The sequence below is a fragment of the Paractinoplanes hotanensis genome (assembly GCF_023717965.1).
GTDB classification, from domain to species: Bacteria; Actinomycetota; Actinomycetes; order Mycobacteriales; family Micromonosporaceae; genus Actinoplanes; species Actinoplanes polyasparticus.
Window position 1 is genome coordinate 1 of record NZ_JAMQOL010000072.1, and the last position, 57,671, is coordinate 57,671.

The window sequence follows — 57,671 nt, forward strand, 5'->3', positions numbered from 1 at the left end:
CCAACCGATAAACTCAACCCAACCAGGTGGGGACTTTCACCGAGCAGACCTGGGGATTTCCACGGAGCCTCATCATCGCTGTAGAGGTTGCGGGTGATCAGCAGCTCGGCCAGCAGCGACGCCACCGAGACACATTCGTCGACGGCCTCGTCCTCCAGCGACGCGGGCGCTACCACCTCGAGCACGCCCATCCGTTCGCTGCCGTTGACCAGGGCCAACCACAGCCGCACCGGTTGGCCGTCGACCTCACCGGCGCAAGGGGTCACCAGGGCATAGGCGCGACCGCCGAGGGTGCCGTCGACGGCGATCGGGTCGCGGTGTGGCACCGACCCGCCGAGCAGCGGCAGCAGCTCGCGCTGCTGATGGTCGACCACATACATGATCATGGCCTCGGCGCCGATCAGGTCCGCGGCGCGCATGGCCATCTCCGGCAGGTCCTCCGGCCGGGCATGATGGGACTGACGCAGCAGTTGCCGCAACGCTTGCAGAGTGCTCATCCCGGCACCTTTCCGATTCGCCTGGTCAAGAGTGCCCTGTGGGCACCCGGGCGCAAGGTCACCGACGCAAAATCACACTGCCCGTTCCGGTCCCGGCTGGCACCGGCCGGGATACCGCCGCATCCCCACGAGCGTCGTAGCGCTCAAGCTTCCATCTCGCGTCCGGCGCCCGCACGGTCCTCAGCCGCCAGGCACAGTCGTCCGAGGCCTGTCGTGCGCTCAAAGATCGGCGATGCGGATGGTCTTCAGCTGCTGGTCGGCCGGGTCGGGCAGCACCATTCCGGCGGCCAGTCCGGTGCGTAGGTAGTCGACCAGCTCGGCGGAGATGCGCTCGCCGAGAATCAGCGCGGGAATGCCCGGCGGGTACGGGGTGACCTGTTCCGCGCACACCTGACCGATGGCCTCGGCGCTGGCAACGGTGCGGGTCGGGCCGAAGAAGGCGTCGCGCGGGGTCAGGACAGGCTCGACTTCGAAGGCGGGCGAGTCGGGCAGATCGACGGTCTTCGCGGCCGGCAGGGTCGCCGCGGCGGTGACCAGGCGCTGCATGGCGGCCAGGAGCCGGTCGGCGGTCTCGCTGTCGTCGGCCATCGACAGGGTGGCCAGGATGCGCCGGTGATCGGAGAGTCCGACGTCGAGGCGGCAGTTCTCGCGCAGCCAGTCGGCCGCCTGGTACCCGTTGATGCCCAGGGCACTGACGTCGAACAGGACCTGCAGGAGGTCGAGGTCGTGGCTGGCTTCCCGGCTGATCAGCTCGTCGTGCAGGACGTGCAGCCCTTCCAGCTTGCCGAGGCGGGCACGGACGTCCTTGGCGAGCGCAAGGGCATCCGACAGCAGCTGGTCGCCGTGCTCGACCATCTGCCGGCGCCAGGCGTCGATCCCGGCGTACACGAGGGTGTTGGGGCTGGTGGTCATGAGCAGGTCCGCGCACGCCGAGAGGTGCTCGGCGTCGACCAGGTCGCCCTGGGAGAACAGCACCGATCCCTGCTCGAAGCCGGCGCCCATCTTGTGCACGCTGACCACACAGATGTCGGCGCCGGCGTTCATCGCCCAGGTCGGCAGATCCTCGTGGAACGGTAGATGCGCGCCCCACGCCTCGTCGATGATCAACGGTTTGCCCCGCCGGTGGCAGACGTCGGCCAGCGCGGCGATGTCGGCGCACGTCCCGTACGGGGTGGGGCTTACGATCAGGGCGCCGGCCGCGTCCGGGTGCCGTTCCCAGGCCTGCTCGAGCTGCTGCGGGGACGGCGGGTGGGCCAGATGCAGCTGCTTGTCGTAGCGCACGTCGACCCAGCGCGGCTCGACCCCGCTGAAGATCAGTCCGGCCACTATCGACTTGTGCGCGTCCCGGCCGATCAGCAGCTGACCTTTGCCACCGGCAACCGCGAGCATGGCCGCCTTGACCGACAGAGAACTGCCGGCGGTGGAGAAGAATGCCTGCTGCGCCCCGACCGCATCGGCCATCAGCTCCTCGGCTTCCGACAGGAAACCATGCGAGGAAGACCGGTCGTCCACGCCGGCGGACGCGAGCAGATCCGACCGGTAGGTGTCGGCGCCCAGGATGTCGCGGGCCCGGGGATCGGCCCCGCGTCCCTGCCGGTGACCGGGAGGCGTGAACCCGTAGCGCTCCTGGCGGTGATACGCGGCCACCGCGTCCAGCATCGGCGCACGGCTGTGGTCCAGGCTACGACGTCGCATACACCGTCTCTACCGCAAGATCCGCAGCCGCAAACGGCCACACAGAACACATCACCGATCCGTGCACGCAACAGCGTGGCACGTGTGTGCGGACCACCCGCACCGGTGCGATGCTGTGTGCGTCAAGTGCCGAGAGCGGAGAAAATGTAAATGGATGATCTGCTGGGCTGGCGGCATACGGTGAGCCACCGTGGCCGTGTCTGCACCATCTGTCTGGACGGTGAGCTCGACATGGCCGCAGCGCCGACTCTGCAGTCGTTGTTCTACGAGCAGCTGCAGGCCGGCAACGACGTGCGGGTCGACCTAGTGCATCGTGATGCTGTTGTCTTTACGTGATGTTGGTGTGGTTGGCTGCCTGGGTGGAGTTGACGGCTGACCAGGATGATGAGCTGCGGGCGCTGACGACGAGTTCGGAGGTGTCGGCGGCGGTCGGGACGCGGGCGCGGATCGTGTTGTGGCATGCCGAGGGCCGGATGAAGAAGGACATCGCCGTGCTGGCCGGGGTATCGCGGCCGACGGTGGATCTGTGGCTGGGCCGGTACGCGGCTGACGGTGCGGCGGGCCTGTTCGCCACGAAGCCGGGTGGGCCTCGCGAGCAGGTGAGCGCGGATGTCCGGTCGCATGTGCTGGCCTTGACCCGCGTGACACCACCGGCGGAGACAGGGTTGTCGCACTGGTCGACCCGGACGATGGCCGACTACGTCACCCGCACCACCGGCACACCGATCTCGCATCACTGGGTGGCAAATCTGTGGCGTGAGCACGGCTTGAAGCCGCAGAAGCAGGGCACCTTCAAGCTCAGCAAGGACCCCGCGTTCGCCGATAAGGTCGCGGACATCGTCGGGCTGTATCTGGACCCGCCCGGCAGCGCGGTCGTGCTCAGCCTCGACGAGAAGACCCAGATCCAGGCCCTGGACCGCACCCAGCCTTTACTACCGATCGAGTTCGACCGGTCCGAGCAGCGCACCCACGACTACGTGCGGCACGGCACCACGAACCTGTTCGCCGCGCTCAACGTCGGCACCGGTGAAGTCGTCGGTGACTGCGTACCCAGCCGCAATGGGCCAGCGTTCTTGGCCTTCCTCAAGAAGGCCGTCGCCCCGCACGCCGGCCGCGAGATCCACGTCGTGCTGGACAACCTGTCCACTCACACCACACCGGACGTCAAAGCCTGGCTGGCAGCGAACCCCAACGTGCACTTCCACTTCACCCCGACCGGCTCCAGCTGGCTCAACCAGATCGAAACCTGGTTCGGGATCATCACCCGCCAAGCCATCCGGCGCGGCACCTTCGCCTCCGTACAAGTCCTCGTCCGGACCATCCGCGCCTACATCACATCCTGGAACACCGACCCGCGACCGTTCCAGTGGACCGCGACCGCCGACGAGATCCTGGCCAAAGTGCGCCTCACCCAACTCAACATCAAGAAACTCGTCGCGAACAACACCAAGTAAATCGATCAGGATCACGACGCACTAGCAGGCGTCACGTTCCTCGATTCGACCATCCTGGGCACACTGGTCAACGGACTACACAACGCCGGCGAGTTCGGCGTCTCGTTCACGGTGACCAATCCGGGCCGGATGACACTGCGGCTGCTGACGATGACCGGACTGCTGGAGGTGTTGGCCGACACGCCGGACGCTGGTGCCAGGCTCGAGGATCTGCCGGGCTGAGGCGGCGCCGGGAAGCTGGCCGATCCGGTGCCGATCAGGCGGGTGCCGTGGCGATATCTCGGCGCACCGCGAGCACGGCGACGTCATCGTCAGGCCGCGCCGGGGCAAGCCGCGCCATGACGGCGTTACAGACGGTGTCCGGCGCCGTCGCCTCGACGACGTCGATCAAGGCTTTGATGCCGACGTCGATGATTTCCGTGCGGCGTTCGACAAGGCCGTCGGTGTAGCCGAGCAGCAGCGCGCCGGGCTGCAGGTCGATAGTGGTGGTGCGGCGACTGCTCCGCCGGTTGCCGACGCCCAGCGGCGCGTCCACCGGCATGTCGACCAGCGTGGTGGGCTGGCCGGGAACAGCGAGAACAGGTTGCAGGTGCCCGGCTGAGGACAGCCGGATCGTTTGCCGGTCGGGGGCGATCATGGCGTACAGGGCGGTGGTGAGGCTGCCGGCCTCGAAGTGCTGGACCTTGCGGTCGAGCATGGTCAACGCCTGGGCTGGATCATCGGTGATCAAGGCGTAGGCGCGCAGTGCGCTACGGACGCGGCCCATCACAACAGCGGAGGCCAGTCCGTGCCCGGAAACGTCGCCGATGACCAGGCCGAGCCAGCCCGACGGCAGGGTGAACACGTCGTACCAGTCGCCGCCGACGCCGAGCTCGTGGCCGGGGACGTAGCGGGCGGCGAGCGTCAAACCGGCCGGGGCAGGCAATCGGGCCGGGAGCAGGCTGCGTTGCAAGGCCAGCGCGGCGGCCTGCTCGGCTTTGCGGGTGCGGATCTGCCCGGCGACGCTGGCCCGGTCGGCGGCCAGCTGCAGCAGGCTGATGTCGTCCGCGGTGAATTCGCGTCGGCGCAGGGTCCCGACGTGCAGCACCCCGATGAGATCCCCGGCGGCCAGGATCGGCACGCCGAGCATCGAACGGACGCCCCGGGCCACCAGCACCGGACTGGCCACAACCTGCGGCGTGACCTCGGTCAGGACCAGTGGCTCGCGGGTCTGCGCGATGCGCCCGGCGAAGCCGTCACCGACAGCGATCCGGACACCGCGGCGGACCTCTTCCTCGAGCCCCTTGGCCGCGGTGACGGCCAGCTCCTGCGCGTGCGGGTCGAGCAGCAGGATGGCCGCGGTGTCGGCGTCCAGTACGTCCCGGACGCGCTCGAGGAGCTCGTCGAGCAGATCCGCCACCTCGAGGCGTGACAGGGTGGCGTCGGTGAGTGCCTGCAGCTGCGCCAGCCGTGTGCTACCGCTGGCCGACTGTGTCATCCGGTCATCGTAGAGCCTGGAACGCTCACCGCCGTTGTCAGCGGAACGAAGTTGAACTCGCGCCGGTGCCGGCGGATGGAATGGTGAACTGCGCCCAGACGTGCTTTCGGCCATCGGCCGGGAACCAGCCCACATCCTCGGCGAGGTGTTCGGCCAGCGGCAACCCGAGGCCGCCCTCGCCGGGGCGCCGGTGGGAGTCGGCGACGGGCTCGGTGCCAGGCTGGTTGTCGATCACGTCGACGATCAGATGACCGTCGGCGCGAAGCAGGGCCACGACCGTCGGCGGCTGAGCATGACGCAAGGCGTTACCGGCCAGCTCCGTGGCCACGATCAGCAGGCGTTCGGCCAGATCATCGAGATCGACCGTGGATTTCTGCAGGCGCTCGGACAGGACGCGCTGCAGCGCCGCCCGCACGGCGGCCAGCTCGGGAGGCTGATCGAGGGTCCACCGCGCGATCTCCTCGTCGATAACGGGCACCTGCCGCATTTCCCATCCCGTCATGGACATACTGATGCCCCGTGCGAGACAGACGATGCACCGGCGCGCGATCTCCCTGAGCAGTCGCGCATCATCGGCCTCGAGACTATGCACCGGTGCGGGACTTCTGTAGCCCTCCGAGGCTGGATTCGGTGATCGACCGGCTACACGGCGGATGAAGCGACGCCGTACCGCTTGATCCGCCCGCTATCAGGTCACGGAGTCGCTGCGGATGTCAGCTGTAGCCAGACGCGCCCAGACAACCTTGCCCTGCGCGGTGGGCGCTGCACCCCAGGCACGAGTCACGCCGGCGACCAGCAGCAAACCTCGACCGCCGAGGCGCTGCGCGTCGGGCGGCTGAACCTTCGGCAACACAGGGCTGTAGTCGCGGACCTCGATGATGACTGCGCCGGGTTCGACGGTGACCACGAGTTCACCGCCGCCTGCAGTGTGCTGGGTGACGTTCTGCACCAGCTCGGACACCACTACCATCGCGTCGTCAAGATCATCGGGAATCACCCACGGTGCCAACGCGGTCTGGGTGGAGTGACGCAGCGGCCCCGCCGGATCGCCATGGTTGAAGGCCAAGCGCATGATCTCCACGGCTTACCTGTTCCCCTTCCTGACCACTGGTCCCTCATAGTGCCGCAAGTGGTTGATCACTCGCAGCCGGCCGACTTCGGCCTGCTTCGTCCGACAGACACCGATATCCCGGCCGATGAACGACCGCACGTCACGCACGTTTATCGCGGTGCCCAACCGTCTCGGACAAGGGCGGCGAACCGACCCCGCCCGCGCGACTGCCGAAGCGCGCGGCGGCTCCCTGTCGCCATGTCGACCGGGGTCATGTGCCCAGCACCCCGGTCCGCCTGACCTGTCCTGGAGCTAACGACTTGCCGCGGCGCAATTGATTTCGTAGGTCTTGCCGCGCAGATCCGGGGAGGCTGCCGGTAGGACAGGTATGGCCGCTGCCCAGCGCCCGGCACTCCAGTCGCTGATCGGGTTCGCCGCCGGTGGACGGATGTGGCTCGTACGGTGGGTTCGCCAAGCTGTACGCCTTCGCCACGACCTCGGGCGGCTGACGGGCATAGACGCCACGAACCTGAGCCAGCTCTGGCCGGCAGCAGGCATCGCCGAGTTGGGCTGCTGCCTGGTCCGCCAGCGCAAACAAGGTGCGCGGCGTGGGTTCAGACGGTGTGGTGAGCGAGTACGGCCGCCAATCTCGGCGATCGTATTCACGTAAACCGGGTCTTCCTACCGGCAGGACGCAACCCGCCATCTCGGCTCAGGAAGGCCAAGCCGAAGTCACCCACCTGCGGCACATCATACTTTCGGTTGGCACCAGCCGCCCTGACGGACTATCTTGACCTCGGTGCGGGGTGGCAGCAACAAGGGAGGAACCTGTGCAGGTTTCGGCCATATCGGCTCGGCGTACCAACCAGGACGTCGACCGCGACAACGCCGAAGCGCTGATCGAAGCGCTCGTCACTACTGATCTCGATGACCAGGCGCGCCCAGAAATTCGCCGACGCGCCATTGAAGCCTGGCTTCCGCTCGCTCAACACCTCGCGCGCCGCTACGCCGGCCGAGGTGAAGCCATCGACGATCTCGTCCAGGTTGCCCTGGTCGGCCTGATCAAGGCAGTCGACCGGTTTGACGCCGGGCACGGTGTGGACTTCGCCGCCTTCGCGGTTCCTACGATCCTCGGCGAGCTCAGGCGCCACTTCCGGGACCGGACCTGGGCCATCCGCGTGCCTCGGCGGCTCCAAGAGCTGCGGCTCGCCATCACCGCCGCCAACAACACGCTCACCCAAACACTCGGTCATTCGCCCACCGTCGCCGATATCGCAACCCACCTCGACGTCAGCGAAGAGGAAGTCCTGGAAGGGCTCGAAGGAGCCCGCGCCTACAACGCCACAAGCCTGTCCACGCCCGTCGGTGAGGACGGCACCCAGGAACTCGCCGACACCCTGGGCGGCGAGGACCACGGCTTCGAACTGGCCGAGATGCGCATCGCCCTCGGACCAGCCATGGCGAGCCTTGACGAGCGGGACCAGCAGATCCTGTCACTGCGGTTCTACGGCAACCGCAGTCAGACCGAAATCGCACAGCAGGTCGGCATCTCTCAAATGCACGTCTCCCGCCTGCTCACGAAGGCGCTCGCCAAACTGCGGCTACTCATGGACGACGACGGCAGTCGTCCATAACGCAATCCCGTCCTCGGCTGTTGCGATCGTCCGCCGAGGACTGGTCCTTACGTCCCAAGCATGACTGGTCACCAGCTGGGACCGCGGCGGCTTTGAGGGCGAATTCGATGAGCCGGTCGGTGCCGAACTGCTCGCCCTGCGCCCAGCGGGCCTCGATGAAGCGGCACCCTGATCGATGATATCGGTGACCAGCACGCCGCTGCCGAACCGCAACACGAGAACGCCGTGGCTCGCACGAGGTCATTCTGGAGTTCCGTTGCGGCCGTCGGCACGGAAAGTCGACGCCCAGCTGGCGGAAGAACTTCGCCCTACGCAGGGCTGCGGTGCATGACCTCGTACGGGAAATGCAGTCGGACCGAAGTGCGGCCTCGCGCCGAATCGATGATCACAACGTCGGCGAGTTGCCGGGCCAGCCACAGCCCGCGCCCGCCCGGCGCCGCGTGCGCCAACTGGGGGCGACGGTAGCCGGCCGTGGCCGGAATCGGACGGCCTGCGGTGTCGTCACACTGGACGATGAAGGTGGCCTTGTGGTGCCAGGCCCGCACGTGCACTGGTGCGGCGCCGTGGCGCAGGCCGTTGGCGGCGACCTCGACGACGGCTACGACAACATCGTCGGCGGGTTCGCCCGTGAAGTGGTGTTCGCCGGTCCACGAGTGCAGCACCGCGCGTAGCCGGCTCAGCTCGGCCACCTCGGCCAGGACCACCTCATGGTCGATGTCGGCCGGCGGGGGCTGCAGCGGCAGGTCATGCCGCTCGGCCAGGTAGCGCTCGGGGCCAAGGTAGGGCGGGGACGGGACACGGCCAGCCGCGGTGAGCAGGTATCGGTGGGTGGCGCGGACCCCGTCGAGGACGTTCGCCGGATGATGGCGCTGGTTCCAGATACAGGTGACCGCCGCGCCGTACGGGGCGTAGGTCTCGTTGCAGAACGCCTCGTAGGCCAGGTAGGCGGCGGCGCGGTCAGCGCGCATGCCGGCGTCCACGCCGCTCGTGAGGTCGGGCTCGGCGACCACGTGCACCCGGCGACCGGCGGCGTGCTGCTCGGCCAGGTAGCGGCGGAAGCTCTCGTAGGCGAATCCGAGCCGCTGGTAGAACGCTGATGGGTCACCCCAGCGCAGTGCGCCGTCGAGTTCGCCGATGTGCTCGGCCAGCAGCGTGCGGGTCTCCTTGCCGACGACGAGCAGGATTTCGTCGTAGCGACCGGCTGAGCGGCGCAGCTCGGGTACGAGCACGGGGAGCAACTCTTCGCCCGAGTCGACGATCAGCGCCGTGTGCGCCGTACCATCACCGCGTTCCTGCTCGCACGTCATGACCGTCTCGCGGGCGGCACCAGTACTGCCGGCGCCTCACCGATGATCGTGTACGTCATGTCATGTCCTGCAGTCCCTTACACAGCTGCGAAGCAGTCCGGGCGTCACCGTGCACGCTGATGAACAATACGAGCAGTTCGCTACCCGAGCCGGACCGGCCTACACGTCGAGCCGACGGCGGCACCGCGGCAGCGCCATCGCTCCGACGTCCGGGACGGCGTCGTCGCGCTCCGGCTAAGCCTCGAACGGGTGCCACAGACGCTGCATTCTCGGCACTCCGGTCGCTCGGCGACCAGCTCGGGCTGGAGAGGAGAGCGGCTTCCGCCAGGAACGTGCGCGCAGTCCCGGGCACAAGATCTCCTTGCAGGCCAGATAGGGTGAAACGCTACAACCAGTGCCCCACGGGTCCGTCGCCAACCCGCACGTGGGCATCCCTAGTTCAACGATCCGGCTGCGCCATAATGGCTCGACCGGCAGACGCACTGCTCGGGAAACGTTAAGCCGGTAGGTGTGCCATACCGCACACCGGCCTGCAGAGGGCGACGAAGAGGTAGATGCCGTGACCGCTGACGGGCGCACTGCCGTCACGTCGCTGCCGGACCACGACGGCGTGTCACTCGGCGGGTCCGAGGCTGACGCATCGGTTGCCGGCATCGTCATCCTGCTCATCGAGGACGACCTCGGCGACGCCGTCCTGGTACGCGAGTACCTCGCTGACAGCGACCTCGACGCCCGCCTGCACCACGTCGACACTCTGCGGCAGGCCGACGAGTTCGGCGGCGAGCCGGAGTGCATCCTGCTCGATCTGCACCTACCGGATGGCCAGGGACTCGATGCCCTGCGCCACGTGCTGCAACGGTGGCCGCGCGCCGCCGTGCTGGTGCTCACCGGCCTCAACGACGCCGCGACCGGCTCGGCGGCGGTCGCCGCCGGCGCCCAGGACTACCTGGTCAAGAATCAGGTCGATGAGGCGATCCTGGCCCGCACCGTCCGCTACGCGGTGCAACGCAAACGCGTTCAGACCGCTGAACGCCGGCTGCGCGACAGCCGGCTGCAAGCTCACGAGAACACCCGCCTGCAGCGCGGCCTGCTCCCCAAACCGCTGCTGACCGACACCACGGTGACCGTAGTCAGCCGCTACCTGCCCGGCCAGCAACGCTCACTGCTCGGCGGTGACTTCTACGACGTCGTCCAGACCGCCGACGGCACCGTGCACGCCCTGATCGGCGACGTCTGCGGCAACGGACCCGACGAAGCCGCCCTGGGCGTCGGACTGCGATACGGCTGGCGCACCCTGACCCTGGCCGGACTACGCAAAGCCGACCGGATGCGACTGCTCGAACAGGTACTGGTCGCCGAACGACCGCACGACGGCATGTTCGCCACAGTCTGCACCGTCGGCATCATCCCCGGCCGCAACGAGGTCATCCTGCTCAGCGCCGGGCATCCCGCACCACTGATCATCAGCCCGGACGGCGCCTACCCCGCGCCGATCACCTACGGGCTCGGGCTCGGAATGGCACCCGGACACGGCCGGTGGCGCGAATCGCGGATCACCGTGCCCGCCGGAGCGGGACTGCTGCTGTTCACCGACGGTGTCATCGAAAGCTTCGCCGACGACGGCACCCGCCTCGGCGAAGAACGCTTCATCGAGATCGCCACCCGCCGAGCCACCATCGCAGACCCCGACGAGTACATCGACGCTCTGCTCGCCGACATTCAGCGTGCCGATGCCGGGCGCCACAGCGACGACACCGCCGTGCTCTATCTGCGCTGGCCCACGACAGGAAACGGGTGACCGAGCACTGGTTCAGGCGGCGGCCAGATGGCGGCACAGGCCAGAAACCTTGGTCAGCAGGCTGCTGTAGAACCGCAGCGGACGGTCTGCTGCTCACGCTTGTCCAGTGTCGTCTTCGTCGGCGCCAGCGCCGACCGGCTCGCGAACTCATACTCGCGATCTTCACCGCCCAGCATCTCCCCCAGGTTCGGTGTTGCCGTCGGCGCTGATCGACGTGGACTGAGGTGCTCGGGCTGTGGCGCACCTGGGCTCCTCACGGAGAGGTGCGACACGCCCGCATGATCGGCACGATCCGGCTCGGCGGGCAGAAGGTGCCGGTTGAAAGTACGTGCGGACGACATAGCTCATGAACCGGCATCGTGGCGGCCGAATCAGGCCGGCCGTTCGGCGCCGTCCTTGCGCATGCCCGTCTGTCGCCGTCAGCGCCTACCGGTCCCGACAAGTCCCTGCAGGCCAGTCGACAACGACGAGAGATGCGCGGCGGTCTGCTTGGTCTGCACGGCACTGGCCCCGGTTTCGCGGGCGACCCGGGCCGTGCCCGAGGCGGCCACGCTGACCTGCTCGACCGTTGTGCTCTGCTGCTTGGTCGACAGCTCTATCTCCCGGGTCGCGTCGTGGTGATCTCGTTCATCGCGCTGACCTGGTCACGCCCGCCGGATACCTGCAGATCAGCCGCCGACTCCAATTCCGCCGACGAGCTCCGGATGTTCCCGACCGCGGAGCCGACCTCCCGGCGAAGTTGCCGGCTGAGCCGCATCGCGATCGCCACGGCGGAGATGACCGACAGCGTGCCCAGCACGCAGACCACGACGATCGCACCGGTCGCGGTCCGGGTCGAGGCTCGACCTTCCTGCTGCACGTCATCCTGAACCTGGGCGACGAGCGCGGCGATGGCCTCTTGCAGGGCGCGCCGCGTCGGGCCGACCTGATCGGCCCTGAGCTGGGAGATGTCCTGCAAACTCGTGATCGCTGGCCGCCGCTGCACCGTCGGTCGAGCGCTGCGGCGTACGCCGACTCGGCCTCGGACACCCGATCGAGCAACTCGAGTTCGGCCGCCTCGTCGAGCAGCGTGCGCAGCTGCGTGACCCGGCCGCCGAACTGCCGACGATCCTCCGCGATCGCCGCCAGGTTGTCGGCGGTCGGATTGAGCGGATAGGCGCGGTAGTCGCCGATCCGCTGCTCGGTCAACGTGCTCAGCTGCTGGCTGGCGCCCAGCCGGCGGGTAGCCGAGGCGATCACCTCGTCCTTGCTGCTCGCCACCGCTGCCAGCGCGGACACGCCCGCCACGCCCATGAGCACGGTCAAGCCGACGGTCAATGCGAAACCGCTGATCAGTCGGGTGCTGAACGTCCTCCGGAGCCTTCTCAATGCTGCTCTCCAGCGAAATTCACCAGGCGGTGGCGCCGACCGGCTGCCCGAGGGCAGCACCCTTAGCCGATGCTTGCAGAAAGGATCGTCCGTGGCGGCCGATTCGCCCTATTTGGGACGACACCGTCCGCGCCGCGAACCACCGGCCGCGCGTTGCGGCCATTACTGCTTCTGACCGAGCAACGGCGGGTCATAGCGGCGCCGGTCCGATCAGCGGTGCCGTGACTAAAGCCCGAAGCAGGTCGGCGTGGAGTGCTGAGCGGACGAAGCGAGGGTGGAGGCGATGACGGTGCAGCTGAAGCGGTGTACTGCGCTGGCGCCGGCAGCGGCGCCATTGTCCCGGCCGGTCAGTACCACGGCGATGATCCAGTACCCGGGAGAAGCCGGGCGGCATCGCCATCTCAGGCCTGTTCATCGCCGTCTCACTAATCTCCCGCGTCAGCCGCACCACCGAGCCGCGCGTGGTCAGCATCGAGTTCGACGAGATCACCCGCCGATTCATCACCGAATCCCTCGAACTCAACGGCGCCCTCGACCTCGTCGCCCACCGCCACCAGACCGGCGACGCCGCCGAATACCAGTTCAAGGAAACGCCAACAACGCGGGCGGCAACCCGGTCCCCGGCGCCAACGACATCCTGTTCCTGGAGATCGACGTGATCGACCCCTCCGCCTTCAGCGACACTCTGGTCGTCCGCGGCATCGACGTCGACGGCAACCGCATCCTGCGCACCGAGGCCCTGGCGGCGGCGAACGCCATCGCCGCGATCGTGCCCGCCCGCCGCGACGCCACCGGCGTACGCCCGCACTGCTACATCGCCTGGGGTGGCCTCGCCGAGTCGCCCGCCGTTGGCCGCGCGACACTCATATATTCCAATACGGGAGCAGCGATGTTGTCTGGGCTGGCCGACCACACGGGCTGTAGCCGCGCTCGGCTTGAATGAGATCTGGTGCGGTGAGCTGCTGCGGTCCCGGCGACGGCAACATCGCGCTGCGGAGGACACCGTGATGGGTCGGTGTGGCTCTACCGAGCGTTCTTCAGTAACTCTTGTGGTGAAGGACATGGTGCTGTTGGTCAACGTCTTGTCTCGCTTATCGAGGCGTGCGCCGGAGGGTCGGACGGGGAACAGCGGGGATGAGGGCGATGACGATGGCCAGGAGCAGTCCAGGCAAGGTCGGCATTGAGGCAAGGGCGGGGATCGATATTGCGGCCAGCAGCGCCGCAAGCCATCGAGCCCGCGTGGCCTGGCCGGTCATACTCCGCTCGTACAGGGCGATGGTTATCAGATAGACGGCGAGGCCGCCGCTCAGAGTGATGGCGCCGAAGCCGCCGAGCGCGCGGGCGGTCTCAGCCTGGTGCATCGCCGTCGCCAGTCCGACGGCGACGAGCAGGACGGCGCTGACGATCCCGGCGTGTAGATAGGTGCCGATGGTCGCCAACGACGCCCGGCCCTCCCCTGCCCGGCTGGCTATCGCGTGTTGCGCCGCATCCGCCAGGTGCGGGAAGTAGTTCCACCACAGCGCTACGGCCAACCCCACGGCGAACATCGCGGCGGTGAGGATTTCGGCGTCGAGATGGTGAGTGCTCGCGCCGGATCCGATCGAGATGATCGACTCACCCAAGGCCAGGATGACGACCAACTGGTGGCGCTCGCTGAAGTGGGTGGCGGACGGCAACCGCCAGGCGCCCCCGCGAGAAGTAACGCGGACGGTGATTCCCTCGATCACCACCGCGGCGAGCCACAACACGAGCTGCGCCGTGCCACCGAGAAGAGCTCCGGCCAGCAGCGCTGTGGACACCGGAACGATCGTGGTGCCCATGGTCCACAAAACCTGTCGCCGTAGCCTGGTGTCCGTGCCTGCCGCGGCGAGAGTGACGGCGGTATAGACGACGGAGACCGCGATAAATCCTCCAGCGAAGGTCACCCGGCTGCTGTGATCGTGGAACGCCTCCGGGATCGCGAGGGCCAGCGCGAAGACCAGCACGATTGCGGCCAGGGTGCCGAGCCGGCCGATGCCGCGCCCGGCGTGCACCTGATTGGTCAGCCACGCGTAGGACGCCCACGACCACCACAGCACGCCGAAGACGGCAAGACCCTGCAAGATGCCGATCGGGTTGGCTTCTGCTGTCATCAGGTGGGTGACCTGAGTAAAGGCGAAGACGTACACGACGTCGAAGAACAGTTCGAGGGGTGTGGCCCGATGCTCCTCGGTGGTCGGCACCGTAGCCATGACCCGTCGCGCTGATGCTGCCTGGGCTTTCACGATGCCCGTCCCCCTTCGCGGTTGTCCTTGTCGGCACGGACGAGTGTGCGCACCCGGGAGGGCCGGAAGAAGGCCCCGGCTTCCGGGGTGCGGCATACCTGGGAAGACGCGGCCTTCCGGACCGGCTGGCGCAACACCAGGCTCAGCCCATGAAAATCTCCGAGAAGCAGGTCGCGGACTGGATCGGCGGATACCTCAAGGCCTGGAAGACCACCGACCCGGCGGACATCGCCGCTGTCTTCGCCGACGACGCCGAGTCCTACGAATGGCCGTACGAGACCGCGTGGATCGGCCTCGGCGAGATCATCCGGGGCTGGCAGTCGCGGGCGGCATGGCAGGAAGGCGGCTGGAGCTTCGACTGGAAGCTGCTCGCTGTCAATGGGGACACGTTCGTGGTCAAGGGCGTCGGCGCCTACCGGGAGCTGGGCAATTTCGACAATCTGTGGGTCGTCACCCTGGACGAGGTCGGTAAGTGCGCGGTTCTGCGCATGTGGAACAACCAGATCAACTAGTTTGTGATGGCGTACACGGACGACCTCATCGGTGCCCACACCGTCCGGGAGCTCCGTCGTGCGTTCACCACCGCCGCTCCGGGACTGCCGCTACGTGCCCTTGCTGCGACAATCCCGGAAGCAGGAACTGGAACCTTGCGCAGCCGCAGCGACGCGCTGAGACGGGCGTTGTTGGTCGACCTCCCCTGGAGGTACGCCGACCTGGCCGCTCTGGTCCGTGCGACGCATCGCTCCGCTGCGCTGTTCCGGGGGTGGATGCTGCTGCCGGTGACCATGGCTGTCGCCGCGCGGGCATGTGATGACGGTACGCCGGCGGCGTTCGACGACGCGATGGCGCTGCTCAGTGAGATTACCGGGCGGTTCACCTCAGAGTTCGCTCTGCGCCCGATGCTGGCCCACGATCTGACCCGGGCCCTGCGGATCGCCCGGGACTGGGCCGGATCGCCGGATGAGGATCTGCGCCGGCTCGCGGTGGCCGGCACCCGGCCGCATCTGCCGTGGGCGCGACGCGTACCCGCGATCCTGCTCAGCCCGTCGGTGACGGTGCCGATTCTTGACCTGTTGCATCATGACCCGACCGAGTACGTGCGCCGTCCTGTCGCCGATCATCTGGCCGATCTCGCTCGTCAGGACCCGCAGTTGGCCGTCCGGACTGCGGCCCGCTGGCTCGAGCGACCGAACGACGACCTTCGTCGTCTTGTGGAGTGGGGGCTGAGGCGCCTGGTGCGGCAGGGTCACCCGGACGCGTGCCGCCTCCTGGTCTCGTGAGTATCGGTCAGGCGTGGACCGCGCCGAGATAGGTCAGGGCCTGCTCGCTGCGGCTGCCGGGCTGGGCCGTCCCCACGTGCAGTTGCTGGCCGGGGGCCTCGCGCACATCGAAGCTCTGATAGGTCAGGTCGATGCGACCGGCCTCGGGATGATGAAAGGTCTTGTCGGTACGCGGTAGCGCGCCGACGCCCTGCCGGTCCCAGCGTTGCGTGAAATCCGGGCAGTCCGCGAGATCTTCCAGTACGGCGAGGATGTCGGGGTCGGCGGGGAACAGGCCGGCGTTGAGACGTAGCGCCTGCACCAGCGTGTCGGCCAGCGCGGTCCAGTCGTCGAAGAAGGTCCGGGCCAGCGGGTTGGTGAAGACCACCCGGACCATGCGGGGTCGTGTGCCGAACGGGGCCAGCAGAGCCGTACCGAGCGGATTCGTGGCCAGCACGTCGAAGGCCGGACCGACAATGTACGCGGCTGTCCGAGGAAATCCGTCCATCAGGTTCAGCAGCGCCGGGTGAACCAGGTCGCCGGCGGCAGTCGGTCTGAGGCCCGGATTCAGCCCCGCGAGCCGATAGAGGTGACTGCGGGAGTCCGCGTTGAATTTGAAGGCCCGCGCAATCGCGTCGAGGATCTGTGCCGAGGGATGACGCTCGCGACCCTGTTCAAGCCGGGCGTAGTAGTCGGCGCTGACGCCGGCCAGGACCGCCACCTCTTCGCGCCGTAAGCCCGGCACCCGGCGGTCTCCGCCGGCGGCCAGGCCGGTTTCGGCCGGGTCCACCTGGGCCCGGCGGGCGCGCAGGAACTGCCCGAGTGGGCTTTCGTGTGCCATGGCGCGAGCGTAGGCACGCCGACCCGCGCCTGCCAGGGTGCAGCACTCCCTGTCAGGCGCGCGGGCCAGGTGTCCGGGATTCAATACCGCGTGATCAGGCGCTGACTACGGGGTCACGCAGAATCGTCTTCAGATTGGTCTGCGGCGTGCCGCGGCCGAACGCGTCGAGATGGATCTCGTGGTGAGGTCCATTACGGTGTAGTTCGTGGCTGTCAGCAAATGTGCCCAGCCGTGCCAAGGTCTTGTCCTCGTCGGCGAACGGGCCGTGATGCATGACCTGTACGACCTTGCCCTCCGCCATCGTGAAGAGGGCCAGCCCGTGCTGCCGGGCCATCTCCAGACCGGCAATCGCGGAGGACGACGGTGGCAGCTCTGTGCCGTCAGGGACACGGACAAGAATGCGCCAGCGCAAATGCTCCAGCGGCACCGTCCAATAGAAGTCGGCGATGCCGACGTCACCGTGCTCAGGATTGAACCAGTAGATGATCTCGATGGGGCCGGCCAGGCCGAGGCCCTCGGAGGCCAGCGTCAGAGCCTCTTTCTTCGCGTAGAAGTCATCGCTACCGGGTGCGCCCTCGCCGGATAGGGACAGATAAGTCGTAGGACCGATCATGGCGATCTGCGGGTCGTCGGCGGCCACGAAATAGTCGTCTTCGGTGTTGGTCACAGCTTCCTCCGTGCCTGTCAGGCAGTCTTTCAGCGGCTCTTCGTCTTGCCTCGATCTTGCTCGGAACCTCCCGGAAGTGGCAGGGCAGGTTTGCCTAGGGGCGCCAGACCCAGGCGCATCTCATGCGGACGTCAGGTGCGACGACATCGTCACGTCGTACTCGACCGAGGCTGCGCCGCCACCGGCTCGGCCGCAGGCGCGCGGTCAGGCGCGGGCGAACGCCGCCGAGCTGACGCCGTTGATGGTGGTGTCGCCCTGCTGGAATCCGAGGCCGAAGCTGCGAATCACATTCATCGGGTATTCGAGCTGCGGCTCGGTCAGCGCGCTCAGCCGATCGATCTGGTCCTGCGCCAAGGTGACTTCTACCGAGGCGAGATTGTCGTCCAGCTGGGCGATCGTGCGTGCGCCGATGAGAGTCGACGTGATTTCCGGGCGCTGGCGCACCCAGGCCAGCGCGACAGCGGCGACGGACGTCTCATGATCGGCGGCGAGTTCCGCCAGATCGTCGAGCAGGACAAAGGTCGACTCGGTGAGTTGCGGGGCGGCGTATCCGGATCGGGAGGAACCGGGCACTGCGCGAACCGTGCGGGAGTATTTGCCGGACAGCACACCGGAGGCCAGCGGGCTCCAGGGGGTGACGCCGAGCCCGAAGGCGCGCGCGGCGCCGAACTGCTCACCTTCCGGCGTACGGGTCAGCAGGGAGTACTCGATCTGCAGCGCGGCGATGTTCTCCCAGCCACGTGTCCGGGCGATGCCGACCGCCTGTCCCACCCACCAGGCGGGGGTGTTGGACACGCCCACGGCGCGGATCTTTCCGGTCCGGACCAGGTCGTTGAGGGTCGTCAAGGTCTCTTCGATGGGGGTGTGCCGGTCCCATTGGTGCATCCAGTACAGGTCGATGTAGTCGGTGTTGAGCCGGCGCAGCGACTCGTCGAGCTGGGTGTGGATAGCCTTGCGGCCGGCGCCACCGCCGTTGGGGTCGGCCGGGTACAGCGTGCCGCCGAACTTGGTGGCGAGCACGATCCGGTCGCGGCGGCCGGGGTGCTTGTCGAAGTACCGGCCGAGGGTTTCCTCGGACTTGCCGCCGTTGTACTGGTTCGCGGTGTCGATGAAGTTGCCACCGGCGTCGAGGTAGCGGTCGAGAATTTCGAACGATTCCTCGGGAGCCGATCCCCAGCTGCCGTCGTCGAAGGTCATGGCGCCCAGCGCGAGCGGGCTGACGCGCAGGCCGGAGGTACCGAGGGTGCGATACGCGGTGAGTGACATAGATGCCAGTCTCGGCCCCGCCCCGCGCCGGGAGAAGGACACGTCTACCGGGGTGCGCGGCACCCACCCAGACCATTGCGTCCGGGGTAGCGTCCAGTGGTGAACGCGAAGCCGAGCAATGGACTGGGCGATTTCCTGCGGGCCCAGCGCGCCCGGGTCTCGCCGCGGGAGGTGGGTCTGAGCACCGGTGGCGACCGCCGGGTTTCCGGGCTGCGACGCGAGGAGGTCGCCGTCCTGGCCGGGGTCAGCGCTGATTACTACACCCGCCTGGAGCAGGGCCGAGAGCGTACGCCGTCGGCGCAGGTGGTCGACGCGTTGTGTACCGCGTTCCGGCTGGGCCCGGATGCCCGGGACCACGCCTTCCGGCTCGCGAAGCTGTCGCCGACCGCACCGGGCACGGTCGAGGAGGTCAGTCCCGAGCTACTGCACATGATCGACGGCTTCCCGCATGCCGCGGCCTACGTGACCAATCCGGCGCTGCGGGTGCTGGCCACCAACCCGGCAGCAGCCGCGCTGATAGCCCCGATCCGGCAGCCGCGCGGGATCCTCGCCACGATTTTCCTCAGCGACGTCGCGCGCGATTACTACGTGAACTGGGACCTCGTCGCCCGTACCTCGGTCGACGCCTTACGGCATTCGGCGGGTTTCGTTCCGCCGCACCCTGAAGTGCCGGAACTCGTGGAGCGGCTGCACCACGACAGCGCCGACTTTCGCCAGATGTGGGACGAGCAGAACGTATCCGGCCTGGCCCTGACGCGCTTGGCGATCCGGCACCCCGATGTCGGCCCGATGGACCTGATCTACCAAGCCTTCGACGTGCGCAGCGCCCCTGGTCAGCAGCTCACTGTCGTCACGGCCGAGCCAGGTTCTCCCAGCGCCGATGCGATGGCTCTGCTGGCGACCCTGGATGTCGCCAGACACAGCAACGCCTGAGGCGTCAGGCGTCGTGGCCGATGGCCGCCTCAAGATTCTTCTCGATCGTGGACATGGTGTGCACGAAGGCGTGGTCGATGTCGACGTCGAGTTTGTCTGCCAGCACAAACGTCCACCAGAGCGACTCAGCCAGCTTGTGCTCGAGCTCGGCGGTGACGTCGCCGTCGATGGGCCAGGTGCCGTCGTGGGCCAGGAGCAGCCGACCGATGTGCCCGACGTCGTTCGAGAAACCGATCATCAGCTCGTGCAGGGACCAGGTCTTGCCGTTGACGCGCTTCTCAATCGTCTCGTAGAGGGCCCGGACGGCCAGAGCACGCTCGCTGGCGTCACTCAGAATCGGGGTCTGCTTCATGGCAGTGCTTCTTTCTCGTTGGGCGGCCTGCCCGGACGCAGCAGGCCGCGGTGGATGACGTCGAGCATTTCCTCTTTCTCGGCGTCGTTCAGGTGGGAGGCTTCCGCGGTGGCGTGTACCGCGGAGGTGAGGCGTGCAAGCAATGCGGGGTGTACGCCGTCGGCGAGGACCCCGGCGTGGGCGGCCTTGGTCAGAACAGCGTCGCTGGCGTCAGTGAGGGCCAGGCAGGCGCTGTGCAGCGGCGAAGCCTCGTCATTCAACGCGGTGAGCAGAGCGGCGGAGACGCCATGGTAGACGGCTGTGTGGGCGGTCATGGCCGACAACCACACGCGCAGGCTCTCCGCTGGATCGCGGCGCGCGGCCGCGGTTTTCGCGCCGGCGGCGCGCACCTGGTCCTCCCATCCCGCCAAGACCTCGCGTAGGAGATCTTCCCGGGTAGGGAAGTTGCGATAGAACGTGGCCGGGCCAACGCCCGCTGCTCGGGTGATGTCGTCGAGGGAGACGGTTGCGCCGCGCTCGGTGAAGAGCGCCCGGGCGGCGTCGACAATGGCGTCCCTGTTGCGCTGAGCGTCAGCGCGGAGCCGCCGCTGGGCGCCGGCTGCCGGGTGGTGGATCACACCGCCCTCTCTTTCTGGCATAAACGGAGTGCTATTTCGGATCGTACGCCGTGGTCCCTGCCGTTTCATCGCACCGCGTAGGTGCATTGCACCCAGGAAATTGCACCCTTCCAGCGCCCGTCGCCGCTCTGTACGAATTGCCAAGTGGAGAAAAGCTCCGCTTGAGCGAGATCGGACCATGAGCATGGACGTACTTGTACTCCCGCGACTCGGCCGCCGATTCACGCCATGCGTGCCGGTGATGCTGCGATGAATGGGACGACCACACGCCCCGCCACCACGGCCGCTAGGTGGGTCGGCCTTGCGATCGGCGCAGTGCTGACCATGCAGCTGATGCTCCAACTCGACGCACAGGTCGTGACGGTCGCACTGCCCCGGCTGCAAACGGAACTCGGGTTCTCGGTCACGTCGCTGTCGTGGGTGCCGAACGCGTACGCCCTCGCCTTCGGTGGCCTGCTGTTGTTGGGTGGTCGCCTCGGCGACGTGCTGGGCCGGGTCCGCGTCTTCACCCTCGGTACGGCGATCTTCGCTCTCGCCTCGGTGCTGGCCGGCGTGGCCCAAGAGCCGACCACGATGATTGTGGCCCGGGTGCTGCAGGGCGTCGGTTCGGCCGTCGCCGCCCCGAGCATCCTCGCCCTGGTGGTGTCGCTGGCCCGTACGCAGCGGGAACGGACCCGGGGGCTCACGCTGTTCACCGCCGCCTCCGCGGTCGGCTCGTCAGTCGGATTGATCCTGGGTGGCCTGCTCACCACCCTCGCCTCGTGGCGTTGGGGCCTGCTCATCAACCTGCCGATCGGCCTGTTCGTGGTGCTGGTGGTACGCCGCGTTGTTCCCGAGATCGACCGCCACCGCGGCAGCATCGATGTGCCCGGCGCAGTGACCGTCACCGGAGGGTCGGTGGCATTGATCTTCGGCCTCCTCCGGGCCGCGGAAATCTCGTGGACCGATCCGGTCACCGTGATCGCCTTCGCGGTCGCCGCCGTTCTGCTCACGGCATGCGTCTTCGTCGAGCGCCGGGCCGTTCACCCGCTGATCGACGCCGCACTGCTGCGCAATCGGGCCAGAACCGGCGCACTGACGGTGATGGGGGCCACCGTCGGCGCACATTTCGCCATGATCTACCTGGTCGTGCAGTACGACCAACGCGGTCTGGAATTCGACCCCCTGCAGGCCGGGCTCGCGTTCCTGCCCCTGACGGTCACAGTGCTGGTGCTGAGCCAGATCGTCCCGCCCTTGCTCAGCCGTGTCGGCGCGCAGGCCCTGACGGTAGCCGGCACGCTGCTGGTCACCCTCAGCTTCGTCGGCTTCGCGATGCTGGACGCCGGGAGCAGCTACCTGACCGGTGTTCTGCCGGCACTTCTGGTCCACAGCGTCGGGGTGGCATTCGTCTTCAACGCCACCACCGTCGAGGTGATGTCCGGGCTCGAAAACACCGACACCGGCGCCATGTCGGGTCTGCTGCAGACCGGACAACAGCTCGGCGGGTCCTTCGGCATCGCGGTCGCGGTCGCGACCATCGCGGCAACCGGTGGTCGCAGTGGCGAAACCGAAGAGTTCATCGACGCCCTACCGGCCGGCTTCCAGGCAGCCGGTGTCGTCGCACTGCTGGCTGCCCTGGTGGCGGCGTTCACGATGCGCACCCCGAAAAGGCGGTCACCGGCTACACCGTCCACCACCTGATTCATCGCCGCCGTAACGACAGAACTGTCAGGAGAGATCCGTGAACACCACCGTTTCGGCAGTGAACGCCCTGGGCCAGAAGGCGCCGTTGAGCCCCAGCTACGACACCGCGACCCGCGACGACGAGGCCTTCGCGAAAAACTTCGAACACCGCTTCACCACGATCGACGGACTGCAGATGCACTACGTCGCCGGCGGCGATGGCCCGCAGCCGATCGTGCTGCTGCACGGCTTCGGCGAGACCTGGTACGGCTACCTGCCCATCATGGCGGACCTGCTGCCCGGACACACCGTGATCGCCGTCGATCTGCCCGGCTTGGGCGACACCACCGGCGAACTACCGTCGCACGACAAGGCAACTCTTGCCCGGTACGTCCACCGGCTGCTGGACACGCTCGGCTTCACCCACGGCGTGCAGTTGGTTTCGCATGACGCTGGCGGCGGCATCGCCTTCGCCCTCGTCGAGCAGTGGCAGGAGCAGTTCTCCGGCCTGCTTGTGATGGACTTCCCGGTCACCGGCGGATCCCTCACCTACGACCAGGTCAAGCCACTGTCGTACCACTTCTCCTTCCACGCCGAGGAGCCCCTGTTCGAAGACCCGGTCCGAGGCCGCGAACGCCTGTATCTGGAAGTCGTCCTACCAGGCGATGTCCCCCCAGGCCGACCGGCCAATGTCGCCGGACGTCGTGACGGAATACGTCCGGGCCTACTCGCGGCCCGACGCTTTCCACAACGGCTCCCGCTTCTACCAGGCGTGGCCGCGAGACGTGCAGGACAACCGGCGGTTCATGGCCGAACCTCTCACCATTCCGGTGCACATTATCGCCCAAAAGCCGCTGCTCGAGGCGTTCCTGGCCGCGATCCGAGGCGCTGCACCCGACGCCACCAGCGAGGCTCTGAACACCGGGCACTGGATGTTGCACGAGGCACCCGACCAGGTACTCGCGGCGATCAACAAGTTCTTCGGCTACCCCCGCTAGAAAGAAGCACAGCCATGGCATCCGTACTCATCACCGGCACCTCCAGCGGCATCGGCCGGGCCACCGCCATTGAGCTCACCCGGCGCGGCCACCGCGTCATCGCCACCGCCCGCAACCCGCGCACCCTCGACGACCTCGACGTCGCCACCCGACTCGCCCTCGACGTCACCGACCAGGCGTCGGTGGACGCCGCGGTCGCCGCAGCAGGCGACGTGGACGTTCTCATCGCCAACTCCGCCCAGTACTTCCGAGCCGCGGTGGAGGAGACACCCCTGGACGAATTGCAAAACCTGATCGCCGTGAACACCATCGGAGCGATCCGGGCGACCCAGGCCGTGCTACCCCAGATGCGCCGGCGCGGCCACGGGCGTGTCCTGTTCCTCTCCAGCATCAACGGCCGCATGGCCTTCCCACTGGACGGCGCCTACTCCGCCACCAAGTTCGCCCTCGAAGCCCTCGCCGAGTCCCTGGCCCAAGAGACCGCCGCCCACGGCATCTCAGTCAGCCTGCTCCAACCAGGCCCGGTCGCCACCGGTTCCCTCGACAACGCCCGCGAACTGCGCGGCACCGAGGACGCATACGCCGAACTACACGCCCAAACCAGCTTCCCCGGCATGATCCCCACCGAAGAAGCAGCCGCCTTGATCGCCGACGCGGTCGAGGCCGACGATCTTCCGCTGCGCATCCCCGTCGGGGAGTTCGCCGGGCAACTGCTCGCTGCCCGCAAAGCCGCTCCCGACGAGCGTTCCTTCAGCGTCTGACCCGCAACCGCGGGCCGGCTCCAGCACTTCCACCCCAACGAAAGCGAGGCTGTCATGGCACCCGCGACACCCGTGGTCTTCATCCACGGTCTCTGGATCCACTCCTCCTCCTGGCAACCGTGGCAGGAACTCTTCGCCGCCAACGGCTACCTGCCCTCAGCTCCCGGATGGCCCGGTGACAGCGACTCGGTCGCCTCCACCCGGGCACACTCCGACGCCGTCGCCGGGATCGGCATCGACGACATCACCAGCAGCTACCGGGAACACATCCGTACCCTGCCGGCCAAGCCCATCGTCATCGGCCACTCCTTCGGCGGGCTGATCGCCCAGAAGCTGCTCGACTCCGGCCACGCTGCAGCGGCTGTCGCGATTGACCCCGGCCAGATCAAAGGCGTCAAACCCGTACCCCTGAGTCAGATCCGCTCCGCACTGCCGGTCCTCAGCAGGCCGGCCAACAAGAAAAAGGCCGTGGCGCTGACCGAGAAGCAGTTTGCCTACGGCTTCGGCAACCAGCTCAGCCGCACTGAATCCGATGCGCTGTACCGGCGGGTGACCATCCCCGGTCCCGGGCGGGTGCTCTTCGAAGGAACATCGGCGAACTTCACCAAGAACTCTCCCGCCGCCGTCGATGTGCGCAACAACGAACGCGGCCCGTTGCTGCTCATCGCCGGCACGAACGACCACACAGTGCCAGAAGTTGTGGTTCGCGCCGCCCACAAGCTCTACCAGCACTCCCACGCCGTCACCGATCTCGCAGTGCTACCGGGCAAGGGTCACTCGCTGGTGTTCGACAGCGGCTGGCGCGAAGTCGCCGACCGGACCCTTGCCTGGCTCCGCAGCCAGAACCTCTGACCACCCATCAGCTCGTAAGGAAGACATCATGAAACGCACCCTGCGTACCGGCATCATTGCCATGGCCCTCGGCACTGCCGCCCTACTCACCGGCAGCGGCGCCGCCTCAGCGTCCCAGGTCGCCACACACCAGGCCCAGACGGCGGCAAACCACACCGTCAAGCCGACCATCGTCACCGTGCACGGTGCATGGACCGACGCGAGCTCGTTCGCCACGGTCACCGGCATCCTGCTCAAAGACGGTTATCAGGTCCTCGACTTCGCCAACCCGCTGCGCTCCCTCAGCGGCGACTCCGCCTACCTCGCCTCCTTCCTACAGACACGGACGAGCGGGCCGGTCATTCTCGTCGGACACTCCTACGGTGGCGCTATCGTCGGCGAGGCGGCCCTGAGCGACCCGGACGTCCGTGGCCTGGTCTACGTGGACGCCTTCGTACCGGACCAGGGCGAAAGCCTGCTCCAGCTACTCAACAGCGCTGGCCCGGTGGACCCCGCCCAGTTGTTCGACATGGCACCGTACCCGCAGGCACCCGAGGGTGACGTCGACCTGTACCTCAAACGCGACGCCTTCGGCGTGGCCTTCGCCAACGGTTTGCCCAAGGCACAGCAGGCAAAGCTCTACGCCCAGCAACGACCCATCACCTTCAGCGCCGTCAATGAGCCGGCCTCCGCCGACCCCGCCTGGAAACAGCTCCCTAGCTGGTACGTCGCTGGCACCCAGGACGCCAGCATCCCTCTCAGCCTGCAACTGAGCATGGCCAAGCGTGCTGGCTCGTCCGTGACCAAGGTGAACACCGGTCACCTCGCCATGCTGGCCGCGCCGCAGACGGTGGCACAGGTCATCGAGAAGGCAGACCGCACAACAAGGTGAACCCAAGAGTCCGTCCCGGGCTGACGACCGAGACCAGCACCAGCCGGCATGGCGATGCCGACACCGTCATCGCCATGCCGGTCACCGAACCCGCCGAAAGAAGACTGCTCCACTGTGGCGACGTCCTCCACGTCCCGGCCCAACAATCAGGCACGGGCATAGCGTATTCACCGATCGGTGAGCAAGCTGGCCAACGCGGCGGCTCACCTCTGCGCCGTCGTACACCCAGCCGGCCTGCCACCATCCCAGCATCGCCGAAGACGTGCGCGACAGCGCCCCGGCCCTGTGACAGCCGTCCGGGGAAACGTCATAGACCCCTCCGGGGAACCCCCAACCGAGTGCCGTATCAGTACTAATAGGTTACGGGGCTTTCGGCGAGAGATGCCTTCACGAGACCTGAGTCAGTGCAAGCCACCCGGTTGCGCCCGGCGTTCTTAGCAGCGTAGAGGGCCCGGTCGGCGAAGATGATCAGAGATGTGGGGTCAGCGTCGCGTGCCGGCATGGGCGCCACGCCGATCGACACGGTGACGTGGTACAGACTGGACTTGGTCACCGCGATGGGCGCCGCCGCGACGCCTTGACGCACGCGTTCGGCGATTTCCTGCGCCTGCGTAATGTCGGCGCCGGGCAGCAGGATGGCGAACTCCTCGCCGCCGTAGCGGGAGACGATGTCGCCGGGTCGCACGAAGCGGCTGAGCCGGTGTGCTACCTCGACGAGGACGCGGTCGCCACCGTCGTGGCCGAAGGTGTCGTTGACCTTTTTGAAGTGGTCGATGTCGAGCAGCAAAAGGCTCATCGGGTTCCCGGACCGGACTGCGCGGATGGTCTCGTTGAGCAGGGCCTGGTCGAAGAAGCGCCGGCTGCGCAGGCCGGTCAGCCCATCAGTTATCGCGGCGTGGCGCTGGGCGCTTACCAGCCCAGCCATCCGGGCGATGACCAGCCAGAACAGTACGTTGCAGATAGTCGCGGCTATCAAAATATGCGGCTCACGGTCCCGCATGAGCTGCACGATGAGGCTGGTAGGCGCGATACTCGCGGCGGCCGCGAGCAGCGCGAGCCGGCTCATGGTGGCGTCCGGGCTTCGGGTGGAGGAACGTTCGGCCATCTTCGGCAGTGCCGGGTGCAGCACGCCGGCAGCGAGCAGAAAGCCCGAGGCCATCCAGATCGCGTCGAGCAAATTGCCCGCCTCGTAGGTGCCATTGAGCGACTGGATGCTGTAGGTGGTGTCGGCGAAGAGCACGAGAGCCAAGTACCCGCCGAAGAACGCCAGCGGAACAGGCCGGGGCCCGGCGCCGAGCAGCAGCCGGGCACCCACAGCAATCAGCATTAGGTCGCCGATCGGATAAGCGACCGAGACCAGGTTGGCGATGTTGTTCGCGGTGACGTCGATACTTGGCGTAATCACGAACTCATAGGTCAGATAGCCAGCGGAGACTGCCACGATTGCGGCGTCGATGGTGCTGGCACCGTCCCACTCGGGGGTGCGCTTGCGTACCAGGGCCAGCATGGCCGCCGCCATCAGCGGATAAGCAGCAACATAGCCGATGTCGGCGACGCTGGGATAAGCCACCGTGCCGTTGACGAGCGCGAGGAAATAGAAGACGACGTCCGCAGCGCCGCTGAGGAACGCCGAAGCGCTGATCAGCAGGAGGACCGTGCTCAGACTCCGGTGGCGGCGCGCCGCAACCAGGCAGCAGACGGCGAGCATGACGTTGGCGCTGACGTATACGGCGACCTGCAGCCCAGCCACTGAGTCACCGACCTGCAGCAGCGCGTAGTAGACGCCGACGACCATAGGCAGGGCGGCAAGGCACACCTGCCAAGGCTGCCGGCGCCGGTACGCTGCGACAGACACTGTTCGACTCATGGTCCCAACATGCCGCCGTCCCGGTGCGAAACGGTGGTTTCCCGGGTGCGATCCGGTTGCGACGGGCACCCGCGCGGGATGCGCAAACTGCCCTCCATCGAAGCAGAAAGCTCACCTTACGCAGGCGACGATGATGCCCCGCGGCGATCCAGCCGCCGGCGACCTGCCATGCGGGTCTGGGCAAAGCTGCCATCGGGTCAGGCCAGACATCCGGCTATAGCATCGCGGCGACAACCAGGGGTAGGTACGCAGCCATCGGCTTGCCATAGGTGACTCTCCACCAAACCCGGGGCTTGACAGTCCGACATCCTCGCTCTTGGTTGACGGGTGGTGTGCAACCTTGGTCGCTGGGTACCTGCCTGCAGGAAGCTCGCGGATCCGATGACCGAGAAACGGGTCACCGAGGAGCTGCGTGGCAGCGGTGAAGCAGTCCACGTCCGCAGTGACGACCCGACGGGCCTTCCCCCTTGATCTTGGACACTTGAACCTTGGATCGTGAGGTCCGGGTAGATCAGGAGTCCTGGAACAGCATGGCGAACAAGCACTATCCCGCACAGTTCAAGGCCGACGCGGTGGCGTTGTACCGGTCTCGGCCGGGCAGCACGATCGCGGTGATCGCCGACGATCTCGGCGTCAACCGGGAGACGCTGCGGAGCTGGGTCCGTGCCGATGACCAGCGCCGTGACGGCGGGTCCGGGCGGGGGCCCGCGGCAGCGGCGGTGAAGCCGGAGCCGGGTTCGGTGGAGGCGGAGAACGCCGAGCTGCGCCGGCGGGTCCGGGAGCTGGAGGAGGAGCGCGACATTTTGCGGAAGGCGGCCCGGTATTTCGCCGGGGGGAGACGCGCTGGTGAACCGCTTCCAGTTCGTCGCCGACCACCATGAGCGCTACGGCGTGAAGCGGTTGTGTCAGATCCTGGGCGTGGCCCGGTCGAGCTACTACTACTGGACGTCCACGGCCGAGGCGCGGGCGGCCCGGCAGGCTGCCGACACCGTCCTGGCCCGGCAAATCTGCAAGATCCATGCGGCCGACAACACCTACGGGGCGCCGCGGATCACCGCCGAGCTGCGCGAGCGCGGCACCGCGGTCAACCACAAGCGCGTCGAGCGGGTGATGCGCGGCATTGGTGTGCAGGGGCTGCGGCTGCGCCGCCGTACCCGCACCACGATCCCGGATCCGGCCGCGGTCAAGGCCCCGGACCTGATCGGCCGTGACTTCACCGCCTCCGCGGTCAACCAGCGCTACGTCGGCGACATCACCTACCTACCGGTCGGTGAGCGCGGGTTCCTCTACCTGGCCACCGTCATCGACCTGCACTCACGCCGCCTCGCGGGCTGGGCGATCGCCGACCACATGCGCACCGACCTGATCATCGATGCCCTCACCGCCGCCCGGCGCACCCGGGGCAGCCTGGCCGGCGCGATCTTCCACAGCGATCACGGAGCGCAGTACACATCGAAGGCCTTCGCCGCCGCTTGCGCGGCGGCCGGGGTGCGGCAGTCGATGAGCAAGGTCGGCAGCTCGGCCGACAACGCCCTGGCCGAGTCGTTCAACGCGACCTTCAAACGCGAGACCCTGCAAGGCCGCCGCGCGTTCACCGACGAACGCGACGCCCGGCTCACCAGCTTCCGCTGGCTGCACCGCTACAACACCGTCCGCCGCCACTCCCGGCTCGGACAGCAGTCCCCGATCACCTACGAGCGGATCCAAGAAAGATCAGCTACCATCACACAAGCCGCATAAACCCCGTGTCCAAGTTCCGGGGGTAAGGCCCGACCTGACCGGAGTCATGCCGTTGGCGGGGCGATGGATCGGGGAGCGGTTGATGTCGCTCTGGTGGTCGAACACGATTAGCGGCCGGCCAAGAGTGTCACCAGCGAAGAGCTCGAGGCCACCGCGACTGCCTTCCGGCAGGCGCCTGACGCGCTTCCGGGGAGAGGCAGGACGCGGTCGGCGCCACCGCGATCCTCACCGATCCCGACGGGCACGGGCATCACGTGGCGATGGTCCGCTACAACTACTGGCACCCTGGTGAGATCGTCTGCCAGTCCGGCTGCTGGAGCACCGCGTAGACGTCAGCGGCGGCGTGTGGGCTGCGCTCCGTGGCTGCCGCGAACTTCAACATCGTCACCCCCGACGACGAGAGCGGCGTCAATTACACCGTCATCGGGGCGGTGCGCACCGAGCGGGCGACTCCCAACCGCCATCGCGGTTCGCGGGGGCGACAGTGGCGGGCCGGTCTACACGCCAGGACGGGTCCACCGCGACCACCACGGGGATCGTGTCGGCAGGTAGCGAAAACGTCATGTACTTCCACGACCGGCCGATGTTCTTCGAGTGTGGGACCTGTCCTCGTACAACTCCCGATCCCAGCAGACGCCCCCGAGCGACGGCTGACGCATCCCGGCCGGCTTACGGCCGGGTGCGTCGTTGCGTGTCGGCTTATCTATCGCGGCCAGAAGGTGCCGACCGGCACCTGCACCCCGGCCTGTGCCTTGACCACGTCGGGCTCGATCCCGGTTACCTGCCGGCACGATACGGCGACGATCAGGGGCGACTCGACCCGCAGCTGGCCGAACTTGAGTTTCTGCTGGACCCAACGACGACGATCACTTCGACGAGCAGTTCCAGGAGCGGACGCTCGCATGGCGGGACCGCATCAGAGGGGTGCACTGGGACGCGGAATTTCTGCATAGCGCGACCCGCTGCGCCGCGGTGGGTGCCGGAGCCGCGGCGCAAACTTGATACGCCCAGGTGCGGGAGAAACTGGCGGCTTTTCGCCGACGATCAGCAAGAAGTGGCTCGACGACGATTTCGCCCGGCGGGGTGAGCATAGGGCAACCGACCGCCGGATCAACCGCTCCGTCGAAGCGAAGGGGGAACTCACTGGCGGCCCCCGTCGATCCGGCGGTGGAGAAGGGCTTGTCTCAGGCTCTGGTCATGGCCCTATCGGCTGGCGTAACCGCGCGAACTGGAGTTTGGTAATCGCTGTCCGCGTTCCGGCGAGCATCATCAAACGATAGGTACCAACGCGGCGAGAGTCACTCGTGCCTGACGCCGCATCAGGACCGGCACGTAGTCGCGGACCGGCGCGCCGTGCAGCCGGGTGTGTGCTTGGTGGACATGTTCAGTGATGACCGACTCCGCGACGTTCGGGAAGATCTTCGTCAGGTCATGGACCGTTTCGGCGAGAGCTTCACTCTCGCCGGTCGTCTCGTCGCTCATGCTTTGAGGTAAGCACCCCGGACCGGCTGCGGTCTACGTCCGCCCGGATGAACAACTCCCGCTTCAGGGCACGGGCCCGACCGGTAGGCGGGTCAGGCCGCCCACCCGGCCATGACAGCCGATATCAACCCACGGCCCGATACACCGGTTGCGCCGGATTGCGCGCTACGGCACCAGCAGCCGGCAGGTCCTGGAAGATCATGACGCGATGCACGTCGCAGGCGGTATCGGAGGCCGCCGACAACGTCGCGATAGCGGACGAGTCCAACGCGGTCACTTCCCACAAGTCGACCAGAGCCGTGCGGCCGGAGCCGATGCCCGGTTCGGCGCGGCCAGGGTCCGGTCTCGGGCGGCCGTCGAGTCCTCATAGGTGGACCTACGCCAAGACCGAGGCTATGGCGAAAGTGCGGTCAAAACTCGCGGAGATTGATCAACCAACGAACCAATCAATGGAGCCAAAGTCACGAGCCGCTGGTATCGATAGTCGCGAGCAGAGCCCAGCCCCCTTCGCGACCCGGGTTGGACACCTCGTTACCCGCCGCAATGCACAGCACGCCCACTCGAAGGCAGCATCGGGCACGGGCCCAGGCCCGACTCTGAGTAACTATCGTCTCGGGCCGGGGTCCACCCGGCTGCAGACCCTGCTCCCGATCGGCTACCAAGTGCTAGAGGCGTCGACGTCGACGTCGACAAACGTTGCTCGACCCGACGTCCGGCCGCACGCAGCAGCGGCGCTCGGCGTGAGTGGGCCTGTGCGTTGGGTGAGTCGGGGCCGTGTCGCCGCAGCATGTCGTCGAGGCACCGTTCGATCGTCATCGTTCGGCCGTGGGGTCCAACAGTCTGATCAGCGTAGGTCAGGGCATCGGCTACGGCCGTGTCTTCTCGTGTGAAGCCGGCGAGGCGGTCGGCCAGACCGCGGACCGACGCGACACACAATGCCTCGGAGTGGTGGGCTACCAGGGAAGCGATACGATTCGGCCAGCGCCGATGTCGTAGGTAAAGCCCGCCGTCGAGGGGGTGGAATCCGGTGTCGCGGACGTCTTCGGCGTAGCCGATGTCGTGCAGCCACGCCGCCGCGATCAAGGTCGCCGCGTCGGCTGGGTTGGAAACGGTGCCCGTGAGCTGTTCGGCACGCTGCGCAACTCCGGCGCTGTGCTGCCACCTTTCCGGCAGGTTGCGGAGAAGGGTGTGAGCCAGGTCCTGGGCTTTGAGCACCAGAATCGGAGCATCGACAACGGTGGCCATCTCCGTACGATAACCACCTTTCGGTCGGATATGACGTTAACGGGAGATGACCATAGGGCAACGCTGGAGTATTCGGCCGGTCAGTAGTCGAAGAAGCCGGAGCCGGTCTTGCGGCCGAGATTGCCGGCCTCGACGAGGTCGGTGAGCAGCTTCGGCGGGGCGTACACCGGCTCGGCGAATTCGGCGTGCAATGCTGCGGCGACCGACGCGATGGTATCGAGCCCGATCATGTCGGCGAGCTCCAGCGGGCCGAGCGGGTGGGAGCAGCCGAGCTTCATGCCCCGGTCCACGTCGTCGGCGGTGGCGTGGCCGGACTCGACCATGCGGACGGCCGCGATGAGGTAGGGCACGAGCAGCGCGTTGACGACGAAGCCGCAGCGGTCGGTCGAGTGGATCACCTGCTTGCCCAGGGCGTCGGCGGCGAACCGCTCGGCCTTTGCGGTCACTGTTGCCGACGTACGGTCGCAGGGCACGACTTCGACGAGCGGGAGAATCTGGGCGGGGTTGAAGAAGTGCATGCCGACCACCCGCTCGGGGCGCTCGGTGACGTCGGCCAGGGTGCCGATCCGCAGCGACGACGTGTTCGACGCGAGCACGGCCTCGGGGTCGGTGACCGCGGCGTCGAGCTCGGTGAATGCACGCTTCTTGAGCTTCTCGTCTTCGGGGAGCGACTCGATCACGATCTGGCGGTCGGCCAGCTCGGAGAAGCCGGCGGTAAAGGTGATGCGGCTGCACGCCTCGGAGCGGGCCTCGGGGGTGAGGCGGCCGCGGGCCACGGCTCGGTCGAGTGAGCGGACGATGCGTTCGCGGCCCGCATCGGCCGAGGCGGGCGAGGAGACCTTGACACGCACGTCGAGTCCGGCGCGGGCGCAGAGCTCGGCGATGCCGGCGCCCATCGTGCCGCAGCCGACCACGCCGACCCGGTCGGTCATCGGGTGCCGGTCCAGCGCAGCAGGGCCGCCCCCAGGCTCATGCCGCCACCGAAAGCGCACAGCAGCACCAGGTCGTCCTGGGCCAGATGGCCTTTCGTATTGGCGTCGTCGAGGGCCAAGGCCGCTGAGGCGCTGCCGGTGTTGCCGTAGCGCTCGAGTGTCCGATGGGTGTGGGCGTGATCCAGGCCGGACAGCGTGACCAGCTCGCTGAGCATCACTCCGTTGGCCTGATGGGGCACGAAGTGGTCGACATCGGCCAGGATGTGGCCGGTGCGCTCGACGAGCTTGCTGACGGCGCCGGGCACGTTGGCCATGACGAAGTCGCGGACGCCGCGGCCGTCCATCCGGAAGAGGTGGCCGCCGTCGTCGACGGTGTCGTGTGTGGTGGGCACGCGACTGCCGCCCGCCTCGACGCGAATCAGGCTCCGCGCGTGGCCGTGGCTGGACAGCTCGACATCGAGGAAGCCGCCGGTGTCGACCCCACCCACGACGGCCGCGCCCGCACCGTCCCCGAGCAGCACGACCGTCTTGCGGTCGTGAACGTCGAGGATGCGCGAGTACACGTCGGCGGCGATGACCAGTGCGTGCGTGCCGGGGTCCTGGGCGACCAGCGCCCGGGCCAGGGCGAGGGCGTAGACGTAGCCGCTGCACACCACGTTGACGTCGAAGCAGGCCGCGCCGTCCGCGTCGAGCAGGCTCTGCACGACGTACGAGGTGGGCGGTTGCGGCGAGTCCGGAGTCGATGTGGAGACGATGAGGTAGCGGATGTCGGCGGCGGTGAGCCCGGCCCGCTCGAGGGCCTGCCGTCCCGCGTGGGCGGCCAGGTCGGAGGTGGCTTCGTCGGGCGCGGCGTAGCGGCGGGTGACGATCTGGGTTTTGCGCTCGATCCATTCGGGGGTGACCCCGGCCGGGCCGGCAACATCCTCACCGGCGACGATCTGCTTCGGCACGTACGCGCCCGTAGAAAGGATGCCGATGCCCGTCATGCCGGCACCCGCGCGGTCGTCGCGTAGCGGCGCCACGACGTGAGCCGATCCTCGCCGATCCGGGCACGGGTTCCGGGGTCGGTGACGCCCAGGCCCTCGGAAGGGGCGAGGCACAGCACGCCGACTTTGCCGATGTGCGCGTTGCGCTGCACCAGGCGCAGCGCCTCGCCGGTCTCATCGAGGGGGCTGACGTCGGTGAGGACGGGCACCAGGCCGCCCTGCTTGAACAGCCGCGCGGTCTCCCACTGCTCCTGCAGGTTGGCGATGTGGCTGCCGATGACCCGCTTGAGGTTCATCCAGAGGTAGCGGTTGTCGTACTCGTGCTGGTATCCGGTGCTCGACCCGCAGGTCACCACCACGCCGCCGCGGCGCACGACGTGCACCGAGGTGCCGAAGGTCGACCGGCCGACGTAGTCGAACGCGATGTGCGGGTCCTCGCCCAGTTCGGCCCGGATGAGGCGGCCCAGCCTCTTGCCGTACTCGGCCGCCTGGGAAGTTGCGGCGCCGTCGCCGCCCAGGCCGATCTCGCGCCGGTCGATGACGACGTCGCAGCCCTGCTCGCGCAGGATGTCGGCCTTGTAGTCCGAGCTGACCACGCCGACCGCGACGCCGCCGCCGTTCTTGACCATCTGGACGGCGTAGCCGCCGAGGCCGCCGGTCGCGCCCCAGATCAGCACGATGTCGCCCTGCTTGATCCGAGCGCCGCGCTCGCTGACGAGCATGCGGTAGGCGGTGCCGGCGCACAGCGTGATCGACGCCGCTTCCTCCCAGGTGAGGTGGCCGGGCTTGGGGACCAGTTGGCTGGCACGGACGACGGTGTAGTGGGCCAGCCCGCCGAAGTTCGTCTCGTAGCCCCAGGCGCGTCCCTCGGGGCCCATCATGGCGTCGGCGTGCGCGGCTGGATCCTGGTCGTCGACGTAGGCGGGGCTCACCATCACGTGGTCGCCGGCGTTCCAGTGCCGGACGCCGTCGCCCACCTTGACCACCACTCCGGCCGCGTCCGAGCCGACCACCTGAAAGGGCAAGTCGTGGCGGGCGGCGTACCCGCCCTGGCGCCCCCACCGGGTCAGTGTCGTGAAGGTGGAGATCGGCTCGAACATCGCCGACCACACGGTGTTGTAGTTGATGGAGCTGGCCATCACGGCCACGACGACCTCGTCGGGCGCCAGCCGCGGCATCGGCACCGGTCCGACGTGCAGGGTCCGGCGTACGTCCTTGTCCTGAACGCCCGCGAACGTGCCGGCGTCGGACGCCCGCAGGTGCGCCGCGAGGAACTGCTCGGGAAGCGGGAGCCGGGTGAGCTCCTCCGGTGCGGCGCCTGAGAGCACCGCTTCGGCCAAGGGATCCATGAAGTCCTCGCGATCGAGTGAGCGGGTCATCCGATCGTGAGCGGCCCGGGCGGTTACTCCCACCCCTGGCACACCCCTAGGAATCGGCGATCGCCGTGACGACCAGGCCGTCCGACGCGACCCAGCGGCCGGTGAAGCCGGCGACCGGGCCGGGCACCAGCAGGGTGGCTTCGAAGTGGCCGGACGGGTCGAGCTCGATGCGGGCCTCGTGGAATTCGAGAAACCTGTGGGACAGCGGGAACCAGGCTTTGTAGACGGTCTCCTTGGCGCTGAACAGCAGTCTGTCCCAGGGGACGCCGGCGGGCAGGCGGCGGATGTCCTCCTGTTCCTCGGGCCGGGCGATGGCGTCAAGGATTCCCTCGGGCAGGGGAGCCGCCGGCTCGGCGTCGAGCCCGATTCCGCGTACGTCGCCGGCGGGGGCGACGGCGCAGCCCCGGAAACCGGCGCAATGGGTCATGCTGCCGACGATGCCGTCCGGCCAGCCGGGGGCGCCGCGCTCGCCGGGCAGGATCGGGGCGGGCGCGACGCCGAGCCGGCCCAGGGCGGTGCGGGCCAGATCCCGGACGGTGGCGAACTCGTTGCGGCGTTTGGCGACTGAGTTGGCGACCACGGCCTCCTCGGCCGGGAAGAGACGGACGCCGGGCCGGTCGGTGTACGCCTCTTCGGTGACCACGCCGGCCGGCAGGATCCGGGCGAGCAGGCCGGTCATCGGGCGGCGGCCGCAGCGAGCTCGGCGTCGATCGCTGCGCCGGGCGCGCAGGATCGGCGCAGAGCGGCCAGCAGCCGCGGATCGAGGGCCGACGAGCCGCGGTGCTGTCCGCCGTCGACCAGGCCCGCGGCCGCGGCCAGCCAGGTGTCCTTGGCCGGGATATCCAAGAACTCCGCCAGCCGTGACAATTCGCCCGGGGTGTCGGCCACCAGATCCTCGTACGAGGTCATCATCCACGCGTCGGCGGGCAACCGCAGCAGTTCGTCCGCGCCTTCGCAAGTCATCGCCGACCAGAGAGCACCGAACGCGGTGACCGGGACATCCCGCCGCAGCAGCCCGGGCAGGGCAGCCGGGTCGGTCAGCGCACGGCCGAGGTCGGGCGGGATGAGCCGCACCTGGTCGGGTCCGAGCTGCTCGGGCGTGGCGACGCCGGCGATCCGAGCCGCTTCCCGCCCGGCCAGCATCAGCCAGAAACCGGGGTGGTGGCTCATCGACAGCGCCGAGTCGGCGCCGTCGCGGGTGAGATAGACGAACCGGGCCTCGGGGAACTGCTCGCGCAGGCGCGGCAGCAAGCCCAGCGATCCGCCGGACCGTTCCACCACTACGGGCCGGTCGAACCGGGCGGCCAGCCAGGTGAACAGGTGGCGGTACTGGTCGGCGATCGGCCGGGCGGGCCAGCCGGAGATCTCGGCTGCGAGCTCGTCGTGCAGCCCGTCCGGGTCATCGGTGAGCATCGGCAAGGTCATCGTGCAGATCGCCGGGACGCCGTCGACCGAGTTGTAACGGCCCCTGCCGTACGGGTAGATGAACTCGGAGACCTTGAGGCCCTCGGCGACCATGATGTCCACCGCCGGGTCGGGGTCGCTGAGCATGCGCCAGAACTCGGCGCCGTCCGGCGCACCTTCGAGGCAACCCCTGTTCCGTACGGTGCTCAGCAGCTCGCTGAGGCTGAGAACCTCGGGATGCAGGCGGAGCATGCGGGAGAGCAGCGTCGACCCGCAGCGGCCGGTGCTGATGACGAAGGTGGGCGCCATGGCGGTCCTCCTCACAGCGACAGGGCGAGCAGCTGGTCGCTGATCAGGTTGATGACGGCTCGCTGATGCTGGGCGAGGAAGAAGTGCCCACCGTCGTACGAGTGCAGCTCGAAACCGCCGGTGGTGTGCTCGGACCAGGCCTGCGCCTCGTCGAGGCTGACTTTCGGGTCGCTGGTGCCGGTGAGCGCGACGATCGGGCAGCGCAGCCGCGGACCGGGCCGGTAGCGGTAGGTCTCGGCGGCGGTGTAGTCGCTGCGGATGGCGGGCAGGATCATGCGCAGCAGCTCCTCGTCGCCGAGGAAGCGGGAGTCGGTGCCGCTGAGGTTCTTCAGTTCGCCCACGAGGCCGTCGTCGTCGAGCAGGTGCACGGTCTCGTCGCGGTGCCGCGAGGGGGCGCGGCGGCCCGAGGCGAACAGGGTCACCGGCGCGATCCCCAGGCTCGTCTCCATCCGCACGGCCACCTCGAAGGCGAGGGTGGCGCCCATGCTGTGCCCGAAGAAGGCGAGCGGCCGGTCCATCAGGGAGCGCAGCGCCGCGTACGACTGGTCGGCCAGCTCGGCGATTGTCGCGAGTGGACGCTCCTGGCGCCGGTCCTGCCGCCCCGGATATTGCAGTGCCACCACCTGTAGCGTGGACTGCATGGCGTCGGAGACCGGGTAGAAGAAGCTGGCCGAGCCGCCCGCGTGCGGGAAGCACACGAGGGTGACGCGGCTGTCCGGCTCCTGATGGAAGCGGCGGATCCACGCGTTGTCGGCGGCGAGGTTGGTCATCGGGAGTTCGCTTTCGCTTGCAGGTACGGTGCGGTGGACAACCAGTCGTCGACGACCCGCGCGGTGGCGGCGGCGTTCTCCTCCATGACGGAGAAGTGATTGCCGGGGGTGTCGGCGACGTCGTGCGGCAGCGTCCAGGACGAACGCCAGTCCCCGTCGCGTGACCAGCCAAACATCGGCTCGCTAGCGCGGACGAGAAGGGTCGGGGTCTTCGTCGAGGCGGGCTGCCAGCCGTGGAAGAGGCGGACGTAGCCGCCCATCGCGGTCAGGCGGGTGTCGTCCATCGGGACGTAGCCGTCCTCCCGCTCGATCATGCCGTTGCTCAGCACCGGCTGGATGCCGGCCAGAGCCTCGACGTCGTGCGAGTAGATGTCGATGAGCACCAGCGCCTCCACGGGCACGCCGGTGCGTTCGAGCTCGGCCAGTACGGCGTGGGCCAGCATGCCGCCCGAGGAGTGCCCGACGAGCGCGAACGGGGCGCTGCCGGCGTGCTGGAGGATTGCCTCGGTCTGGGCGGCGACGACCGCGTCCACTGTGGCCGGTAGCAGTTCGCCGGGGCCGAAGCCGGGTGCGGCGACCGCGCTGACACCCCGCCGGCCCCGTAGTGCGCCGGCGAACCGTACGTACTGATGAGGCCCGGAAATGGCCAGGATCGAGGGCAGGCAGACCAGGCCGGGCTCGTCGGTGGCCGCAGCGAGGCGGACGACCTCGACCGGCCTGGGGAGCTCGGTGCTCGTACGGAAGGACGGGCGGAACGCCGAGGCGTTGACCAGGACCTCGAAGAACTCGCCGCTGCGGCCCGTCGCCGACGCGGTACGGAACATCTCGCCGAGGGTGCCCGGGGTTGCCTTCTCCGTGGGGCGCTCGAACTGTTCGGTCAGGTGGTCGACCAGCGCGCCGGGTGTCGGGTGGTCGAAAAGCAGGGTGGTCGGTAGGTGCAGGCCGGTGGCAGCGGCCAGGCGGTTGCGCAGGTCGACCGAGGTGAGCGAGTCGAAGCCGGCCTCGAGGAACGGCTGGTGCGGGTCGAGGGCGCCGGAGGTGTCGTGGCCGAGCACGATCGCCGCCTGGCCGGTCACCAGGTCGGTCAGGGCGGTGCGGCGCTCCTCGACGGGTAGGCGGGCCAGGCGTTGCCGGAACGCCGCCAGGGCTCTGTCGTCGGACCCCTGCGGGGTGGGTGCCAGGCTCGCGAGGATGGGCGGGAGGGCGCCGGCCGTGGCGGCGGCACGGAGGCCGTCGGGGTCCAGGGCGATCGGGACGACCAGGGAGCGGTCAGCGGTGAGGGCAGCGTCGAAGGCGGCTAGGCCCTGCTCCTCGGTGAGCGGAAGGATGCCACCTTGGCGCATGCGTCGGCGTTCGGCCTCGCCGAGAGTGTCGGCCATGCCCGCGTCCCACAGCCCCCAGGCGATGCTGGTCGCCGGGATGCCCTGTTCTCGGAGTTCTTCGGCGTACGCGTCGAGGAAGGCGTTGGCGGCGGCGTAGTTGGCCTGACCGGCGTTCCCGAAGATGCCGGCGGCCGAGGAGAACAGGACGAAGGCGCTCAGGGGCTGGCCTTCAGTCGCCGCGGCGAGGTTGCGGACAGCTTCGACCTTGGCCCCGAAGACGTTCTCCAGCCGCTCGGGAGTCAGGTCTTGAATCAGGCCATCGTCGAGGACCCCCGCGGCATGAATGACCGCAGTGATCTCCTCACCGGCCAGCGCTTCGTTGACCGCCGCCGGATCGGACACATCGCATGCCACTGCGGTCGCGCCGTCGATATCGAGCGTGCCGCCCGAGCGGGACAGCAACAGCAGCTTGCGTACGCCGTGAGTCTCGACGAGGTGGCGGGCGATCAGCCCGCCCAACGTGCCCGTCACGCCGGTGACCACCACGGTGCCGTCGCCGAAGTCCGGCGTGCCGGTCGACTGCACCCGGACCAGGCGCGGAACCAGCGCCTTCCCACCACGGACCTTGACCTGCGGCAGGTCATAAACGTGCTGATCTTCCGAGGTCGGCCGCCCACCCCCCGCCCGCCCAGGGGAAGAGACGGTATCGGATTCGAAATCGTCGAGCAGAAAGTACCTACCGGGCTGTTCGGACTGCGCCGACCGGACCAACCCCCACAAAGCAGCACTATCCGGATTCTCGAGCGGGGCGCGGACGACCAGACGATCGCCCTCGAATTTCTGCAGCAGACTGAGCAAAGCGACCGAACGGTCGAACGCCGTACCAGCCGCACTCGCATCCACCAGGACCGTGCCGGTGGCGGGAACGGGGTCGCCGAGAGCGATCACCGCGTCCGGGGTAAAGCTGTCGGCCTCCCGTGGCACCCAGTCGACGCCGTAGAGGAGGCGCTCGGCCGGGCCCCCGCCCAGCTGGCCGGCGGTGACCGGGCGCAGTGTCAGTCGATCGACGGTGGCGACCGGGATGCCGGCCGGATCGGCCAGGGCGAGGCGCACACTGTCCTCGCCGGCGCCGGTGGTCAGGCGTACGCGCAGGGCGGTTCCGGCCGGCGCGTGGCGGTGCATCCCGGCGAAGACGAACGGCAGTCGCAGCCCCTCCCCCGGCAACAGCGCGGACGGGCCGACAGCGTGCAGCACAGCGTCGAACAGCGCCGGGTGCAGACCGAAACCGTCGGCTGGTGCGTCCGTGCTGACCTCGGCGAACACCTCCGTGTCGCTGCGGCGCCACAGCCGGCGCAGACCTTGGAAGGACGGGCCGTAGGTCAGGCCGGCGGCCGCGAAGGTCTCGTAGAGACCGTCGAGTGGCAGTTCCTCGGCGCCTGGCGGCGGCCAGGTGACGAGGTTGTCGTCGGCATCGGCGGGCGGGGCGGCCGTCAACGTCCCGGTGGCGTGCAGGATCCACGGTTCGTCGTCGCCGGCGCGGCTGTGGACAGTGACCGGGCGGCGGTCCTCCTCGCCGGTAACGGTGACGCGGACGACGGCCGTGCCCTTGGGCGGCAGCAGGAGCGGCGTCTGTAGCAGCAACTCGTCCAGGGTCGGCAGGCCGGCTCGGGCGCCGGCGGTGAGGGCCAGTTCGGCCAGCACGGTTCCGGGCACGACGGGGCGGTCGAGCACGGTGTGCTCGTTCAGCCAGGGCTGAGCGGCCGGGTCGAGGGTGCCGGTGAGCACGAGGGTGGCGGCGTCGGGCACCTCGACGACGGCGCCCGCCAGCGGGTGGCCGGTGGGTTCCAGGCCCAGGCTGTACGCGTCGCCGGTGCCGCCGGGACGCGGCCGCGGCCAGAGGCGGCGGTGGCTGAACGGGTAGGCCGGCAGCCGCACGCGGCCGGGGCCGCCGGTGACGGCACGCCAGTCGACGTCCGCGCCGGCGGTGAACAAGGTGGCCACGGCGGTGAGCAGGGTATCGACCTCGTCGCGGTCGCGGCGCAATGCGGGGACGGCGCCGGGGATCAGCGCTGACAGCACGGCGTCGGGGCCGAGCTCGAGAACGCGATGGCCGTCCAGCGCCGCGGCCACGTCGACGAACCGGACCGTACGCCGGACGTGCTCCACCCAGTAGGAGGGGTCGGTCCAGCCGGCCCCGCCTTGGATGCGCGGCTCGGCGAACGTCAATGTCCGCACCACGGCACGGAAGTCGTCGAGCATCGGCTCCATGAGCCGGGAGTGGAACGCATGGCTCGTCCGCAGCCGGGTCGTCTTCCAATCGCTGTCCTCGACGGCGGCAAGGTCAGCGGACAGGCCGGCCACGACAACAGCGTTCGGCCCGTTGACCGCCGCGATGTCGAGGTCGGGGAAAGCGGTGTGGATATCCGCTTCGGAGGCGTGCACCGCGAGCATCGCCCCGCCGGGCGGCAGCGCCTGCATGAGCCGGCCACGGGCCGAGATCAGCCTGGCGGCGTCGGTCAACGACAACACCCCGGCCGCGTACGCCGCCGTGACCTCACCGATCGAATGGCCGGCCACGACATCGGGTGTCAGGCCCCAGACCCGTACGAGTTTCAGCAGCGCTACTTCGACGGCGAAGATGGCTGGCTGCGCCCACCCGGTCTGGTCCACATCCAGATCCGGGATGTCCAACAGTCCGACAACCTCGTCGTAGGCTTCCGCGTACACCGGGAACGCTTCATAGAGTGCCCGGCCCATCCCGAGCCGCTGCGATCCCTGACCGGTGAACACGAACGCGAGCCGGCCGGGGCGGGCCATTCCGCGTACGGTCGCGGAACCGAGCACGACCGCGCGGTGCGGCAAGCGGGCCCGGCCGGCGAGGGTGCGGGCCACGTCCCCGAGCGGGGCGTCCTGGTAGTCCGAGAACCGCGCGATCAGGGTGTCCAGGGCGTCCGGGTCGGCGGCGCTGACCACGAGCGGCGCAACCCTGTCCGGAGCCGGCAAAGGCTCCTCGACGGGCGGCCCGGCTTCCAGGATGACGTGGGCATTCGTACCGCTGATGCCGAACGACGACACGGCCGCCCGGCGCGGCCGGTCGACCGACGGCCAGTCGCGCGCCTGCCGGAGAAGTGAGACCGCGCCGGCGTCCCAGTCGACCTGCGACGAGGGTTCATCGACGTGCAGGGTCGCGGGCAACACCCCGTACCGCATGGCTTGGACCATCTTGATGATTCCGGCGACTCCGGCGGCGGCCTGCGTGTGGCCCAGGTTCGACTTCACCGAGCCCAGCCATAGTGGCTCCGCGCGGGACTGGCCGTACGTGGCCAGCAACGCTTGTGCCTCGATCGGATCGCCCAGGGGAGTGCCGGTGCCGTGGGCCTCGACGGCGTCGACGTCGGCCGGTTCGAGGCGGGCGTTGGCGAGCGCCTGCCGGATGACGCGTTGCTGGGACGGACCGTTCGGGGCGGTCAGACCGTTCGAGGCGCCGTCGGAATTGACGGCGCTCCCCCGCACCACGGCCAGGATCGGGTGGCCGAGGCGCTGGGCGTCGGAGAGGCGCTCGACCACGAGCATGCCGACGCCTTCGCCCCAGCCGGTGCCATCGGCGCCCTCGGCGAACGACTTGCAACGGCCGTCCGGTGCGAGGCCGCGCTGGCGGGAGAAGCCGATGAATGTGTTCGGCGTGGCCATGACCGTGACGCCGCCCGCCAGCGCCAGCTCGCATTCGCCGTTGCGCAGCGCCTGCACGGCGAGATGCAGAGCGACCAGCGAGGAGGAGCACGCGGTGTCGACGGTGACGGTCGGGCCTTCGAGACCGAAGGTGTACGCGATCCGGCCCGAGGCGATGCTGCCACCCGTGCCCATGAAACCTTCGGCGGCGTCGGCGCTCTCCCCCACGACCAAGGCGTAGTCGTTGTACATGACGCCGACGAACACGCCCGTACGGGAACCGCGCCTGCCTTGCGGGTCGAGGCCGGCGCTTTCGAAGGCCTCCCAGGACGATTCGAGCAGCAACCGGTGCTGCGGGTCCATTGCCAGGGCCTCACGGGGTGAGATGCCGAACAGGCCGGGGTCGAAGTCGGCCGCGCCGGCCAGGAAGCCGCCCTCGCGCGAATAGGTCGTGCCTGGATGGTCGGGGTCGGGGTGGTACAGGTTGTCCACGTCCCAGCCGCGGTCGGCCGGGAAGCCGCCGATCGCGTCCCGTCCGTCGGCCACGAGGTTCCACAGGTCGTCCGGGTTGCCCACCGCGCCGGGAAAGCGGCAGGCCATGCCCACGATCGCAATCGGCTCGGACGCGGCCTGCTCGGCTCCACGCAGGCGCTCGCGGGTGTCGTGCAGCTCGGCGGTCACCCTCTTCAGGAAATACCGCAGCCGGTCCTCGGGAACCTGGCCTGACTCGCTCATGTGTCGTGCCTCCAGCTCATAGCTGCCTCCATCGGCCGCGGGTCAGGAGATGCCGAATTCCTTGTCGAGCAGGTCGAATACCTCGTCGTCGGTGGCCGCCTCCAGCTCGTCGGCCAGTGATATGGCGGCGGTGTCGCCCTGCCAGGCGGCGAGCAGGCCGGTGAGCCGGGCGGTCACCCGCTTGCGCTCGTCGTCGTCCGCCGTCCCCGCGGTCCGCAGGCCCTGCTCGATCTGGTCGAGTTCGGCCAGCAGGGCGACCACGGGTGAGACCACGGCGGGTCTCATCTCGTCGGCCAGGTGGGCGGCCAGGGCACCGGCATTCGGATAGTCGAAGACCAGCGTGGACGGCAGCTTGCGGCCGGTGACGGCCATCAGGCGGTTGCGCAGGTCGACTGCGGTGAGCGAGTCGAAGCCGAGCTCGCTGAACGCCCGGCCGGCCGGCACGTCGGCCTCGGACTCGTGGCCCAGCACGGCGGCCACCTGGGCCTGAACCGTCTCGAGCACGATCCGGTTCTGGTCCTCTTCCGACAATCCGGCCAGCCGCTGATCGAGGGCCGGACCGGTCAGGATGGCCTGGGGGCCGCGGGGTGCACGGGCCAGACCGGCAAGCATCGGTGGGAGCAGGCCGGCGGCGGCGGCCTGACCGAGTGCGGCCGGGTCGAGGGCGAGCGGGGCGACCAGGGGCTGCCCGCCGGCGATGGCGGCGTCGAAGGCGGCCAGGCCCTGGTTGGCGGTCAGGGGGATGATGCCGCCCAGCTTCAGACGTCGGCGTTCCGGCTCGGTGAGCGTGCTGCCCATACCCGCGTCCCACAGTCCCCAGGCAATGCTCGTCGCCGGGACCTTTTCGCGGCGCAGTTCGGCGGCGTACGCGTCGAGGAAGGCGTTGGCGGCCGCGTAGTTGGCCTGCCCAGCGTTCCCGAACAGGCCCGCCGCCGAGGAGAACAGGACGAAGGCGCTCAGCTGGTGGTCGCGGGTGGCGGCGGCCAGGTTGCGGGCAGCGTCGACCTTGGCCCGGAAGACGGTCTCGAGCCGGGCCGGGGTCAGGTCGTTGATGAGGCCGTCGTCGAGCACGCCCGCGGCGTGAATGACCGCGGTGACCTCTTCGCCGGCGAACGCCGCGTGGACCGCCGCCGGGTCGGACAAGTCGCACGCCACAGCGGTCGCTCCTTCGATGTCGAGTGTGCCGCCCGAGCGTGAAAGCAACAGCAGTTTGCGTACGCCGTGAGTCTCCGCAAGGTGGCGTGCGATCAGTCCGCCGAGGGTGCCGGTCGCGCCGGTGACGACGACCGTGCCGTCGCCGAAGTCCGGCGTGCCCGACTGGCCCGAACCGCCGTCCGGGGTTTCCGTCCGGCCCGAACCGTCGTCCGACGTGGCCCCGGGCTGGACGCGGGTCAGGCGTGGGACCAGCCCTTTCCCGCCACGAATCTTGACCTGCGGCAGCTCGTAGATCAGTGGATCTTCCGGGGTCGGCCACCCACCCCCCGCCCGCCCAGGGGGAAAGACAGTATCGGAATCGAAATCGTCGAGCAGAAAGAACCTACCGGGCTGTTCGGATTGCGCCGACCGGACCAACCCCCACAGAGCAGCACCATCCGGATCGTCCAGCGGCGCCCGCACGACCAGACGATCGCCCTCGAATTTCTGCAGCAGGGCGAGCAAAGCGGCGCAACGGTCGAACGCCGTACCAGGCTCGCTCGCGTCGACCAGCACGGTGCCGGAGGTCGGAGCTTCTTCGCCCAGGGTGATCACCGCATCCGGGGCGACGCCCGCGGCCTCCTGCGGCACCCAGTCGAGGCCGAACAGCAACCGGTCGGCTACGCCGCCGAACTGGGCCGGGGCGAACGGGCGCAGGCTGAGACTCTCCACGGCGGCGACCGGAACACCGTCGGGGGTGCTGAGCGCGAGTCGCACGGTGTCGGCGCCCGCGGCCGGGGTGATCTCGACCCGCAGGCGGTTGCCGGCGGAGCCGGCCACGCGCACGCCGGTGAAGCCGAACGGCAGCCGAACGCCACCCTCGGCGGAAAGCGCACCGCCCGCGCCGATCGCGTGCAACGCCGCATCGAACAGCGCCGGGTGCACGGCATGGCCCGTAGCCGGCTCGTCGGTCTCCACCTCGGCATACACCGTGCCGTCGTGCCGCCACACCCGGCGGAGGCCCTGGAAGGCGGGGCCGTAGTCGAGCCCTCGGGCGGCCGCCATCGGATAGAAGCCGTCGACGTCGACCTCCTCGGCGTCGGCGGGCGGCCACACGACGGGGACGGCGGGCAGCGGCTCGGTGTCCACGGTGAGCAGTCCGGAGGCGTTGAGCGTCCAGGGCTCGTCGTCGTCGGGGCGGGAGTGCAGGGTCAACGCGGCCCGGTTGCCGTCGGTCGCGGCCACGGTCACCCGCACCTGGGCCTCGCCGCGGTCGCCGAGGGTCAGCGGGGCTTGGAGCAGCAGCTCGTCGAGCACCGGGTGGGCGGTTCGACGGCCGGCGGCCAAGGCCATCTCGACCAGGGCGGTGCCGGGGACCACGATGCGTCCGGCGACCGCGTGGTCGCGCAGCCACGGGTGGGTGCGCAGGGCGAGCCTGCCGGTCAGGATGCTGTCGCCACCCGGTAGCTCGACGGCCGCGCCGACCAGCGGGTGGCCGGTGCCGGCCAGGCCCAGGCCGGCGGCGTCGCCCGCGGGGCCGGTGCGGTGGCGCGGCCAGAAGCGGCGGTGGCGGAACGCGTACGTGGGCAGGCCGGGGCGCGGGCCGTCGCCGAGCACCGCCGTCCAGTCGACGTTCTGGCCGCGCACGTGAAGCTCGGCGACCGCGGCGAGCACCGTTTCGACCTCGTCGCGGTCCCGGCGCATCGCCGCCACCGCGCCGGGGATCATCGTGGCCAGGACGGTGTCGGGACCGAGCTCGATGACGTGGTGGCCGTCCATTGCGGCGGCGACGTCGACGAACCGGACCGTTCGCCGGACGTGTTCCACCCAGTAGGACGGGTCGGTCCAGGCATCGTGGATCGGGATGAGCGGATCGGTGAACGTCAGCGTCTCAACGACTGCGCGGAAGTCGTCGAGCATCGGGTCCATCAGCCGGGAGTGGAACGCGTGGCTCGTCCGCAGCCGGGTCGTCTTCCAGCCGTGTTCGGCGACCCGATCCACGTCGGGTGCCGGTCCGGCCACAACCACCGCTTCCGGGCCGTTGACCGCTGCGATGTCCAGCTCGGGGAAGGCGGTGTGGATATCCGTTTCGGAAGCGCGTACCGCAAGCATCGAGCCACCGGGGGGCAGCGCCTGCATGAGCCGGCCCCGGGCCGAGATCAGCTTGGCGGCGTCGGCCAGAGACAGAACTCCGGCCGCGTACGCCGCCGTGATCTCACCGATCGAATGGCCTGCCACGACATCGGGTGTCATGCCCCACGACCGTATGAGGGCGAGCAGCGCTACTTCGACGGCGAAGATGGCCGGCTGGGCCCATCCGGTCTGATCGACGTCCAGATCCGGAATGTCCAGCAGTCCGACAACTTCGTCGTAGGCTGCGGCGTAGGCCGGGTAAGCGTCGTACAACTGGCATCCCATGTCGAGCCGTTGCGAGCCCTGGCCGGTGAACACGAACGCCAGCGGCGCCTGCTGGGCCTCACCGCGACGGCCGTCGGCCGGGTCGAAAGTCGTACCGGCGGAAGGGAGGAACACCGCACGGTGCCGCAACGTGGCCCGGGTGGCCAGGGTCCGGCTCGCCCCTTCGAGCGTGGCGACCGGGCGCAGGCGGCCGATCTGTGCCTCGAGCGACTCCGGGTCGGCCGCGCTGATCACGATCGGGGTCACCGGCAGAGGCCGGCGAGGCGCGGGGGCCGGCATCGGCGCCGGAGCTTCGAGGATGACGTGGGCGTTGGTGCCGCTGATGCCGAAGGACGACACGGCGGCACGGCGCTTGGCCGAAGCCGGCCACTCCCGGGCCGCCGTGAGCAGCTCGACCGCGCCGGCCGACCAGTCGACCTGCGTGGACGGGGTGTCGGCGTGCAGCGTTGCGGGCAGGACGCCGTGACGCATGGCCTGAACCATCTTGATGATGCCCGCGACACCGGCGGCGGCCTGGGTGTGCCCGACGTTCGACTTGATGGAACCGAGCCAGAGCGGCGTTTCCCGGTCCTGGCCGTAGGTCGCCAGGAGCGCTTGGGCCTCGATCGGGTCGCCCAGGGCGGTGCCGGTGCCGTGTGCCTCGACCACGTCGATGTCGGCGGTTCCGAGGCCGGCGGCGTCCAGAGCGGCCCGGATCACCCGCTGCTGCGACGGGCCGTTCGGGGCGGTGAGGCCGTTCGAGGCGCCGTCCTGGTTGATGGCGCTCCCCCGCACCACGGCGAGAACCTTGTGGCCGAGTCGTTCCGCGTCGGACAACCGCTCGACGAGCAGCATGCCGACACCCTCGCCCCAGCCGGTGCCGTCGGCGCCGTCGCCGAACGACTTGCAACGGCCGTCCGCTGCGAGGCCGCGCTGGCGGGAGAAGCCGATGAACGTGTTCGGGGTGGCCATTACGGTGACGCCGCCGGCCAGGGCGGAATCGCACTCGCCGTTGCGCAGCGCCTGCGCGGCCAGGTGCAGCGCTACGAGCGATGAGGAGCACGCGGTGTCGACGGTGACGGCGGGGCCTTCCAAGCCGTAGGTGTAGGAGATGCGGCCGGACGCGATGCTGCCGCCAGTCCCGACGAAGCCTTCCGTCTGCTCGTCCGAGGCGCCCAGCACCATCGAGTAGTCGTCGTACATGACGCCGACGAACACGCCGGTGCGGGAGCCCCGCCTGCTCTGCGGGTTGATGCCGGCGCTTTCGAAGGCCTCCCAGCTCGTTTCGAGGAGCAGCCGGTGCTGCGGGTCCATGGCCAGGGCCTCGCGCGGCGAGATGCCGAACAGCTCGGGGTCGAAGTCGGCCGCGTCGAGCAGGAAGCCGCCCTCCCGGGCATACGACGTGCCGGGGTGGTCGGGGTCGGGGTGGTACAGGTTCTCGACGTCCCAACCGCGGTCGGTGGGGAAGCCGACGATGCCCTCGCGACCGTGGACGACCAGATCCCAGAGCTCGTCGGGGTTCCGGACGCCGCCGGGGTATCGGCACGCCATGCCGACGATGGCGATGGGCTCGTCCGTTCGGGCCCGGTTCGGGCCGGCCTTCTCAGCGGGGGCCGCACCAACCAGTTCGCCGGCCAGGTGGGCGGCCAGGGCGAGCGTGTTCGGGTAGTCGAAGACCAGGGTGGACGGAAGAGTCAGACCGGTCACCGTGGCCAGGCGGTTGCGCAGGTCGACCGCGGTGAGCGAGTCGAAGCCGAGCTCCCGGAAGGCCCGCTCGACCTCGACGGCTGCCGGGCCCTCGTAGCCGAGCACGGCGGCCACATGGGTGCGAACCAGATCCAGTACGGCTTTCTCGCGCTGCGCGGCGGGCAGAGCGGCCAGACGGCGGGCCAAACCGGTGTCGGCCGACTGCTTACGTTGCGAGACACGGACCAGGCTCGCCAGCAGCGGCGGGAGCAGGCCGGCCGCCGCGGCCTCGCGCATCGGGGCGAAGTCGAGGGCTAGCGGGGCGACGGCGGCCCGGCCGGTGGCGAGCGCGGCGTCGAACGCGGCCAGGCCTTGCTCTTCGGTGAGCGGCACGATGCCGCCCTGGCGGGCCCGGGCGCGCTCGGCGTCGCTCAGCGCGCCGCCCATGCCCGCGTCCCATAGCCCCCAGGCCAGCGAGGTGGCCGGGATGTCCTGGCTTCTCAACCCGCTGGCGTACGCGTCGAGGAAGGCGTTCGCGGCGGCGTAGTTGCCCTGCCCGGCGTTCCCGAGAATTCCGGCCGCCGAGGAGAACAGGACGAAAGCTCTGAGGGGCTGGCCGTCGACGGCGGCGGCCAGATTCCGGGCGGCGTCGACCTTCGCCCGGAACACCGTTTCCAGCCGCTCCGGTGTCAGGTCGTTGATCAGGCCGTCGTCGAGCACACCCGCGGCATGGATGACCGCGGTGATCTCTCGGCCGGCGAGCGCCTCGTTGACCGCTTCCGGATCGGACAAATCGCACGCGACGGCAGTGGCGCCCTCGATGTCGAGCGTGCCGCCGGAGCGTGAGAGCAACAACAGCTTGCGCACGCCGTGAGCCTCGACCAGGTGGCGGGCGATCAGGCCGCCCAACGTGCCCGTCGCACCGGTGACGACCACTGTGCCGTCACCAAAGTCGGGCCGGTTGGCCGCGTGGCCGTCCGGCGTTGCTGGCGGCTGGACGCGGGTCAGGCGCGGGACCAGCACCTTCCCGCCACGGATCTTGACCTGCGGCAGATCGTAAACGTGCTGATCTTCCGGGGTCGGCCGCCCACCCCCCGACCGCCCAGGGGGAAAGACAGGAGCGCTTTCGAAATCGTCGAGCAGAAAGTACTTACCGGGCTGTTCGGACTGAGCTGAGCGGACCAAACCCCAAAGAGCAGCACCATCCGGGTCGTCGAGCGGGGCTCGCACGACCAGACGGTCGCCGTCGAATTTCTGCAGCAGAGCGAGCAGAGCGACCGAACGGTCGAACGCCGTACCAGGCGCGCCGGCGTCAACCAATACCGTGCCGCTGGTCGGAGGTTCGTCGCCCAGGGCGAGCACCGCGTCGGGAGCAAAGCCGGAAGCTTCCTGCGGGATCCACTCCACACCGTAGAGGAGACGGTCGGCCGAGGCTTGCGGCGTCGCGGACACCGGGCGCAAGGTCAGGGCGTCCACCTCGGCAACGGGGGTGCCGGCCTCGTCGGCCAAGGACAGCCGTACGGAATCGCCGGAACCGACTCGAGAGAGGTGGGCACGCAGGCGGAAGCCGGCGGGGGCGAGGACGCGCAGTCCGGCGAGGGCGAACGGCAGGCGGGTCTCGTCCGGGCCGAACAGACCGCCGGCGGCGATCGCGTGCAGCACCGAGTCGAACAGCGCCGGGTGCAGACCGTAACCGGCCGCCGGGTGGTCGAGCTCGACCTCGGCGTACACGTCGTCGCCGGCCTTGTGGACGGCGCGCAGACCCCGGAAGGCGGGGCCGTAGGTCAGGCCGCTCGTGGCGGTCTGCTCGTAGAAGCCGGTCAGGTCGACGAGTTCGGCTCCGGCCGGGGGCCAGGTTACGAGGTCGGGGGCGGCCGGGGCGGGGGTCTCGGCGGCGAGCGTGCCGGTGGCGTGGGCGGTCCACGGATCGGCGTCGTCGGTGCGGGCGTGGATCGTCACCGCGTTGCCGGAGACCGACACCCGAAGCTGGACGCCGCCGCGGTCAGGCACTGGTAGCGGGGCTTGCAGCAGCAGTTCCTCGACCACGGGCAGGCCGGCCCGCTCGCCGGCCGCGCGGGCCATCTCGGCGAACGCAGTGCCGGGGAGGATGGGTCGGCCGAGCACGACATGGTCGGCCAGCCACGGGTGGGTGCGCAGCGACACCAGGCCGGTGAGCAGCACGCTCTCGGCGTCGGGGGCCTCGACGGCCGCGCCCAGCAGCGGGTGGCCCGTCTCTGCGAGGCCCAGGCCGAGGGCATCGCGGGAGCCGCCGGTGCGGGGTCGCGGCCAGAAACGCTTGTGCTGGAACGGATACGTGGGCAACTCGACGACGGGGCCGTCGCCGAGCACGGCCCGCCAGTCGACGTCCTGACCGCGTACCCACAAAGCGGCGACCGCGCCGAGCAGCGTCTCCACCTCATCGCGCTCGCGGCGCATCGCCGCCACCGCATCGGGAATCAGCGTGGCCAGCACCGTGTCGGGACCGAGCTCCAGCACCCGGTCGGCGTCGAGCTCGACGTCGGCCCACCGGACCGTCGCCCGCACATGTTCCACCCAGTACGACGGGTTGCTCCAGTCGGCTTGGATCGGCATCGTGGGTTCGCGGAACGTCAGAGTGTCCACCACCGAACGGAAGGAAGGCAGCATCGGCTCCATCAACCGCGAGTGGAACGCGTGACTCGTCCGCAGCCGCGTCGTCTTCCAGTCACTCGCCTCGACCGCAACCAGATCGGCCGACAAACCCGCGACGACAACCGCGTTCGGGCCGTTGACCGCCGCGACGTCGAGGTCGGGGAACGCCGCTCGTACAGCCGCCTCGGACGCTTGCACGGCGACCATCGCCCCACCGGGCGGTAGCGCTTGCATCAACCGGCCGCGCGCCGAGATCAGCTTCGCGGCGTCTTCCAAAGACAAGACCCCAGCCGCGTACGCCGCAGTGACCTCACCGATCGAATGGCCCGCCACCACATCCGGCACCAGGCCCCACGACCGTACGAGAGCGAGCAGCGCCACCTCGACCGCGAAGATGGACGGCTGCGCCCACCCGGTCTGATCGATGTCCAGGTCGGGGATGTCCAGCAACGTGCGAGCGGAATCGTAGGCGGTGGCGTAGGCCGGGAACCGCTCGTACAGGCCGCGGCCCATGTCCGCCCGCTGCGAGCCTTGACCAGTGAACACGATGGCCAAGCGGCCGTCGGTCGCCACGCCGCGGTCGAACGCCGTCTCGCCGGTGTGATCGGCGGTGACGGCGACCGCGCGGTGCCGCAGTGCCGGGCGGCGGGCCAGCGAGCGCGCCAGGTCGGTCGTCGGCACTTCGAGGCCGCGCAACTGGGCGATCCGGTCGGCCAGCGCGTCCTCGTCGGCGGCGGTGAGCACCACGGGCACCGGCCCGGTGGTCTCGGCACGGGCGGGAATCTCGGTGGGCGGGGCCGCTTCGAGGATGACGTGGGCGTTGGTGCCGCTGATGCCGAACGACGACACGGCAGCGCGCCGCCGGCCCGAGGTCGGCCAGTCCCGGGCCTCGGTGAGCAGTTCGACCGCGCCCGCCGACCAGTCGACCTGGGCCGACGGGGTGTCCGCGTGCAAGGTCGGCGGCATCACGCCGTGCCGCATCGCCTCGACCATCTTGATGATGCCCGCGACACCGGCGGCAGCCTGCGTGTGGCCCAGGTTCGATTTGACGGAACCCAGCCGGAGCGGCGTTTCCCGGTCCTGCCCGTACGTGGCGAGCAGTGCCTGGGCTTCGATCGGGTCGCCCAGCGGGGTCCCGGTGCCGTGCGCCTCGACCACGTCCACGGCGGCCGGGGTGAGCCGGGCGTTGGCCAGAGCCTGCCGGATGACGCGTTGCTGGGACGGGCCGTTCGGAGCGGTCAGCCCGTTCGAGGCGCCGTCCTGGTTGACCGCGCTCCCCCGCACCACGGCGAGGATCGGGTGGCCGAGCCGTTCCGCGTCCGCGAGCCGCTCGACGAGCAGCATGCCCGCACCCTCGGCCCAACCGGTGCCGTCGGCGCCATCCGCGAACGACTTGCACCGGCCGTCGGCGGCCAGCCCGCGCTGGCGGGAGAAGCCGATGAACGTGTTCGGCGTACCCATCACGGTGACCCCACCGGCCAGGGCGGCGTCACACTCGCCACTGCGCAGCGCCTGCACAGCCAGGTGCAGCGCGACGAGCGACGACGAACACGCCGTGTCGACCGTGACGGCCGGGCCTTCCAAGCCGTACGTGTAGGAGACGCGACCCGAGGCGATGCTGCCGCCGGTGCCCATGAAACCCTCGGCGCTGTCGTCCGACGCGCCCAGCACCATCGAGTAGTCGTTGTACATGACACCGACGAACACGCCCGTACGCGACCCGCGCTGCCCGAGCGGGTCGACACCGGCCCGTTCGAAGGCCTCCCAGGACGTTTCGAGCAGCAGCCGGTGCTGCGGGTCCATGGCCAGGGCCTCGCGCGGGGAGATGCCGAACACCCCCGGGTCGAAGTCACCGGCGTCGTAAAGGAAGCCGCCCTCACGCGTGTACGACGTGCCCGGGTGGTCGGGGTCGGGGTGGTAGAGGTTCTCGACGTCCCAGCCACGGTCATCCGGGAACAGGCCCACGCCGTCGCGGCCGTTCGCGACCAGGTCCCACAGCTCGCCGGGGGTCGTGACACCGCCCGGGTAACGGCAGGCCATGCCGACGATGGCGATCGGTTCGTCCGAGGCGACCGCCGCGGTGACCACCGGCACGTCACCGGCGGCCCCGGAGAGTTCGCCGGCCACGAACGCGGCCAGGGCGGCGACGTTCGGATAGTCGAAGACCACTGTGGAGGGCAGCTTCAGGCCGGTCACCGTGGCCAGGCGGTTGCGCAGCTCGACCGCGGTGAGCGAGTCGAAACCCAGTTCCCGGAAAGCCAGGGCGGGCGGGACCGCGCTGCCGTCGGCGTGCCCGAGGACGGCGGCGACGTGGGTGCGGACAAGATCGAGCACGATGCGCTCGCGGTCGGACGCGGCAAGTTCGGCCACGCGGGCAGCGAAGGCCCCGTCGCCCCCGGCCCCACGCCGTCCGGCCGTGGGCACGAGACCCTCGAGGAGCGGGGGCACGCCGCCGCGGTTGCGCAGCGCGTTGAGGTCGAGGGCCAGCGGAGCGACGGTGGCGCGGCCGGAGCCGAGCGCGAGATCGAAGGCGGCCAGGCCCTGCTCGGCCGTCAGCGGCAGGATGCCGCCCTGGCGGGCGCGGGCCCGTTCCGCCTCGCCGAGGGTGCCGCCCATGCCCGCTTCCCACAGACCCCAGGCGAGCGACGTGGCCGGGATGCCCTCGCTTCTCAGGTCCAGCGCGTACGCGTCGAGGAAGGCGTTGGCGGCGGCGTAGTTGGCCTGACCGGCGTTGCCGAAGATGCCGGCCGCCGAGGAGAACAGCACGAACGCGCTCAGCCGGTGGTCGCGCGTCGCGGCGGCGAGGTTGCGGGCGGCGTCGACCTTGGCCCGGAAGACGGTTTGCAGCCGCTCAGGGGTCAGATCTTGGATCAGGCCGTCGTTAAGGACACCAGCGGCGTGAACGACGGCGGTGATCTCCTGGCCGGCGAGCGCATCTTTGACGGCGTTCGGGTCGGACAGATCGCACGCCACAGCGGTCGCGCCCTCAAGGTCGAGCGTGCCGCCCGAGCGAGAAAGCAACAGCAGCTTGCGTACGCCGTGCGCCTCGACCAGGTGGCGGGCGATCAGACCGCCCAGCGTGCCGGTTGCCCCGGTGACCACCACCGTGCCGTCACCGAAATCGGGGGTGCCGGTCGACTGCACCCGGGTCAGGCGCGGGACCAGCACTCTGCCGTCACGGATCTTGACCTGCGGCAACTCGTAAACGCGTGGATCTTCCGGGGTCGGCCACCCACTCCCCGCCCGCCCAGGCGAAAGACCAGAATCGGAATCGTCGAGCAGAAAGTACCTACCGGGCTGTTCGGACTGCGCCGACCGGACCAACCCCCACAAAGACGCACCATCCGGATCGCCGAGCGGCGCCCGCACCACCAGACGATCGCCCTCGAAATTCTGCAGCAGGGCGAGCAAAGCGGCGCACCGGTCGAACGCCGAACCAGCCGCGCTCGCGTCGACCAGCACGGTGCCGGTGGCGGGAGCCGGATCGCCCAGGGCGATCACCGCGCCGGGAGCAAACCCGGAAGCCTCCTGCGGTACCCACTCGATGTCGTAGAGCAGGCGGCCGGCGGACGACAGTTGTGCCCCCGAGACCGGGCGCAACGTCAGCTGGTCCACCTCGGCGATCGGCAGGCCGGAGGCGTCGGCGAGTTCCACCCGTACGCTGTCGGCGGCGTCTCCCGCGGTCAGCCGGGCCCGCACCGCAGTGCCGGCCTCGCCCGCCAACCGCACGCCGGCGAACGCGAACGGCAGCCGCACGCCCACCGAAGGCAGCAGCCCGCCCGCCCCTACGGCGTGCAGTGCGGCGTCGAACAGGGCGGGGTGCAACGCGTACCCCTGGACGGGTTCGTCGAAGGCGACCTCGGCGAACACCTCGTCGCCGCGGCGCCACACGTGGCGCAGGGCCCGGAACGCGGGGCCGTAGGCCATGCCGGTGGCCGCCAGGTTGCCGTAGAAGTCTTCGAACGGCACCGGCGTCGCCCCGGCCGGCGGCCAGTCGACCAGGCCGCCTCCGGGCGGGAGGGCGGCGGCGAGCGTGCCGGTGGCGTGGGCAGTCCAGGGCTCCGACGCGTCGGTGCGGGCGTGCACGGTGACCGCGCTACCCGCAACAGTGACCCGCACTTCGGCGCCGCCGTCGGCGGGCAGCGTCAGCGGGGTTTGCAACAGCAGTTCCTCGATGGCGGGCGTGCCGGTGCGTTCGGCCGCCGCGGCGGCCATCTCGACCATCGCGGTGCCGGGCACGACGATCCGGTCGAGCACGACATGGTCGGCCAGCCACGAGTGGGTGGCGACGGAGAGCCGTCCGGTGAGAACGGTGGAGTCGGAACCGGGCAGTTCGACCGCGGCGCCGAGCAGGGCGTGGCCGGTGCCGACCAGGCCGAGGCCGGCTGGGTCGGTCGCGGTGCGTGCGGGGCGCGGGCGCGGCCAATAGGTGGCGTGCTGGAACGCGTACGTCGGCAGGTCGAGCCGGACGCCGGCGCCGAGCACGGCCCGCCAGTCGACGTCCTGACCGCGTACCCACAGCGCGGCGACCGCGCTGAGCAACGTTTCCACCTCGTCGCGCTCGCGGCGCAGCGCGGCCACCGCATCGGGGATGAGTGTGGCCAGCACGGTGTCGGGACCGAGCTCCAGCACCCGGTCGGCGTCGAGCTCGACGTCGGCCCACCGGACCGTCGCCCGGACGTGCTCCACCCAGTAGGACGGGTCGGTCCAGTCTGCCTCGACCGGGATACGCGGTTCCGCGAACGTGAGCGTCTCCACCACGGCCCGGAAGTCGTCGAGCATCGGTTCCATCAGCCGCGAATGGAATGCGTGGCTCGTCCGCAGCCGCGTCGTCTTCCAATCGCTCTCCTCCACGGCGACCAGCTCGGCCGACAGACCGGCGACAACGACAGCGTCGGGACCGTTGACCGCCGCGATGTCGAGGTCGGGGAAGGCCGCTCGCACGGCAGCCTCGGAGGCTTGCACGGCGACCATCGCGCCGCCGGCGGGCAACGCCTGCATCAGCCGCGCCCGAGCTGAGATCAGCCTCGCGGCGTCCTCGAGTGACAGAACCCCGGCCGCGTACGCCGCCGTGACCTCACCGATCGAGTGGCCCGCCACGACATCCGGCGCCAGGCCCCACGACCGTACGAGAGCAAGCAGCGCCACCTCGAGCGCGAAGATCGCCGGCTGCGCCCATCCCGTCTGGTCCACACCCAGATCCGGGAGGCCGAGCAGCGCGACAACCTGGTCGTAGGCCGCCGCGTAGGCCGGGAACGTCTCGTAGAGCTGCCGGCCCATGTCGAGCCGCTGCGAACCCTGGCCGGTGAACACGAACGCGAGCCGGCCGTCGGTGGCCACTCCCCCGGTGGTGACCCCCTCGGCCAGGCCGACCAGGTCCATCACGGTCTGGTCGGCCGTGCGAGCGAGCACCACGGCCCGGTGCGCCAGCGCGGCGCGTCCGGCCAGGGACCAGCCGACGTCGAGCGGGCGCGCGGTCGGCCGTACGTCGAGGAAGTCGGACAACCGCCCGGCCTGAGCGGCCAGACCGGCGGCGTCGTGACCGGACAGCACGAGCGGCACCACGGCCGGCGGCGGTGCCGTGACCGGCTCGGCGACCGGCTCGGCCGGGGGCTCCTCGAGGATGATGTGCGCGTTGGTGCCGCTGATGCCGAACGACGAGACGCCGGCCCGGCGCGGGTGGGCGGCCGGCGGCCAGGCACGGGCCTCGGTCAGCAGCTCCACCGCGCCGGCGTCCCAGTCGACGCGCGTGGACGGCCGGTCGGCGTGCAGGGTGCGCGGCAGCACGCCGTACCGCATGGCCAGGACCATCTTCATGACGCCGGCGACGCCCGCGGCGGCCTGGGTGTGGCCGAGATTCGACTTGATGGAGCCGAGCCACAGCGGCGCTCCGGTACGGTCCCGGCCGTACGTGGCCAGCAGCGCCTGGGCCTCGATCGGGTCGCCCAGCGAGGTGCCGGTGCCGTGGGCCTCGACCGCGTCGACGGCGGTGGCCGCGAGTCGCGCGGTGGTGAGCGCCTGCCGGATGACGCGTTGCTGGGACGGGCCGTTGGGAGCGGTGATGCCGTTGCTGGCGCCGTCCTGGTTGACCGCGCTGCCACGGACGACGGCCAGGACGGGGTGGCCGGCCCGTCTCGCGTCGGAGAGTCGTTCCAGCAGGACGACGCCGGCGCCCTCGCCCCAGCCGGTGCCGTCGCCGTCGTCCGAGAACGCCTTGCACCGGCCGTCGCGGGCCAGACCGCGCTGGCGTGAGAACTCGACGAACGCGCCTGCGGTGGCCATGACCGTGACACCGCCGGCCAGAGCCAGGTCGCATTCACCGGCGCGCAGGGCCTGGGCCGCCAGGTGGATGGCCACCA

Annotated in this window: 37 protein-coding genes and 2 pseudogenes (1 of these 39 running past the window's edge); 15 read left to right on the forward strand and 24 right to left on the reverse strand. The window is 69.3% G+C overall.

All coding sequences use genetic code 11. The features are described 5' to 3' along the window. Together LXN57_RS42075 and LXN57_RS42080 are read right to left on the reverse strand one after the other, a co-directional pair. Positions 1-497: pseudogene (locus tag LXN57_RS42075) on the reverse strand (hypothetical protein); the annotation flags it as partial. A gap of 219 nt (positions 498-716) precedes the next feature. Next, a complete protein-coding gene (locus LXN57_RS42080; RefSeq protein WP_251803901.1) occupies positions 717-2,192 on the reverse strand; it encodes an aminotransferase class I/II-fold pyridoxal phosphate-dependent enzyme in 1,476 nt (491 codons plus the stop codon). Positions 2,193-2,342: 150 nt separating this feature from the next. On the opposite strand from LXN57_RS42080, the gene LXN57_RS42085 reads away from it, so the two are divergent. Genes LXN57_RS42085 through LXN57_RS48450 form a run of 3 tightly spaced genes read left to right on the forward strand, consistent with a single transcriptional unit; the run spans position 2,343 to position 3,868 of the window. Next, positions 2,343-2,528: an STAS domain-containing protein gene (locus tag LXN57_RS42085; RefSeq protein ID WP_251803902.1), complete on the forward strand. Its 186-nt coding sequence runs from the start codon at positions 2,343-2,345 to the stop codon at positions 2,526-2,528. Positions 2,529-2,551: 23 nt separating this feature from the next. Continuing rightward, positions 2,552-3,646 (forward strand): IS630 family transposase, encoded by a 1,095-nt coding sequence (locus LXN57_RS42090; RefSeq protein ID WP_251803903.1) that lies wholly within the window; start codon positions 2,552-2,554, stop codon positions 3,644-3,646. Further along, on the forward strand, positions 3,647-3,868 hold the full coding sequence (locus tag LXN57_RS48450) for an STAS domain-containing protein (RefSeq protein ID WP_369077302.1): 222 nt from the start codon (positions 3,647-3,649) through the stop codon (positions 3,866-3,868). A gap of 34 nt (positions 3,869-3,902) precedes the next feature. On the opposite strand, the gene LXN57_RS42095 is transcribed toward LXN57_RS48450, so the two are convergent. From LXN57_RS42095 to LXN57_RS42105, 3 genes are all read right to left on the reverse strand, one after another. Then, positions 3,903-5,123: a PP2C family protein-serine/threonine phosphatase gene (locus LXN57_RS42095; RefSeq protein ID WP_251803904.1), complete on the reverse strand. Its 1,221-nt coding sequence runs from the start codon at positions 5,121-5,123 to the stop codon at positions 3,903-3,905. A 37-nt stretch (positions 5,124-5,160) separates the two neighbouring features. Then, positions 5,161-5,715, reverse strand: a complete 555-nt coding sequence (locus tag LXN57_RS42100; RefSeq protein WP_251803905.1) for an ATP-binding protein — start codon at positions 5,713-5,715, stop codon at positions 5,161-5,163. 96 nt (positions 5,716-5,811) lie between these two features. After that, on the reverse strand, positions 5,812-6,195 hold the full coding sequence (locus tag LXN57_RS42105) for an ATP-binding protein (protein WP_369077303.1): 384 nt from the start codon (positions 6,193-6,195) through the stop codon (positions 5,812-5,814). Positions 6,196-7,070: 875 nt separating this feature from the next. Between LXN57_RS42105 and LXN57_RS42110 the strand changes: the two genes are divergently transcribed. Beyond that, positions 7,071-7,808 carry a SigB/SigF/SigG family RNA polymerase sigma factor gene (locus tag LXN57_RS42110; RefSeq protein WP_251803936.1) on the forward strand — a complete coding sequence of 246 codons (738 nt, stop codon included), beginning with the start codon at positions 7,071-7,073 and terminating at the stop codon, positions 7,806-7,808. 308 nt (positions 7,809-8,116) lie between these two features. Here the strand turns inward: LXN57_RS42110 and LXN57_RS42115 are convergent, their stop codons facing one another. After that, on the reverse strand, positions 8,117-9,115 hold the full coding sequence (locus LXN57_RS42115; RefSeq protein ID WP_251803907.1) for an ATP-binding protein: 999 nt from the start codon (positions 9,113-9,115) through the stop codon (positions 8,117-8,119). Between the two features lie 559 nt (positions 9,116-9,674). Between LXN57_RS42115 and LXN57_RS42120 the strand changes: the two genes are divergently transcribed. Next, complete coding sequence (locus tag LXN57_RS42120) at positions 9,675-10,913, forward strand: PP2C family protein-serine/threonine phosphatase (RefSeq protein WP_251803908.1); 1,239 nt, start codon at positions 9,675-9,677, stop codon at positions 10,911-10,913. A gap of 595 nt (positions 10,914-11,508) precedes the next feature. On the opposite strand, the gene LXN57_RS42125 is transcribed toward LXN57_RS42120, so the two are convergent. Then, a complete protein-coding gene (locus LXN57_RS42125; RefSeq protein WP_251803909.1) occupies positions 11,509-11,871 on the reverse strand; it encodes a hypothetical protein in 363 nt (120 codons plus the stop codon). A gap of 871 nt (positions 11,872-12,742) precedes the next feature. Between LXN57_RS42125 and LXN57_RS42130 the strand changes: the two genes are divergently transcribed. After that, positions 12,743-12,940 carry a hypothetical protein gene (locus LXN57_RS42130; RefSeq protein ID WP_251803910.1) on the forward strand — a complete coding sequence of 66 codons (198 nt, stop codon included), beginning with the start codon at positions 12,743-12,745 and terminating at the stop codon, positions 12,938-12,940. Beyond that, a complete protein-coding gene (locus LXN57_RS42135; RefSeq protein ID WP_251803911.1) occupies positions 12,937-13,224 on the forward strand; it encodes a hypothetical protein in 288 nt (95 codons plus the stop codon). Before LXN57_RS42130 ends, LXN57_RS42135 begins: the two co-directional genes overlap by 4 nt. Positions 13,225-13,372: 148 nt before the next feature. On the opposite strand, the gene LXN57_RS42140 is transcribed toward LXN57_RS42135, so the two are convergent. Continuing rightward, on the reverse strand, positions 13,373-14,512 hold the full coding sequence (locus tag LXN57_RS42140; protein WP_251803912.1) for a low temperature requirement protein A: 1,140 nt from the start codon (positions 14,510-14,512) through the stop codon (positions 13,373-13,375). 182 nt (positions 14,513-14,694) lie between these two features. Between LXN57_RS42140 and LXN57_RS42145 the strand changes: the two genes are divergently transcribed. Next, positions 14,695-15,057, forward strand: a complete 363-nt coding sequence (locus LXN57_RS42145; RefSeq protein ID WP_251803913.1) for a nuclear transport factor 2 family protein — start codon at positions 14,695-14,697, stop codon at positions 15,055-15,057. A 135-nt stretch (positions 15,058-15,192) separates the two neighbouring features. After that, on the forward strand, positions 15,193-15,825 hold the full coding sequence (locus LXN57_RS42150) for a hypothetical protein (protein ID WP_251803914.1): 633 nt from the start codon (positions 15,193-15,195) through the stop codon (positions 15,823-15,825). Between the two features lie 7 nt (positions 15,826-15,832). Here LXN57_RS42150 and LXN57_RS42155 read toward each other — a convergent pair whose 3' ends face one another. The 3 genes from LXN57_RS42155 to LXN57_RS42165 all read right to left on the reverse strand — a co-directional run bounded on the left by LXN57_RS42155 (position 15,833) and on the right by LXN57_RS42165 (position 18,578). After that, positions 15,833-16,645, reverse strand: a complete 813-nt coding sequence (locus LXN57_RS42155; protein ID WP_251803915.1) for a helix-turn-helix transcriptional regulator — start codon at positions 16,643-16,645, stop codon at positions 15,833-15,835. Between the two features lie 94 nt (positions 16,646-16,739). Further along, positions 16,740-17,312, reverse strand: a complete 573-nt coding sequence (locus tag LXN57_RS42160) for a GyrI-like domain-containing protein (protein ID WP_251803916.1) — start codon at positions 17,310-17,312, stop codon at positions 16,740-16,742. Between the two features lie 204 nt (positions 17,313-17,516). Next, a complete protein-coding gene (locus LXN57_RS42165) occupies positions 17,517-18,578 on the reverse strand; it encodes an aldo/keto reductase (protein WP_251803917.1) in 1,062 nt (353 codons plus the stop codon). Between the two features lie 99 nt (positions 18,579-18,677). Between LXN57_RS42165 and LXN57_RS42170 the strand changes: the two genes are divergently transcribed. Further along, a complete protein-coding gene (locus LXN57_RS42170) occupies positions 18,678-19,511 on the forward strand; it encodes a helix-turn-helix transcriptional regulator (protein WP_251803918.1) in 834 nt (277 codons plus the stop codon). A 4-nt stretch (positions 19,512-19,515) separates the two neighbouring features. Here the strand turns inward: LXN57_RS42170 and LXN57_RS42175 are convergent, their stop codons facing one another. After that, positions 19,516-19,863: a nucleoside triphosphate pyrophosphohydrolase family protein gene (locus tag LXN57_RS42175; RefSeq protein ID WP_251803919.1), complete on the reverse strand. Its 348-nt coding sequence runs from the start codon at positions 19,861-19,863 to the stop codon at positions 19,516-19,518. Further along, positions 19,860-20,480, reverse strand: a complete 621-nt coding sequence (locus LXN57_RS42180) for a TetR/AcrR family transcriptional regulator (protein ID WP_251803920.1) — start codon at positions 20,478-20,480, stop codon at positions 19,860-19,862. Before LXN57_RS42180 ends, LXN57_RS42175 begins: the two co-directional genes overlap by 4 nt. Positions 20,481-20,813: 333 nt before the next feature. Between LXN57_RS42180 and LXN57_RS42185 the strand changes: the two genes are divergently transcribed. The 4 genes from LXN57_RS42185 to LXN57_RS42200 are packed head-to-tail and all read left to right on the forward strand — an operon-like array spanning position 20,814 to position 25,624. Next, positions 20,814-22,160: an MFS transporter gene (locus LXN57_RS42185; protein ID WP_251803921.1), complete on the forward strand. Its 1,347-nt coding sequence runs from the start codon at positions 20,814-20,816 to the stop codon at positions 22,158-22,160. Between the two features lie 40 nt (positions 22,161-22,200). After that, positions 22,201-23,901, forward strand: a complete 1,701-nt coding sequence (locus tag LXN57_RS42190; RefSeq protein ID WP_251803922.1) for an SDR family NAD(P)-dependent oxidoreductase — start codon at positions 22,201-22,203, stop codon at positions 23,899-23,901. Positions 23,902-23,955: 54 nt separating this feature from the next. Beyond that, the gene (locus LXN57_RS42195; protein ID WP_251803923.1) at positions 23,956-24,753 is read left to right on the forward strand and encodes an alpha/beta hydrolase; all 798 of its coding nucleotides are present in this window, start codon (positions 23,956-23,958) and stop codon (positions 24,751-24,753) included. Between the two features lie 28 nt (positions 24,754-24,781). Then, positions 24,782-25,624, forward strand: a complete 843-nt coding sequence (locus tag LXN57_RS42200; RefSeq protein WP_251803924.1) for an alpha/beta fold hydrolase — start codon at positions 24,782-24,784, stop codon at positions 25,622-25,624. A gap of 352 nt (positions 25,625-25,976) precedes the next feature. Here the strand turns inward: LXN57_RS42200 and LXN57_RS42205 are convergent, their stop codons facing one another. Continuing rightward, positions 25,977-27,440: a GGDEF domain-containing protein gene (locus LXN57_RS42205; RefSeq protein ID WP_251803925.1), complete on the reverse strand. Its 1,464-nt coding sequence runs from the start codon at positions 27,438-27,440 to the stop codon at positions 25,977-25,979. 581 nt (positions 27,441-28,021) lie between these two features. Here LXN57_RS42205 and LXN57_RS42210 point away from each other — a divergent pair. Then, a protein-coding gene (locus tag LXN57_RS42210; RefSeq protein ID WP_251803937.1) for an IS3 family transposase occupies positions 28,022-29,231 on the forward strand; the annotation gives its coding sequence in 2 pieces (ribosomal slippage) (positions 28,022-28,321 and positions 28,323-29,231; 1,209 coding nt in all). A 1,269-nt stretch (positions 29,232-30,500) separates the two neighbouring features. Here the strand turns inward: LXN57_RS42210 and LXN57_RS42215 are convergent. The 10 genes and pseudogenes from LXN57_RS42215 to LXN57_RS42260 all read right to left on the reverse strand — a co-directional run. After that, entirely contained in the window at positions 30,501-30,713 is a 213-nt protein-coding gene (locus tag LXN57_RS42215; RefSeq protein ID WP_251803926.1) for a three-helix bundle dimerization domain-containing protein, read from the reverse strand. 531 nt (positions 30,714-31,244) lie between these two features. Next, positions 31,245-31,958, reverse strand: coding sequence for an HD domain-containing protein (locus LXN57_RS42220; protein WP_251803927.1), 714 nt, complete (start codon positions 31,956-31,958; stop codon positions 31,245-31,247). 80 nt (positions 31,959-32,038) lie between these two features. Continuing rightward, positions 32,039-32,890, reverse strand: coding sequence for a 3-hydroxybutyryl-CoA dehydrogenase (locus tag LXN57_RS42225; RefSeq protein WP_251803928.1), 852 nt, complete (start codon positions 32,888-32,890; stop codon positions 32,039-32,041). Beyond that, positions 32,887-33,876 carry a 3-oxoacyl-ACP synthase III family protein gene (locus tag LXN57_RS42230; RefSeq protein ID WP_251803929.1) on the reverse strand — a complete coding sequence of 330 codons (990 nt, stop codon included), beginning with the start codon at positions 33,874-33,876 and terminating at the stop codon, positions 32,887-32,889. The genes LXN57_RS42225 and LXN57_RS42230 overlap by 4 nt, the downstream gene beginning before the upstream one ends. Beyond that, positions 33,873-35,225, reverse strand: coding sequence for a crotonyl-CoA carboxylase/reductase (gene ccrA, locus LXN57_RS42235; RefSeq protein WP_251803930.1), 1,353 nt, complete (start codon positions 35,223-35,225; stop codon positions 33,873-33,875). The genes LXN57_RS42230 and ccrA overlap by 4 nt, the downstream gene beginning before the upstream one ends. Before the next feature lie 76 nt (positions 35,226-35,301). Beyond that, entirely contained in the window at positions 35,302-35,934 is a 633-nt protein-coding gene (locus tag LXN57_RS42240) for a 4'-phosphopantetheinyl transferase family protein (RefSeq protein WP_285904736.1), read from the reverse strand. Next, a complete protein-coding gene (locus LXN57_RS42245; RefSeq protein WP_251803931.1) occupies positions 35,931-36,968 on the reverse strand; it encodes a sulfotransferase family protein in 1,038 nt (345 codons plus the stop codon). Before LXN57_RS42245 ends, LXN57_RS42240 begins: the two co-directional genes overlap by 4 nt. Before the next feature lie 11 nt (positions 36,969-36,979). Then, the gene (locus LXN57_RS42250) at positions 36,980-37,738 is read right to left on the reverse strand and encodes a thioesterase II family protein (RefSeq protein WP_251803932.1); all 759 of its coding nucleotides are present in this window, start codon (positions 37,736-37,738) and stop codon (positions 36,980-36,982) included. 101 nt (positions 37,739-37,839) lie between these two features. Next, positions 37,840-43,440 (reverse strand): annotated as a pseudogene (locus tag LXN57_RS42255) (SDR family NAD(P)-dependent oxidoreductase); the annotation flags it as partial. 66 nt (positions 43,441-43,506) lie between these two features. Further along, on the reverse strand, positions 43,507-57,671 hold the 3' portion of the coding sequence (locus tag LXN57_RS42260) for a type I polyketide synthase (protein ID WP_251803933.1). The gene runs 6,715 nt beyond the window's last position; 14,165 of the gene's 20,880 nt are visible here — the last part of the coding sequence; its start codon lies beyond the right edge, outside the window; its stop codon occupies positions 43,507-43,509.

Excerpts from the sequence above, each read along its gene's own strand:
- LXN57_RS42080 (WP_251803901.1), bottom strand. The coding sequence starts at position 2,192 with ATGCGACGTCGTAGCCTGGACCACAGCCGTGCGCCGATGCTGGACGCG.
- LXN57_RS42085 (WP_251803902.1), top strand. The coding sequence starts at position 2,343 with ATGGATGATCTGCTGGGCTGGCGGCATACGGTGAGCCACCGTGGCCGT.
- LXN57_RS42095 (WP_251803904.1), bottom strand. The coding sequence starts at position 5,123 with ATGACACAGTCGGCCAGCGGTAGCACACGGCTGGCGCAGCTGCAGGCA.
- LXN57_RS42105 (WP_369077303.1), bottom strand. The coding sequence starts at position 6,195 with ATGCGCTTGGCCTTCAACCATGGCGATCCGGCGGGGCCGCTGCGTCAC.
- LXN57_RS42115 (WP_251803907.1), bottom strand. The coding sequence starts at position 9,115 with ATGACGTGCGAGCAGGAACGCGGTGATGGTACGGCGCACACGGCGCTG.
- LXN57_RS42140 (WP_251803912.1), bottom strand. The coding sequence starts at position 14,512 with ATGGCTACGGTGCCGACCACCGAGGAGCATCGGGCCACACCCCTCGAA.
- LXN57_RS42145 (WP_251803913.1), top strand. The coding sequence starts at position 14,695 with ATGAAAATCTCCGAGAAGCAGGTCGCGGACTGGATCGGCGGATACCTC.
- LXN57_RS42155 (WP_251803915.1), bottom strand. The coding sequence starts at position 16,645 with ATGGCACACGAAAGCCCACTCGGGCAGTTCCTGCGCGCCCGCCGGGCC.
- LXN57_RS42165 (WP_251803917.1), bottom strand. The coding sequence starts at position 18,578 with ATGTCACTCACCGCGTATCGCACCCTCGGTACCTCCGGCCTGCGCGTC.
- LXN57_RS42175 (WP_251803919.1), bottom strand. The coding sequence starts at position 19,863 with ATGAAGCAGACCCCGATTCTGAGTGACGCCAGCGAGCGTGCTCTGGCC.
- LXN57_RS42185 (WP_251803921.1), top strand. The coding sequence starts at position 20,814 with ATGCTCCAACTCGACGCACAGGTCGTGACGGTCGCACTGCCCCGGCTG.
- LXN57_RS42195 (WP_251803923.1), top strand. The coding sequence starts at position 23,956 with ATGGCACCCGCGACACCCGTGGTCTTCATCCACGGTCTCTGGATCCAC.
- LXN57_RS42200 (WP_251803924.1), top strand. The coding sequence starts at position 24,782 with ATGAAACGCACCCTGCGTACCGGCATCATTGCCATGGCCCTCGGCACT.
- LXN57_RS42215 (WP_251803926.1), bottom strand. The coding sequence starts at position 30,713 with ATGAGCGACGAGACGACCGGCGAGAGTGAAGCTCTCGCCGAAACGGTC.
- LXN57_RS42220 (WP_251803927.1), bottom strand. The coding sequence starts at position 31,958 with ATGGCCACCGTTGTCGATGCTCCGATTCTGGTGCTCAAAGCCCAGGAC.
- LXN57_RS42225 (WP_251803928.1), bottom strand. The coding sequence starts at position 32,890 with ATGACCGACCGGGTCGGCGTGGTCGGCTGCGGCACGATGGGCGCCGGC.
- LXN57_RS42230 (WP_251803929.1), bottom strand. The coding sequence starts at position 33,876 with ATGACGGGCATCGGCATCCTTTCTACGGGCGCGTACGTGCCGAAGCAG.
- ccrA (WP_251803930.1), bottom strand. The coding sequence starts at position 35,225 with ATGGATCCCTTGGCCGAAGCGGTGCTCTCAGGCGCCGCACCGGAGGAG.
- LXN57_RS42240 (WP_285904736.1), bottom strand. The coding sequence starts at position 35,934 with ATGACCGGCCTGCTCGCCCGGATCCTGCCGGCCGGCGTGGTCACCGAA.
- LXN57_RS42245 (WP_251803931.1), bottom strand. The coding sequence starts at position 36,968 with ATGGCGCCCACCTTCGTCATCAGCACCGGCCGCTGCGGGTCGACGCTG.
- LXN57_RS42250 (WP_251803932.1), bottom strand. The coding sequence starts at position 37,738 with ATGACCAACCTCGCCGCCGACAACGCGTGGATCCGCCGCTTCCATCAG.